General features: G+C 62.3%; 50 protein-coding genes (1 of these 50 only partly in view). 21 read left to right on the forward strand and 29 right to left on the reverse strand.

All coding sequences use genetic code 11. The features are described from left to right. Positions 1 to 157: 157 nt before the first annotated feature. A complete protein-coding gene (locus llg_RS21070; RefSeq protein ID WP_338287026.1) occupies positions 158 to 3,505 on the reverse strand; it encodes a DUF5107 domain-containing protein in 3,348 nt (1,115 codons plus the stop codon). 19 nt (positions 3,506 to 3,524) lie between these two features. After that, positions 3,525 to 4,967: a sugar porter family MFS transporter gene (locus llg_RS21075; RefSeq protein ID WP_338287027.1), complete on the reverse strand. Its 1,443-nt coding sequence runs from the start codon at positions 4,965 to 4,967 to the stop codon at positions 3,525 to 3,527. A gap of 73 nt (positions 4,968 to 5,040) precedes the next feature. Here llg_RS21075 and llg_RS21080 point away from each other — a divergent pair, with 73 nt between their 5' ends. Then, positions 5,041 to 5,997 carry an AraC family transcriptional regulator gene (locus llg_RS21080; RefSeq protein WP_338287028.1) on the forward strand — a complete coding sequence of 319 codons (957 nt, stop codon included), beginning with the start codon at positions 5,041 to 5,043 and terminating at the stop codon, positions 5,995 to 5,997. A 60-nt stretch (positions 5,998 to 6,057) separates the two neighbouring features. Here llg_RS21080 and llg_RS21085 read toward each other — a convergent pair whose 3' ends face one another. Continuing rightward, positions 6,058 to 6,507, reverse strand: coding sequence for a hypothetical protein (locus llg_RS21085; protein ID WP_338287029.1), 450 nt, complete (start codon positions 6,505 to 6,507; stop codon positions 6,058 to 6,060). A 202-nt stretch (positions 6,508 to 6,709) separates the two neighbouring features. Between llg_RS21085 and mqo the strand changes: the two genes are divergently transcribed. After that, entirely contained in the window at positions 6,710 to 8,209 is a 1,500-nt protein-coding gene (mqo, locus tag llg_RS21090; RefSeq protein WP_338287030.1) for a malate dehydrogenase (quinone), read from the forward strand. A gap of 352 nt (positions 8,210 to 8,561) precedes the next feature. On the opposite strand, the gene llg_RS21095 is transcribed toward mqo, so the two are convergent. Next, entirely contained in the window at positions 8,562 to 11,201 is a 2,640-nt protein-coding gene (locus llg_RS21095; RefSeq protein WP_338287032.1) for a hypothetical protein, read from the reverse strand. Between the two features lie 670 nt (positions 11,202 to 11,871). Between llg_RS21095 and llg_RS21100 the strand changes: the two genes are divergently transcribed. Then, positions 11,872 to 13,080, forward strand: coding sequence for an RICIN domain-containing protein (locus llg_RS21100; protein WP_338287033.1), 1,209 nt, complete (start codon positions 11,872 to 11,874; stop codon positions 13,078 to 13,080). Positions 13,081 to 13,187: 107 nt separating this feature from the next. Further along, entirely contained in the window at positions 13,188 to 14,033 is an 846-nt protein-coding gene (locus llg_RS21105; RefSeq protein WP_338287034.1) for a hypothetical protein, read from the forward strand. Positions 14,034 to 14,047: 14 nt separating this feature from the next. Here the strand turns inward: llg_RS21105 and mnmE are convergent, their stop codons facing one another. The 5 genes from mnmE to llg_RS21130 form a co-directional block, all read right to left on the reverse strand. Next, positions 14,048 to 15,367 carry a tRNA uridine-5-carboxymethylaminomethyl(34) synthesis GTPase MnmE gene (gene mnmE, locus llg_RS21110; protein ID WP_338287035.1) on the reverse strand — a complete coding sequence of 440 codons (1,320 nt, stop codon included), beginning with the start codon at positions 15,365 to 15,367 and terminating at the stop codon, positions 14,048 to 14,050. Between the two features lie 157 nt (positions 15,368 to 15,524). Continuing rightward, a complete protein-coding gene (locus tag llg_RS21115; RefSeq protein ID WP_338287036.1) occupies positions 15,525 to 16,883 on the reverse strand; it encodes a hypothetical protein in 1,359 nt (452 codons plus the stop codon). Between the two features lie 72 nt (positions 16,884 to 16,955). After that, entirely contained in the window at positions 16,956 to 18,059 is a 1,104-nt protein-coding gene (gene hisC / locus llg_RS21120; RefSeq protein ID WP_338287038.1) for a histidinol-phosphate transaminase, read from the reverse strand. A 210-nt stretch (positions 18,060 to 18,269) separates the two neighbouring features. Continuing rightward, positions 18,270 to 18,947, reverse strand: a complete 678-nt coding sequence (locus llg_RS21125; protein WP_338287039.1) for a ubiquinone/menaquinone biosynthesis methyltransferase — start codon at positions 18,945 to 18,947, stop codon at positions 18,270 to 18,272. A 118-nt stretch (positions 18,948 to 19,065) separates the two neighbouring features. Then, the gene (locus llg_RS21130) at positions 19,066 to 19,236 is read right to left on the reverse strand and encodes a CPXCG motif-containing cysteine-rich protein (protein ID WP_338287040.1); all 171 of its coding nucleotides are present in this window, start codon (positions 19,234 to 19,236) and stop codon (positions 19,066 to 19,068) included. A gap of 189 nt (positions 19,237 to 19,425) precedes the next feature. Between llg_RS21130 and llg_RS21135 the strand changes: the two genes are divergently transcribed. Further along, positions 19,426 to 19,752: a hypothetical protein gene (locus llg_RS21135; RefSeq protein ID WP_338287041.1), complete on the forward strand. Its 327-nt coding sequence runs from the start codon at positions 19,426 to 19,428 to the stop codon at positions 19,750 to 19,752. A gap of 120 nt (positions 19,753 to 19,872) precedes the next feature. Then, positions 19,873 to 20,370 carry a hypothetical protein gene (locus llg_RS21140; RefSeq protein WP_338287042.1) on the forward strand — a complete coding sequence of 166 codons (498 nt, stop codon included), beginning with the start codon at positions 19,873 to 19,875 and terminating at the stop codon, positions 20,368 to 20,370. 3 nt (positions 20,371 to 20,373) lie between these two features. On the opposite strand, the gene llg_RS21145 is transcribed toward llg_RS21140, so the two are convergent. Then, positions 20,374 to 21,147: an endonuclease/exonuclease/phosphatase family protein gene (locus llg_RS21145; protein ID WP_338287043.1), complete on the reverse strand. Its 774-nt coding sequence runs from the start codon at positions 21,145 to 21,147 to the stop codon at positions 20,374 to 20,376. Between the two features lie 284 nt (positions 21,148 to 21,431). On the opposite strand from llg_RS21145, the gene llg_RS21150 reads away from it, so the two are divergent. After that, positions 21,432 to 22,127, forward strand: coding sequence for a hypothetical protein (locus tag llg_RS21150; protein ID WP_338287044.1), 696 nt, complete (start codon positions 21,432 to 21,434; stop codon positions 22,125 to 22,127). Positions 22,128 to 22,423: 296 nt separating this feature from the next. Further along, on the forward strand, positions 22,424 to 23,005 hold the full coding sequence (locus llg_RS21155) for a fasciclin domain-containing protein (protein ID WP_338287045.1): 582 nt from the start codon (positions 22,424 to 22,426) through the stop codon (positions 23,003 to 23,005). Between the two features lie 114 nt (positions 23,006 to 23,119). On the opposite strand, the gene folE2 is transcribed toward llg_RS21155, so the two are convergent. The 4 genes from folE2 to llg_RS21175 form a co-directional block, all read right to left on the reverse strand. Next, the gene (gene folE2, locus llg_RS21160; protein ID WP_338287046.1) at positions 23,120 to 23,899 is read right to left on the reverse strand and encodes a GTP cyclohydrolase FolE2; all 780 of its coding nucleotides are present in this window, start codon (positions 23,897 to 23,899) and stop codon (positions 23,120 to 23,122) included. A 79-nt stretch (positions 23,900 to 23,978) separates the two neighbouring features. After that, positions 23,979 to 24,221, reverse strand: a complete 243-nt coding sequence (rpsR, locus tag llg_RS21165) for a 30S ribosomal protein S18 (protein WP_338287047.1) — start codon at positions 24,219 to 24,221, stop codon at positions 23,979 to 23,981. An 11-nt stretch (positions 24,222 to 24,232) separates the two neighbouring features. Next, positions 24,233 to 24,406 (reverse strand): 50S ribosomal protein L33, encoded by a 174-nt coding sequence (rpmG, locus tag llg_RS21170; protein ID WP_200350839.1) that lies wholly within the window; start codon positions 24,404 to 24,406, stop codon positions 24,233 to 24,235. A 31-nt stretch (positions 24,407 to 24,437) separates the two neighbouring features. Beyond that, complete coding sequence (locus llg_RS21175; RefSeq protein ID WP_338287048.1) at positions 24,438 to 25,112, reverse strand: TraR/DksA C4-type zinc finger protein; 675 nt, start codon at positions 25,110 to 25,112, stop codon at positions 24,438 to 24,440. Positions 25,113 to 25,597: 485 nt separating this feature from the next. Here llg_RS21175 and scpB point away from each other — a divergent pair, with 485 nt between their 5' ends. From scpB to llg_RS21190, 3 genes are all read left to right on the forward strand, one after another. Beyond that, positions 25,598 to 26,296 carry an SMC-Scp complex subunit ScpB gene (gene scpB, locus llg_RS21180; protein WP_338287049.1) on the forward strand — a complete coding sequence of 233 codons (699 nt, stop codon included), beginning with the start codon at positions 25,598 to 25,600 and terminating at the stop codon, positions 26,294 to 26,296. 275 nt (positions 26,297 to 26,571) lie between these two features. After that, on the forward strand, positions 26,572 to 27,642 hold the full coding sequence (gene pheA / locus llg_RS21185) for a prephenate dehydratase (RefSeq protein WP_338287050.1): 1,071 nt from the start codon (positions 26,572 to 26,574) through the stop codon (positions 27,640 to 27,642). Between the two features lie 10 nt (positions 27,643 to 27,652). Next, on the forward strand, positions 27,653 to 28,270 hold the full coding sequence (locus llg_RS21190) for a hypothetical protein (protein ID WP_338287051.1): 618 nt from the start codon (positions 27,653 to 27,655) through the stop codon (positions 28,268 to 28,270). Here the strand turns inward: llg_RS21190 and llg_RS21195 are convergent. Both llg_RS21195 and llg_RS21200 read right to left on the reverse strand, forming a co-directional pair. Then, positions 28,191 to 29,375, reverse strand: a complete 1,185-nt coding sequence (locus llg_RS21195) for a hypothetical protein (RefSeq protein ID WP_338287052.1) — start codon at positions 29,373 to 29,375, stop codon at positions 28,191 to 28,193. The genes llg_RS21190 and llg_RS21195 overlap by 80 nt on opposite strands. Positions 29,376 to 29,665: 290 nt before the next feature. After that, positions 29,666 to 30,136, reverse strand: coding sequence for a hypothetical protein (locus llg_RS21200; protein WP_338287053.1), 471 nt, complete (start codon positions 30,134 to 30,136; stop codon positions 29,666 to 29,668). 294 nt (positions 30,137 to 30,430) lie between these two features. Between llg_RS21200 and llg_RS21205 the strand changes: the two genes are divergently transcribed. After that, positions 30,431 to 31,387 carry a PQQ-binding-like beta-propeller repeat protein gene (locus llg_RS21205; protein WP_338287054.1) on the forward strand — a complete coding sequence of 319 codons (957 nt, stop codon included), beginning with the start codon at positions 30,431 to 30,433 and terminating at the stop codon, positions 31,385 to 31,387. Positions 31,388 to 31,469: 82 nt separating this feature from the next. After that, positions 31,470 to 32,396: a hypothetical protein gene (locus llg_RS21210; RefSeq protein ID WP_338287055.1), complete on the forward strand. Its 927-nt coding sequence runs from the start codon at positions 31,470 to 31,472 to the stop codon at positions 32,394 to 32,396. A gap of 206 nt (positions 32,397 to 32,602) precedes the next feature. On the opposite strand, the gene llg_RS21215 is transcribed toward llg_RS21210, so the two are convergent. From llg_RS21215 to llg_RS21240, 6 genes are all read right to left on the reverse strand, one after another. Next, entirely contained in the window at positions 32,603 to 33,742 is a 1,140-nt protein-coding gene (locus llg_RS21215) for a DUF6607 family protein (RefSeq protein WP_338287056.1), read from the reverse strand. Positions 33,743 to 33,888: 146 nt separating this feature from the next. Next, the gene (locus llg_RS21220; protein ID WP_338287057.1) at positions 33,889 to 35,004 is read right to left on the reverse strand and encodes an aldo/keto reductase; all 1,116 of its coding nucleotides are present in this window, start codon (positions 35,002 to 35,004) and stop codon (positions 33,889 to 33,891) included. A gap of 59 nt (positions 35,005 to 35,063) precedes the next feature. Further along, positions 35,064 to 35,444, reverse strand: coding sequence for a YraN family protein (locus llg_RS21225; protein ID WP_338287058.1), 381 nt, complete (start codon positions 35,442 to 35,444; stop codon positions 35,064 to 35,066). After that, positions 35,431 to 36,054, reverse strand: a complete 624-nt coding sequence (locus tag llg_RS21230; RefSeq protein ID WP_338287059.1) for a ribonuclease HII — start codon at positions 36,052 to 36,054, stop codon at positions 35,431 to 35,433. The genes llg_RS21225 and llg_RS21230 overlap by 14 nt, the downstream gene beginning before the upstream one ends. A 6-nt stretch (positions 36,055 to 36,060) precedes the next feature. After that, positions 36,061 to 36,621: a CAP domain-containing protein gene (locus llg_RS21235; protein ID WP_338287060.1), complete on the reverse strand. Its 561-nt coding sequence runs from the start codon at positions 36,619 to 36,621 to the stop codon at positions 36,061 to 36,063. 360 nt (positions 36,622 to 36,981) lie between these two features. Next, entirely contained in the window at positions 36,982 to 38,466 is a 1,485-nt protein-coding gene (locus tag llg_RS21240) for a DUF1593 domain-containing protein (protein WP_338287061.1), read from the reverse strand. Between the two features lie 91 nt (positions 38,467 to 38,557). Between llg_RS21240 and llg_RS21245 the strand changes: the two genes are divergently transcribed. The 3 genes from llg_RS21245 to llg_RS21255 all read left to right on the forward strand — a co-directional run bounded on the left by llg_RS21245 (position 38,558) and on the right by llg_RS21255 (position 41,641). Then, a complete protein-coding gene (locus llg_RS21245; RefSeq protein WP_338287062.1) occupies positions 38,558 to 39,436 on the forward strand; it encodes a helix-turn-helix domain-containing protein in 879 nt (292 codons plus the stop codon). 120 nt (positions 39,437 to 39,556) lie between these two features. Continuing rightward, complete coding sequence (locus llg_RS21250) at positions 39,557 to 40,081, forward strand: hypothetical protein (RefSeq protein WP_338287063.1); 525 nt, start codon at positions 39,557 to 39,559, stop codon at positions 40,079 to 40,081. Between the two features lie 369 nt (positions 40,082 to 40,450). After that, complete coding sequence (locus llg_RS21255) at positions 40,451 to 41,641, forward strand: tyrosine-type recombinase/integrase (protein WP_338287064.1); 1,191 nt, start codon at positions 40,451 to 40,453, stop codon at positions 41,639 to 41,641. A gap of 384 nt (positions 41,642 to 42,025) precedes the next feature. Here llg_RS21255 and llg_RS21260 read toward each other — a convergent pair whose 3' ends face one another. Beyond that, positions 42,026 to 42,697 carry a hypothetical protein gene (locus llg_RS21260; RefSeq protein ID WP_338287065.1) on the reverse strand — a complete coding sequence of 224 codons (672 nt, stop codon included), beginning with the start codon at positions 42,695 to 42,697 and terminating at the stop codon, positions 42,026 to 42,028. 2 nt (positions 42,698 to 42,699) lie between these two features. Beyond that, entirely contained in the window at positions 42,700 to 44,439 is a 1,740-nt protein-coding gene (locus llg_RS21265) for an RHS repeat-associated core domain-containing protein (RefSeq protein ID WP_338287066.1), read from the reverse strand. A gap of 487 nt (positions 44,440 to 44,926) precedes the next feature. Here llg_RS21265 and llg_RS21270 point away from each other — a divergent pair, with 487 nt between their 5' ends. Further along, on the forward strand, positions 44,927 to 45,925 hold the full coding sequence (locus tag llg_RS21270) for a GntR family transcriptional regulator (protein ID WP_338287067.1): 999 nt from the start codon (positions 44,927 to 44,929) through the stop codon (positions 45,923 to 45,925). An 872-nt stretch (positions 45,926 to 46,797) separates the two neighbouring features. On the opposite strand, the gene llg_RS21275 is transcribed toward llg_RS21270, so the two are convergent. From llg_RS21275 to llg_RS21285, 3 genes are all read right to left on the reverse strand, one after another. After that, complete coding sequence (locus llg_RS21275; protein WP_345789208.1) at positions 46,798 to 48,363, reverse strand: alpha-L-fucosidase; 1,566 nt, start codon at positions 48,361 to 48,363, stop codon at positions 46,798 to 46,800. 332 nt (positions 48,364 to 48,695) lie between these two features. Further along, positions 48,696 to 49,520 (reverse strand): hypothetical protein, encoded by an 825-nt coding sequence (locus tag llg_RS21280; protein ID WP_338287069.1) that lies wholly within the window; start codon positions 49,518 to 49,520, stop codon positions 48,696 to 48,698. A 148-nt stretch (positions 49,521 to 49,668) separates the two neighbouring features. Next, positions 49,669 to 50,301 carry a substrate-binding domain-containing protein gene (locus tag llg_RS21285; RefSeq protein WP_338287070.1) on the reverse strand — a complete coding sequence of 211 codons (633 nt, stop codon included), beginning with the start codon at positions 50,299 to 50,301 and terminating at the stop codon, positions 49,669 to 49,671. 336 nt (positions 50,302 to 50,637) lie between these two features. On the opposite strand from llg_RS21285, the gene llg_RS21290 reads away from it, so the two are divergent. Further along, positions 50,638 to 51,126 carry an IS5 family transposase gene (locus tag llg_RS21290; RefSeq protein WP_338286048.1) on the forward strand — a complete coding sequence of 163 codons (489 nt, stop codon included), beginning with the start codon at positions 50,638 to 50,640 and terminating at the stop codon, positions 51,124 to 51,126. Here llg_RS21290 and llg_RS21295 read toward each other — a convergent pair. Then, entirely contained in the window at positions 51,070 to 51,528 is a 459-nt protein-coding gene (locus llg_RS21295) for a LacI family DNA-binding transcriptional regulator (protein ID WP_338287071.1), read from the reverse strand. The two genes, llg_RS21290 and llg_RS21295, sit on opposite strands and share 57 nt — an antisense overlap. A gap of 285 nt (positions 51,529 to 51,813) precedes the next feature. Then, on the reverse strand, positions 51,814 to 52,698 hold the full coding sequence (locus llg_RS21300) for a PEP-CTERM sorting domain-containing protein (protein ID WP_338287073.1): 885 nt from the start codon (positions 52,696 to 52,698) through the stop codon (positions 51,814 to 51,816). Between the two features lie 350 nt (positions 52,699 to 53,048). Between llg_RS21300 and llg_RS21305 the strand changes: the two genes are divergently transcribed. The 3 genes from llg_RS21305 to llg_RS21315 form a co-directional block, all read left to right on the forward strand. Further along, a complete protein-coding gene (locus tag llg_RS21305) occupies positions 53,049 to 54,332 on the forward strand; it encodes an ATP-binding protein (RefSeq protein ID WP_338287074.1) in 1,284 nt (427 codons plus the stop codon). A gap of 168 nt (positions 54,333 to 54,500) precedes the next feature. Then, positions 54,501 to 55,145, forward strand: a complete 645-nt coding sequence (locus tag llg_RS21310; RefSeq protein WP_338287075.1) for a response regulator transcription factor — start codon at positions 54,501 to 54,503, stop codon at positions 55,143 to 55,145. A gap of 244 nt (positions 55,146 to 55,389) precedes the next feature. Next, positions 55,390 to 57,259 carry the 5' portion of a putative Ig domain-containing protein gene (locus llg_RS21315; RefSeq protein ID WP_338287077.1) on the forward strand. 1,472 nt of this gene lie beyond the right edge of the window, so the window shows 1,870 of its 3,342 coding nt (coding positions 1-1,870); it begins with the start codon at positions 55,390 to 55,392; its stop codon lies off the right edge, out of view.

Genomic DNA, 57,259 nt, shown 5'->3' on the forward strand with positions numbered 1-57,259 from the left:
GTCGACAAGCCATGATCCAACATCCTGGAGCCCATCTTCCATCCCTCCCTTCTACTGCAAATGGGGTATACCGGATCGAAGTGCCCCCTCTCCAATCCGTGTCCATCTGTGTTCATCCGTGGTTGGATCAATGATTCAGACGGCTTCTTGTTCCCCCTCACCCCATCAAATCCGCCGCCAGCGCGTGGTTCGGATCGCGTTTCAGCACCGCCGCCAGCAGCTTCTTCCCACGCGCCTGCTTCCCGAGACCCAGGCAAGCCTGCGCTTCCAGGAACCACGCCGTCGTCTCCTGGCGTTTCTGCAGGTCATCGTCGAACAGTAGCATGGTCGGCAGCGAGGTGGCGAAGTAATCGATCGTCGCCGGGGTCTTCGCCAGTTTCCGCGTATACGCCAGCAGCTCGCGCAGCAGGGTTTCCGCCGCCTTTTTCTTCCCGAGCCTTTGCAGCGAGAGCGCGGAGAAATAGGTCATCTCCGAGAACGCCCGCACGCTCATTTCCTGGAAGTCGCCACGGAACTCCGCGGACGTGACCCAATGCCGCTTCGCTCCAGCCTTGTCCCCCAGCTTCGCCAATGCCGCGCCGAGCCAGAAATGGATGTCGCTCTGGTTCGCCAGGAGGTGCTTCGCCTCGCTGAGATGGCGGGGAGAATCGAGCGCCGTTGTAAAATGATCCCGCGCCACCGCCGCCTCGCCCTTCTCCAAGGCCACCCGCCCGAGCGCGAGGTGGGTGCGGACGTGCTGGCCGAGCGCCTGCCCCTCGCCTCCTTCCCACGGTTGGAACTTGCGCGCCGACAAAATGGCCAGCGCGGCAGCATGGCGACCGGTCTGGTTGTAGAGCGCACAGATCTCCACCGAGAGATCATCGCGCCCGGCTACCAGATCGAGATGCTTCTCCAGCACCTTCAACCGCCGCGCCGGGCTTTCACCGAGGCGCTTCCAGAGCTGGTCGCGTTCATAAAGCAGGCGCGCATCGCGTGGATTCGCTTGGAAGGCCTTGTCATAGGCGGCACGCGCCTTACGCGGTTTGCCGAGCACGTTGAAATAGCCGATGCCGAGGTTCCGCCACACCACCGCGAAGGCGGGATCAAGGTGGACCGATTGCTCCCACAGCGCGATCCCCTCGTGATGGCGATGGCGGTCATAGTAGAGATTCCCGAGGTAATACGGCGCGCGGGCACCACCCGGATGCAGCCGAATCGCCGTGTGGAGAATTGCAATCTCCTCGAGGCGCGCGGGGAAGCAATAATCCGGAGATGCCGCCTCCGCCGCCCGGCATGCAGCCAAGGCCGCCTCTCCCTCCCCGAGCGCATCGTGCAGCCACGCCAGATGGTAGTGGACCAACGGCTCCGTGCCCGGGTCCGCCGATATGCCTTCCAACAACGCCACCGCCTCGCGATGCAGCCCGGCGCGGGCAAAATCGAGTCCGAGATCGAGCAAGGTCTGGGTGTCGCAGCGCTGCGGTTCGGCGGCTAAATAACGCGCCCATGCGTCCAGCGGATCGAGCGCGCGGTTCGCCGCCAACTGCGCCTCCGCCTCATCGCCGCGACCCAGATTCCGCAGCACGATCACCCGCAGGTTGCGCACGCCGAGCTGGTCGGTGTCCATCCGCAGCGAGCGGTCGAGATGGTCCAGCGCCGTGCTCCACTCGCCACGACGGCAATCGATCCGCGCCAGCGCATGATAGCCCGCAGCCTGCCACGGTTGGTTCCAAACCGCTTTATAAAAAGCGCCATACGCCTCGTCGTGGCGGCCCAGGTGGCACAACGTCAAGCCGAGGTTGTATAGCGGTTCGCCATCGTAAGGATTCGCGTTCCGGAGCGTGAGCCGTTCGATCGCGGCGCGGAAATGGGTTTCCGCCTGCTCGAACTCGCCCCGGCGCAGGTGCCACAGCCCCACCGCGTTGTTGCACCGCGCGTCGCCCCGATCGCGACGCAGCGCCTCGCGCCAATACAGCATCGGATCGCGGGTGGCGTGGCGGTACTGCTCCAGATGTAGGCCGGTGAGATAGAGTTCGTCCGCACTCGGGATTTCCCCCGGTAGCGCGGGTTCGGTGGCCGCGGGCGGCACCTCCGCACGAACCGGCGGCTTCGGCGCGTAGGCGAGGATCACTCGACCGTCCTCCTCCACCACCCGTAGCGAGGCCACCTCATCGGACCACTTGCACTTCGCCACGAACGGCTTTCCCGGCGCGAGATCCGCCGACCACTCGCGCTCCTCGCCACCGCGACCACGCAGTAATATCCGCGCCTGCGGAAAACACGACGACACACTCACCCCGACATGCACCGCGCCATCGGCGACCGACACGTTCACCGCCGCATCGACCGTCGCATGATGCGCCGGACCGATCCGTTGGATCGGATACCAGTATTGACTCCACGTCTTCGTTTCACCCGGCATCAGGAAGGCGAAGTCCGGTTGGTTGTCCGTGTAGACGCCCGCCATGATCTCGATGTAGGGCGCGTGCTCGCCATTCGCGTCCGCGTCGGTGAGGCTGCGGTCCCAGGCGTAGCCGAATTCGTGGTTGCCCCAGGTCCACTGCTTCTTGCCCGGGGAAATGTGATGGTTCGCCACATGGACCACACCCGCTTGCTCACGGTGGTCGTAGCCCCCGAAGAAATCCTCCTGCGAGCCCATGCACATGTAGGACGTCGGCACCGGGATGTTCGCGTAGAACGAAAGGTCGTTCGCCGCATACCGGGCCACGCCCGTTCCCCCGCTGGCGGGCGGCACGTACTGCCCGGGTGCCTCATGCCCCGGCACACCACCGGCCGCGCGCGCCGCATAGTCCACGCCATAATAGTGGCCCTCGCACAGCGGATAGGTGCTCATCGATCGCCGCGCGTGATCCGCCACATAGGTGACATCCGGCGGGAAGAAGCTTTGGTAATCCTCGTGCACGCGGGTCGCCACGTTCGCCCACCACAAGAAGGTCTGCGTGGATTCCGTGCGGTTGTGCGCCCGCACCTTGAGTTCGATATACGCCTTGTCCGGATGCAGGCACACGCCGTGCATGCCCTTCATCCGCGCCAGCGGATCGTGGTCGCCACACCACACCGTCACCGAACCGTCGGCGTGCCGCTCGATCTCGACATCCACCGGCATAAAGGTCGCCGGGCGATGGTGCTGCGGCCAGTTGAACTCCACACCGCCGGAGATCCACGGCCCCGCCAGGCCCACCAGCGCGGGCTTGATCACGTCCTGGCGGTAGAAAAAGTCGTAGCCGTTCGTCTTGTCCCGGCCGATGTGAATGCGCCCGCCTATCTCCGGCAGGATCATCACCTCGAGATACTCGTTCTCCAGCCACACCGCGTCCCACGCGCGATCGGTCTTCTCCTCCGCGATGCGGTCGTGGAAGGGCAGCGGATAAACCTTGCCGCTGCTACCTTGGTAAACCCGCTTCTCCAGGAACATCGGGTTCTTGTCCGCGGGCAGCGGCTCATAGGTCGGAAGGACAATGGCTTCGCGGCGGACGGTGACCGCGCGCTGGGAGGAATCGGAGGACATGGGAATTCGAAAGGAACGTTCAATCCACCAACTCGCGCTCGATTTGCTCGAGGCTCTTGCCCTTGGTTTCGGGCAGCCGGAATTTCACCAGCAGGAAGCCGCCCACGCAGATCCCCGCGTAGAGCCAGAAGGTCCCGGCCGGGCCGAGGCGCTCGTTGAGAATCGGGAAGGTGTAGGTGAGGATGAAACAGGCCAACCACAGGAAGAACACCGAGACCGACATCGCCGCGCCACGGATGCGGTTCGGGAAAATCTCCGCGATCACCACCCACGTCACCGGAGCCAGCGTGGCCGAGTAGCAGGCGATCGCGCCGAGCACCAGCGCCAGCACCGGCGTGCCTTGGATCGAACCGTGGTAGCAATACCCCATCAGGCCATAGACCACTACCAATCCGGCCGCCCCCGCCAGCATCAGCGGCCTGCGCCCCAGCCGGTCCACCACCGCCATCGCCACCAGCGTGAACACCAGGTTCACCGAACCGGTCCACGCGATGTTCTGCAGCGTGTCATCGATGCTGTAGCCCGCCGATTTGAAGATCTCCGCGGCGTAGTTGAAAATCACGTTGATGCCGCACCACTGCTGGAACACCGCCAGGCCGATGCCGAGGATCAGAATTTTAAGCATCCGCGGTTCGAACAGAGCGCCGAAGTGGACCTTCGCCTCGCCGTCATCCGCCAGCGTCGATTGGATCGAGGCCAGCACGCGCCGGCCGTAGTCCTCGCCGCCGAGCTTCGCGAGGATGCCCTGCGCTTTTTCCGGGTGGCCGTTCTTCACCAGCCAACGCGGGCTCTCCGGCACGATGAACATGCCTGCGACGAACAACAGCGAGGGCACCACCGTGATCCCGAACATCCAGCGCCAACCGATGGCCTCATTCCACGCCAGCGCCGCCGCGGCATCGCCCGCGCCACCCAGCCAACCGGGAAACACCCGCGCCACCCCGAGGTTCACCACCTGGGCCAGCAGCACGCCGATGACGATGGTGAACTGGTTCAGCGACACCAACCGCCCGCGTAGTGCAGGGGGCGCAATCTCCGCGATGTACATCGGCGAAAGGTTCGAGGCCAGGCCGATCGCCACCCCGCCGAGGATGCGCCAGGCGACGAAAGCGTTGAAAGTCCCCGCGATCCCGGTGCCCACCGAGGTCACCGCGAACAACACCGCCGAGAGCAGCAGCAACCGCTTCCGCCCGAAGCGGTCGCTCAGCCCGCCGGACAACAACGCGCCGAGGAGACACCCGATCAGCGCGCAACTCTGCGCCCAGCCCTTCGCCTGCGGCGTGGTGAGCTGGAAGAACTTCTCATAGAACGGCGCGGCCCCGCCGATCACCACCCAATCGTAGCCGAACAACAGCCCGCCGAGCGCGGCGGTGGTGGCGATCAGCCACAGGAACGCGCCGTGGCGGGCTGCCGGGACGATGGACTCATCCCCCTGGGTGGTGCTGGAAACGACTATGGCCATGGACGGTGCTGGGAAGTCTTCCATTTAAACCAAAAATCCCTCCCCGATCACAATGGATCATCGGAGGAAAAACATGGACGATCCTAGGATTTCAAAAGACAACCAGACCGTGACCGCCAACCCCGTCCAACCACTTCACGCGAGCCACCGCGTCAAGGAAGGCTTCGCCGGTCAACGGCTGCTCATCGTGCCACCGGACCGGATCCAGCACGGCTCGCGGCTGCCAGTCGTGAAGGACCTCCAGGTGACCCACATCGGCCACTACCACTCCGCACCGCATCACTACGTCCACCGCCGCAAGGGCAGCCCGCAGGCCATCCTCATCTACTGCCTGGACGGCTGTGGCTACTGTGAAACCGAAGGAAACACGGTCACCGTCGGACCCGGCCAATTGCTGGTGCTTCCCGCCGGAATGCCCCACGCCTACTTTGCCGACGAGGCCCGGCCGTGGAGCATCTTCTGGATCCATTTCACCGGACAACGCGCCACCGACCACCTCGCCGCCCTCACCGGCGGTGAATCCCGCACCCTGCTGGAAATCCCGGAGATTGAGATCCTCCGCACCGCCTTCGAGGAAACCTACCGCCATGCGCTGGATGGATTTTCCGATGCCGGGCTTCTTGGCCTCACCACCGGTCTTTCCCGTCTCATCGGGCTGGCCCGGATCTACTCCGCCAGCGGCAACCGGCGCTCCCGCGAAACCGAGGACCGTATTCTCAAAACCATCCGCAGGCTCCAAGCCGAGCCGACCCGCGACTGGCAGGTCGAAGAACTCGCCACATTGGCCGGAATGTCGCCGCCGCATTTCCACGATCGCTTCCACCAGCAGGCCGGTTGCCCGCCGAAGCAGTTCCTGATCCGCCTGCGCCTCCAAACCGCTTGCGCGCTGATGCTGGACCCCGGTCTCACCATCGCGGAAATCTCCCGCCGCGTCGGCTACGAAGACCCCTACTATTTTAGCCGACTGTTCCGCCGTCACCTCGGCCAATCGCCCGCCGCCTACCGGCGTGAGATCGGGGGCAAGCGGTGAGCAAATGACGGCAGCGCGGGGCATGACGCCCGACATGCGGAAGCACCGCCAGTGGACATCTCACGGCGCGGCCACATCCAGCCCGGAGACCCGCTCCTTGCCATCGCGCTCGTTCACCGTGATCCTCAGCATCTTGTTCGGAGAGGCCGCGGTGACCACCGTGTGGGTCGCATCATGCTCCGCCACTTTCCACGCGCCGAAGTCCTCCAGCTTCCCGCCCGCACTCTGGAACGATGACGCAAATTGGGTGATGAAGCCTTCACGGAAACGGCGCTGATCCTCCTCCGAAGCCATCACCACGTAGGCCGCGCCCACGTCCGTGCCGAACGATTTCAGCATCTTCCAATCGATGTCCGAGCTCACCGCCTGATCACCCTTGGCGAGGCTTTCGAAGGTCTTGCGGGCGAAGGTGGCGTCCCCCACCGTTTCCACCTTCGTCTTCACCTCCTTGCAGGAGCAGACGAGGGCGGCGGCGGCGAGGAGCGGGAGGGCAAATCCGGTGGCTTTCATGGCTGGAGTCTCTGGCAAAGTTGTCCTAACAAGTACACCCGTTCCGGCGAGGCGCAACCGGAGGCGGTGATGCCATCCCGCCCATCCAGCGAAAATCTTTCATTTTCTGGAAAATTCTTTTTTACGTGAAACCGGCCGCCGATCCCGCAACACTCGCGCGCCAGCCCTTCGCGACCATCCCGACCGATCCCGCCACCGACCCATGAAGCACCACAGCCACATCGAGAACCCGGACGTCATCCTCATCGGCAGCGGCGTGATGTCGTCCAACCTGGGCGCCATGCTCAAGCGCCTGGACCCGTCCCTCTCGATCCAGGTCTACGAGGTCACCGATGAACTGGCGCAGGAAAGCTCCCACGGCTGGAACAACGCCGGCACCGGCCACGCCGGCATCTGCGAGCTGAGCTACACCCCGAAGGCCGAGGCCGATGGCACCGTCAACGCGGCCAACCCCATCAAGATTTTCGAACAGTTCGACCACTCGAAGCAGTTCTGGGCGCACGCCGTGGAAGAAGGCATGATCGATGACCCGGCGGCCTTCATCAATCCCGTGCCGCACATCAGCTTCGTGCACGGCCAGGCGCAGGTCGACTTTCTCAAGGCCCGCCACGCGGCGATGTCCGCCCACCATTTCTTCGCGGACATGGAATACTCCACGGACCGCGACACCATCGCCTCCTGGGCCCCGCTGTTGCTGGCTGGCCGCGGTGATGTGCCCATTGCCGCCACCAAGATGGACGGCGGCACCGATGTGAACTTCGGCGAGGTCTCCCGCAAGCTCCTCGGCTGGCTCGCGAAGCAACCCGGCTGCGGCATCGCCAGCCGCCACCGCGTCACCAACCTCACCAAGAAGGACGGCCGGTGGGAGGTGGTCGTGAAGAATCTTGAAACCGGCGAGTCGTTCGAGAATCACGCCAAGTTCGTCTTCGTCGGCGCCGGCGGTGGCAGCCTGCCGCTCCTCCAGAAGTCCGGCATCCCGGAAGCCAAGGGCCTCGGCGGCTTCCCCATCGGCGGCCAATGGCTGGTCTGCGACAATCCCGAGATCGTCGAAAAGCATCAGGCGAAGGTCTACGGGCAGGCGCTCGACGCCGCGCCCACCATGGCCGTGCCGCACCTCGACACCCGCATCCTGGACGGCAAGAAGACCCTGCTCTTCGGCCCCTTCGCCGCCTGGACCACCAAGTTCCTCAACAAGGAAGGCAGCTTCCTGGACCTCCCGCTCTCCGTGAAGCCCGACAACCTCGCCACTCTGGTGAAAATCGGCATCAGCAACCTCGACCTCGTGCGCTACCTCGTCCAACAGGGCACCCAGAGCATGAACGACCGCCTTGAGGTGCTTCACGTTTTCTACCCCGCCGCGAAGACCGCCGATTGGAAACTCATCGACGCCGGCATCCGCGTGCAGGCGATCAAGAAAACCGACGGCGAGGCCGGCATCGTCCACTACGGCACCGAGGTCATCACCAACCAGGACCGCTCCATCTCCGCCCTGCTCGGTGCCTCCCCCGGGGCCTCTGTGTCCGTGAACATCGTGCTCCAGGTGGTGAAGACCTGCTTCGCCAAGCTGCTGGAAACTCCTGAAGGCAAGGCCCGCATGTCCGCCATGATCCCGACCTGGGACCAGGACATCAAGCTGCCCGAAAACGCCGACCGCTTCCGCACTGTCAGCCAACACGCCGACAAGGTGCTCGGCCTGGTGTGAAATCGTAGCGCAAGGCTCCCGCCTCGCGCCACTCCTAGGCACAAAACCGGACATTAATCCTGTGCATGGCCCATGAGCGGTGTTACCCTATCAGGTGGTGCCATCGCCGCCCGTGCTCATTGACAGGAGATCCAGCCAGGATTGGAGATCCGGCCTCGGCGGTGGCACTGCATTTCGTAAGTAGCACAAGCATTCCTTGCTTGTGGGTGGGAAGACCCATGAAAGCCTGTGCAGATCCAGTCCGCCCTTGAGCAGCCGGTCAGTGGCCAGTGAAAAGAGCTCTTGGTGATCTTCACCGGCCACCAGCCTCCCGCATGCGGACCGGCTCCGCGCGCAAGTTTGGAAACTTACGCTACTGCGGAAACGGCGCGTTGCGGAACCGCTCGTACTGCCTCCTCAAATCATCCTGCATCGGGTCCGCGGCGAGCGCCTTGCCGGACCACTCGATGGCCGCCTTGCGGTCCTTCCTCGCGAACTGGATCTCCGCCTTGGTGTCGAGATAAGCCGCCTGTTGGGGACTGGTCGCCAGCGCGCCATCCACCAGTTCGTTCGCTTCATCGAGACGCCTTACCGCCCGCGAAGCCAGCCAGGCGGCCGTGTTCCGCGTGTTCTCACAGTTCGGAAAAGCCTTCACCAGCGGCATCAGCACCGCCCACGTTTGCTCGAACCACGCGTCATGCTGCTCGACTAGCCCCGCCTTCCGCAGCGCCGGGAAGAAGTAATCGGCCAGCGATCCATCCGCGCTGAGCAGGCGGTGGCATTGTTGCAGGGTGGCGATGGACGCCTCGCGGTCGGTCTTCAGGCGGGCCAAGGCACGGCAGAAATCCGCGTTCACCCGCAGACGCAGCTTCAGCCCCGGAGGCGACGACAGGTTCTCATAGCCATTCTGGGAAAGCGCGAGGACCTCCTGAAGGGCCGCGGCCCGCTTCCAATCGCCCTTCTCCATCGCCGACATCGCATTGAGCTTCATCGACGCGGTCCAAAAGTCGCTCCCCGGCGCTGATACCAGCATCGCATGCTCCCACCAGCGTTCCGCGCGCGTGAAATCGCCGCCGAAGGCATAGCCCTGTCCAATGCGGATGCAGGTGATCGGATCGGCCAGCGCCAGCTTGTCCGCCCACGCGTCGTGCACGCTCGCCTCGGCGTTCTTCCCCGCACGGCGCAGGCAGGCCGCGGCGTAGGCGTGGAACTCGCCCCGGCCTTGGTTCTTTTCCACGATCTTCAGCCACAGTTCCGCCGCCCGGTCCCAACGGCCCGCCGCGGTGAGATACTGCAGGTAGTTCAAATAGGAACTGTCCGGATCTTCGTCGGCCACCGTCAGATCCCACGCCTTCAGGCCGGTCTGGAGATCGTGGGCGGTGGCGGCCAGATCGGCCATCAGGGAAATCTTCTCGGTGGCATCCGCCTTCGGCAGCCCATCAATGGCCGCCCAGGCGAGCTTCAGCCAGCGGTTCCTCACCGTGGCGGACTCGGAACCATAGCGGAACAAGGCCAGCATCCCATCGAACCGCGCGGCCCGGCTGGCTTTCGGATCGAGTTTCTCCAGCCACTCCCACCACTGCTCGATCTGGTCCGCCTCGCTGAAGACATGCGACAGGGCCTCGTGCCATTTGGCATCGTCCTCCTTCGCAAAGCCCGTCACCGCCCGCCTCGCCAAGGCTACCGCCCCGGTGCCGGACTCGATGCTCGAGCCCGCCTCACTGCCACCCACCAGCAATCCGATGAGATGCAGGAAGGTGTCCGCATCATCGTCCGCCAGCTTCGCCAGCGGCCCATCGAACGCGGCCAGTTCCTTGGTCAGGCCACGGCGCTCCAGAAAAATGGCCACCGCGGCGAGATCGTTCTGCCGGTCCTCCTGTTCCTCCCCGTCCTGGCCCAGCCCTTTGAAACGCTTCGCGATCCAGCCCGGGAAGTCCGGCTGGGCGGGATCGAGCCCGAGCGCCCGGTAGGCGTCCGGCAGCCGCTCCAGCGTCTCGAAGTGCTTGAAGGCGTTCACCGGTGAGAGCTTCGCGAAAATCGCCTCCGCGGGAGCCGTTTGGCCGAGCAGGAACAAACAGTTCGCGGCCATCCACCGGCTGCCATCGTCCCCGCCACGGGTGTAGGGCTCGAAAGCCTCCAGGTCCTGCGGCGTCAGCGTCTCCCCCCGCCAGCGTTTCTCCGCGAGCGAGCGATAAAGTTCCCTCACCGCCACCGGACCTTCCCCGCTGTTTGAAAGCTCCATCCACGGCAGCGGGTCCCCGTCCATCATCGCGCAGGATGCACCGATCTCCTCGTCCTTCGCCGCGGCAGCCGCGGCCCGGGCCATCGCCACATCCCCGGACACCCGGTAAAGCGCCAGCTCCCACGCCGCCCGGCTGGCACCGGCAGGCGGACGTCCCTTCTCGAGCTCCGCCTTCAGCGCCCCCTGGTTGCGCAGGAATGCCGCCAGCGGCAGCAATCCCTGGCTATCGTTCGGATTCATCTCCAGGAACGACTTCGCCTCGGCGGTCTTCCCCGCCACCAGCGCCTCGCGGGCCGCGTTCACCGCCACTCCATCCACCGCCGCGCGGATCTGGTTGCGAATCTCCATGTCCGTCTCCTGCGCATACAGCTTCAGGATCTGGCGCCAGGCACGCTGCTGGCGGAGTTCATACACCACCCGGAGCTTCTGGTCCCGAGGGGCCTTCGTGAACTTGTCGACCAGTGCGATGATTTCCGGTGGGCTGTCCGGAGCGAGATCGAAATCGATGCGGCGCAGCAGATAGCTGGCGCGCTTCACCACCTCCGGATCCCCGCTCTTGATGGCTTCCCGGAGCTTCGGCGTGATCCCCGCCCCCATCGCCCACAGCTTGCGCGTGGCCTCCTCCCGGACCTGGAAACTATCGTCCGCCAACCGCGCGATCTCATCCGTCGCGGGATCGCCCGATGGCATGGCGTGCGAAAACCCGGCACCCAGCGGCCCGGCCACCAAGGACACTGCCGCGAGCACCGCGAAATTCCGGGAGGCAATCATCTCCGTGCAACTTTCGATATTTTGGCCGGAAATCAATCCAAGAAGGTGGTCGGATGCCCGGCACCCACCGGGTGAACAGATAGCGGATGGCCCGGAAACCGGGAGCCGACGGCGTCCGGCAAGGCCGCGCGAACAGGAATCCCCATACGGGTAAAGCCGCCGGTGGGCATGGCCCGGTCCTCCCTCGCTCAGCCCCGTCTAAACCGCACTCTGGTTCAGTACGGCCCGAAACACATCCTGCCGCTTGCGGGAGCGTGAAGGAAATGCCCAGCATGCCATTGATCTTTTTGTTCCGATTTGCAGTAGGTAAGACCGGAGTTTCCAAACAACACGGCGACCGCCAGATTCCTGTCCATCGTTGATTGCTGCAATGACTCCAACCCAGAGAGTCCCGAACCGAAGCAAGTGGCATCTCCACCGTAAGCCTCGATCCAGCGACACCCCGCGGTGATGGCCGCCCAAGGGCCACCTCCCATTCAGCAGGTGCGCTCCGCATTCATTCCAAACGACCGCCACCGCGGCCGCGATGGCACCGCTTTGTCCATTTTTCCGGACCCTGGCCACCTCCAGCTCCGGGCAGAACCTCCGGCAAGGCGACCGTTCCAGCCTCCCTGCGAACGGTTGGCTCGCCGCCCCAAAAAACAAACACGCATACCCAAAACCAAAAACCATGATCCCAACCCCATCCAAAACCCTCTCCATTGCCCTCGCCGGCCTGTGCCTGCTGCCAGGCGCCTCTATGGCGCAGCAGCAATTCCGCATCCTTTTCGCCTGCAAGCCGAACTACGACGTCCCCGGCTACGGCAGTTACAGCATGACCAACGCGGAGATCGACGCCGCGCGCACCGCCTACCTCTCCACCTTTCCGAAGATGGTGAAGGACCACACCGGAAACGTGGTGAACGTGCGCCCGACCTTCATCGTGATGCCGCGCACCCTCACCACCACCGGCCTCTCCCGCGGGGTGAACCAAGCTCCCGTCATTCTCCCCGAGGACATGCCGCCAGGCGACCTCACCGATTACTACGGCACCTACGCCAAGGGCTGGTACGACCACAACACCATCTACGCCGGGATCAGCCAGCACATCTACATGGCCACCGGTTACTGCACCCCTTCGAGCGTCATCTGGTCGTGCCAGAACCGGCGCACCGACCTGAACTACGATGATGATTCGCTGGCCGGAGCCTGGCACGAGTGGCTCCACGGCTGGGAGACCTATTACAAATGGGACAAAGGCTACGACACCGGCGGAGTGACGGTCCATAACGCCAGCGACTTCGGCTACACCGCCACCAGCGGCGGGCTGAAAAACTGGATCGGCTGGTACCGCGACGTCTCGCTACGCACCGTGAACGGCGGAACGGGCGGCTGGGGCCCGCCCGCCTGGAACACCTACGGCACCCCGCGCAGCCGCTTCACGGACACTGCGCCAACCCTGGCAGACAACACCTACTACCGCATCGAGGCGCGCCACAGCAGCCGCCCGTTGAACGTCTCCGGTAGCAATAGCAACAACGGCGCTCCGCTCATCCAGTGGCAATACAGCACTGGCACCGGGTGGAATGAGCAGTTCAAGCGCGTCGACCTGGGTGGAGGCTATTTCGCCCTGCGACCGCGCCACAGCAATGCCGCGGTGGAGGTGCCCTCCGGCAACATCACCTCCGGCGCACCGGTGCAGCAATACGCCTACAATGGCGGTACCAACCAGCAGTGGAGCGCCATCTACCGGGGCAACGGCCACTTCGGATTGATCAATCGCCAGAGCGGCCTGGGCATGAACCTGAGCGGGGCCAGTACCGCCGCGAATGCCTCGGTGGTCCAGTGGGGTGGCGGCAATGCCGACCATGAACAATTCCGCCTGATCGCGGTTCAGTAACCCAGCCGCCACGGCTGCCGCCCGTCGCATTCCATTGCATCACCGGCCCGCCGGAGTCCACACGCACGGCTCCGGCGGGCCCTTCCGCTCTTCAACCGATCCCGACCATGAAACCCAAATTTCCCTGGCGTCCACTCCTGCTGGTCATGGCCATCGCCGCGCCGACCACCCACTTCTTCCTGCCGGGCACTCCCGCGGACGCACCGCACCGACCAAACAGCCCCGCCAGCCACCCACGCGCCGCCGCGCACGCCCCCAGGCTCGGTGACCTGGCCGCAATGGCTGCCGAGGATCACCGCAACGCGGCTTGGCAAAACCGCCTCCGCTCCATCTTCCGTCAATCCCTGAAGACCGATCCGCGCGGTGCTGCCGCGCTTCTGGAGCCATTCTCCGGGCAGCCCTCCGAGGTCATGGCGGGACTGGAACTGGCCGCAAGCTGGGCGGAAATCGATCCCCAATCGGCGTTCGCCTGGCTGGGTTCACTGCCTGCCTCAAGCATCCGCCAGAGCTGGTATGAAAACGCGGGCACCGCGCTCGGCCGGATCGATCCCCTCGGCGCGGTCGACCGGGCGAATCAACTGGCTGCGGGTTGGGACCGCCGGGAATACCTGAAGGCGGTGGTGATCGGGTGGCAGGAACGGGATTTCACGGCCGCCCTGACCTGGGCCGACCACCTCCCGCCGGGTGATGAGCGCAACGAAGTGCTGATCCCACTCCTCACCACCTGGTCGCAGCGCCAACCGGAGGCGGCGATGAACTACGTGGAGCACAGCATTCCGCACGGACGTTTTCAGGAGGACGCGATCTTCAATGTGGCCGCCGCCTGGCTAAAAACGGACCCTCAAGCCATGGCGGCCTGGGCCGGGACCACCGCCTCTGGAGAACTACAACACAAGCTGGGACTGATGGTGCGGGACCACAAAGAAGGAACCGGTCTGCCTTTCTCCCGATGAGGCCAAAGGGCGCCCTACTTCCCAATACAGAAGCTCGAAAAAATCACTCCGAGCAAATCCTCCGTATCCACCCGCCCCACGACCTCGCCCAACGCATCAAGTGCCTCGCGGAGATCGATCGCCGCCAGCTCGGTATCCGTGCGCGGCGGTTGGAGCAGGGCCGAGGCCGCCGCCAGCGATTGCCGAGCGCGGGACAGACAGGCCTGGTGGCGCGCATTGATCGCCACCGCATGGTCTCCCCACTCCCCGGTGCCGAGGTGCAGCGATTCCCGGATCACCGATTCCAAACGGTCGAAACCCTCGTCGCGGTGGCAGGAAATCCGCACCGCCTCCACGCCGGACCAATCGCCATGCTCGCCGAGATCCGCCTTGTTCAGCACCAGCAGATGACGGGTCCCTTCCGGCACATCCGCCGGGCGGATCGAAGGCCGCGCCTGCCCGGCATCCGCCACCTCCAGCAAAAGGTCGGCCGCTTCGATCTGGCGCACCGTGCGCCGGATCCCCTCCTCCTCGATCCGATCCCCCGCCTGGCGCACGCCCGCGGTATCGATCAGCCGCAGCGGGATGCCGCCGAGATTCACGGTTTCCTCGATGGTGTCGCGGGTGGTCCCCGCCACCTCGCTCACGATCGCCCGCTCGTAACCGAGCAACCGGTTGAGCAGGCTCGATTTGCCGACGTTCGGCTCGCCAAAGATCACCGTGCGCACGCCCTCCCGCAGCACCCGCCCTTGGTCGGCGGTGGCCAGCAGCCGGTCGATCGCCGTGGCCACGCGGTCCAGGCGATCACACAGCGCACGACCCGTATCCGGGTCGATGTCCTCGTCCGGGAAGTCGATGTAGGCCTCCACATGCGCCAGCACCCCGAGGATCTCATCGCGCGCCTCCAGCGTGCGACGCCCGATCGTGCCCTCCATCTGCTCCCGCGCCGCCCGCAGCGCCAGCGAGGTCTGCGCGGAAATCAAATCCATCACCCCCTCGGCCTGGGTCAGATCCAGCTTGCCATTGAAAAACGCCCGCTGCGTGAACTCCCCCGGCCCGGCCGGCAACGCTCCGCAGGCGAGGAAACGCGACAGCACCTCGCGCGTCACCAACATCCCGCCATGGCCCGCGAACTCCACCGCATCCTCGCCGGTGAAACTCTTCGGCCCCCGGAACACCGTCAGCAGCCCGTCATCGAGCGTGTTTCCCACCTCGTCCAGAATCCGGCACCACACCGCCTGCCGCGGCGCGGCCAGCGATGCCCGCCCACCCGTGGCCCGGTCCGCGATGGCGAACGCCTGCGGCCCTGACAAGCGGATCAACGAAACCGCCCCGGTCCCGGGAGCGGTGGACACGGCGGCAATGGTCGGCGTATGGGAATCGGAAGGCGTCACGGTAGATCGTGGTAGCGCGAAGCTTGGCTTCGCGTGTAGTGGTTAGCCCGGATGATCTGACGACAGCCGCGTTTCGTAAAGCCCCGCAAGACGCACGCGAAGCCAAGCTTCGCGTGCCTCACTTCCCGGCCTGCGCCGTTTCCTGGCCCCCGAGACCGAGGAACTCCCAGCAGATGAAGCGGCTGACCGTGAGCTGCGGGTCGTCCGCCCCCACCCACTCCAGCTCCACCGTGGCAGTGCGGGCCTGCGGCCGGGAGTCCTTGGAGCCACGCCAGTTGATCGAGGACAGGGCGCGGCCCGCCTCGGAATCCACCTTCACCCGGATCCGCGCGGAATCCGAGGTGGTGGCGGGATCGGCCACGCGGTAAGTGCGGGTTCCCGGGGCCGACTTGCCCTCGTCCCCCACATCCTCCACCACGAACACCCGGAACACCGCCTTCTGGCCGGGGCTCGGGGTTTCCACGAAGTTTCGCAGCGTGCGGTACTTCGTCTGCGCGAACATGTCCCAATCCAACCGCAACCCATCCGGAAAGCGCTTGAAGAACGCCTGCACCCGCACCGGCTCCATCGCGAAATTGGAAGCCCGCGCCACGCTCGAAAGCAGCAGGTCCGCGTCCTCCAGCCCATACTGCACCTCCAGCGAGGCCAGCGGACGGAAGAACTCCCGCATCTCGAACTGCGGCGGCTGGTCGTAGATCATCAGGAACAGACCGCGCTTCCGGTCTTCCATGGAAAGCTCATACACCGAAAACGCCTCGGGCGGCGTGTCCGAGTCATCGATGCGCCCCCCGCCATAGAACTCATGGAGCTTCGGCACCTCGGCCTTCCCCCCCACGATGTAGGGCGCCTTGCCCTCGCTGGTGGAGGCATCGGTGTAGCCGCGCAGCACCTTGTAGGCTTCCCGCTGCCAACCCATGCGGAGGAATTCCTCCTCGGAGCTCTTCCCCGGTGCGCCGGGAGCCGAGACCTGGCCGAGCGAGCCACTGCTCTTGCCGTAGAAATTGTTCAGGAAATAGATCGTGCCCGCGCCGCAAGCGACGATGAGCACCAGCATCAGCAGCAGCGCCGGAATCAGGCCGCGTTTCGCGGGCTTTCCCGGAACAGCCACCGCCGCGGTTTTCGCCGGAGCCTTTTCCGGAGCCGGTTTCTCCACCGGTGGAGCGGCGATCTGGGGCACGGCGGCAGGAGACGGCACGGTCGCCGCGGGAACGGGAGCCGGAGCAGGAGCCACCGCCGGAGTCGCCGCGGGCTGCGGAGCGGGCACCAATACCGGTGGCGCGGCAGCAGGAACCGGAGCGGGTCCCTGAGACACCGGCGCAGGACCACCACGGCCCACCGGAGCGGGAGACGTGATCACGCCCCCGCAGTGCGGGCACGGACCGGTGGTGGGAGGCAGATCGATCGGAATGACGATGCGGCCGTTGCAATGGCCGCACCGGAATTCACGCTGTTGATATGGATCGATCGCTCCCGTCATGTATCCCGCCTATCTGACCGTTTCGAATGGTTAGATGACAATCCCGTTGCTGTCAAACCACGCTCCTTCTCATCAAGCAGGCACCGGACCCAGCACGGCGTCCAGCACCTCGAGACAGCGCTCGTTCTGCGGCTGCGTGCCGATCGAGATACGCACCCACTCCGGCAGCTTGTAGCTGCGCATGGCGCGGATGATCACCCCCTGCTTCAGCATCTCGCGGAAGACGCGGTCGCCATCGCCCACCTTCACCAGGATGAAGTTCGCCACGCTCGGCACGAACTCCAGGCCGCGCTCGGTGAACGCCTTCGAGTAGAACGCCAGCCCCTCGCGGTTCACCCGGCGGGTGTTCTCCACGTGGGTGTCATCGGTGAGCGCGGCGATCGCACCGGCCTGCGCGATCGAGTTGACGTTGAACGGCTGGCGCGCCTTCTGGAGGATCGCCGCCACGCCCTTCGACGCCAGCGCGTAGCCCACCCGCAGCGCGGCCAGACCGTGGATCTTCGAGCAGGTGCGCAGAATGCACACGTTCTTGCCCTCGGCGATGTACTTGAGGGTGTCCGGAGCCTTGTCCAGGAACTCGTGGTAGGCCTCGTCGAATGCCACCACCACATGGTCCGGCACCCGGGCCATGAAACGGTCCAGCTCCTCCTGACCCACCATCGTGCCGGTCGGGTTGTTCGGATTGGCAATGAACACCAGGCGCGTCTCCGGCGTGATGGCGTCCGCCATCGCGTCCAGATCGTGCACGAAATTCGGATCCGCCACCTCGACATACTGCGCGCCGAAAAGGGTGGCCATGAGCTTGTAGACCACGAACGCGTGCTCCGCGGCGATCAGCTCCGCCTTCGCATTCAGGAAACTGTGGCACAGCAGCTCGATGATCTCGTTCGACCCGTTGCCGAGCACCACGTGGTCGATGCTCAGGCCGAATTTCCCGGCGATGGCGCTGCGCAGCCGGTAGCCGCCGCCATCCGGGTAAATGTGCGCGTCCTCGAGCGCCGAGATCATCGCCTCCTTCGCCCGCGGCGACGGCCCGAGCGGATTCTCGTTCGATGCGACCTTCACGATGTCAGCCGGTTCCAGGCCGAGTTCGCGCGCCGTTTCATCAATCGGCTTGCCGGGCTCGTAAGCCACCAGATCACACACAAAACGGTTCGCGTAGTGGTCGATATTCATCCGACGGGAACCCTAGGACTCCACCCCCGCAAGGTCAACGGTGGGAAGCGATCCGATTGTAAAGTGTAGCTGAAAGCTCCGCTTTCAGAGTGTAGGGGGAAGCTCCAGCTTTCCCTCTTCGGGGGAGGAGATCGTTCGGCATCTCCACCACCGCCAACTGGAGCTGGCGGAAACGATCCGAAAGCGGAGCTTTCGACTACATTCTCTCCCTTACTCCGCCCGCGTCGCCTCGTAGAAACTCACCACCCCGAAGGTCATCGGCGTGCAGCTCGCGTCCACGAACCCGCACCTTTCCAAAAGCGTGATCATCGCGTCCCCGCTCGGGAACGCCTCGATCGAGCCGCCGAGGTATTCGTAGGCATCCTTCTGCCCCGTCAGCGCGCCCGCCATCTTCGGTAGCACGTTGTGGAGGTAAAAGCGGTAGGGCCCGCGCAGCACGCCCCGCGGCAGCGAGAAATCCAGGATCACCAAGCGGCCACCCGGCTTCAACACCCGCCGCATCTCGCGCAGCGCCGCCTCGTAATCCGCCATGTTCCGCAGGCCGAAGGCCACCGTCACCACGTCGAACGAAGCATCTTCAAACGGCAGGTTCAGCGCATCCGCCACCACCGTCTTCTCGATCCCGCGCCGACCCGCATGGGCCAGCATCTCCGCGCAGAAATCCGAAGCGATCACCTCGCACTCCGGGCAGGCATCCTGGATCGAAAGCGCCAGGTCACCGGTGCCGCTCGCCACATCGAGCAGCCGCCGCGGTTTCCAGCTCCGGATGCGAGCCGTCACCACCCGTCGCCACCACAGGTCCGCCCCGCCGCTCAGCACGTGGTTCGTCAGCACATAGCGGTCGGCGATCCTCGCGAAGGCTTCGCGCACGTAGTCGGCATCGGGCATCGCGGGGAGAGTCCAGAGTCCAGGGTCCGGAATCCAGAAAGAAAGCTCGCCCCGCTACCCATCCCCCACGAACCCGACCAAAATCTGACCTCTTCCTCTGGATTCTGGATTCTTACCTCTACTCCCCGAGTCCTCTAGCCCACACCCCTTCCCGGCTGAACACGATCACCATCGGCCGGCAGCAGATTTCGCAATCGTAGTCCACCTCCGTGGGCATCTCCTCATCCGGCGGCACCGCCACCTCGAAGGTTTCGAAACAGGTGGGACAAGTGACTTCCGCGAACTCCATGCCCTATCTACGCAGCCACCGTCGCGCTCGACAAGCCCCGCAAACCCATGACTGCCATGGCCGTTTCCGCGACCGGGTGGAAACGAATCCGCCCTCCCTAACGAAGAGATTTTGACGAAAGCCGCGGATTGGGATACCGGTGAGGATGGCCCCTGTCCCGTGGGGCCGTCCACCAACCGTACAACCGCCATGAAACTCAAACTTTGGATTCCGGTTCTCGCCGTCCCGCTCTTGGTCGCCTCCTGTGACGACAAGAAGAAGGACGAACTCGACAAGGCCACCAGCAACGCGAAGTCCGCCATGGACGATGCCTCGAAGAAGATCGAGAAGGCCACCGCCGACGCCAAGGCCGCCACCGAAAAAGCCACCGCCGATGCCAAGGCCATGGCGGACAAGGCCGCCGCCGATGCCAAGGCCGCCGCCGATGCCGCGAAGGCGAAGGCCGACGAAGCCGCCAAGAAGATTCAGGATGCCGCTGGCAGCATCCCCACGCCGCCCCCGGCCCCCGGCCAATAACCACGAGCGGCCGTGGAGACTCCACCGATACCGGTCCCATCCCGGTCCCGGCTCCCGAGGTTTGCCCTATGGGTGACCCTCGGGATGACCGTGGTGTGGTTTGCCGCCTGTCACTTGGGAATGCTCGCCCGAGGCCAGGCGGCCTTGCGCGAACATGAGACGCGCCTCACCGGAAAGCCCAGCTTCTCCAGCAGCGGCCCGGATGGCTGCCCGGAGGCCTGGGTCGACACCGACCCCAAGGCCCGCCGTTTCACCTGGCCCCAGAGCGAGCTGCCCGCGGGCGAACTCCCCGCCGACACCGCCCTGACCTTCACCTTCCTGGAGCCCGTGTTCTTCACCCAGGGCCACCTCGTCCTGGCGAAGATCTCGACCCCGGACAAGGTGCTCTACGATGCCTCCATCTGCCGTGTGCACCGCGAAACGATGCACCGCACCGTGGTCACTCCGGATGCCAAGCCGCCACACCCGGCCGAGCTCACGCTCTTCCCGAACTGCGGCCGCATCCCGAAATGCACCGGCCAGAATCAGGTCACGACGTGGGTGTGCGATTCCTGCCGCCGCGAGCGCGACCGCTGGCTGGACCAATGCCGGATCTCCCCCGTGTCCGCCGCCCGTTGACTGTCACTTCGCTGGCAGCAGCCTGAGATGGGACAGCAGCGGACGGTGGTCACTGCCATTCGGCTCCGCCACCACCGTGGTGCCCGCGTCCTGGATCGTGATCCCGTTGCCATCCCGCAACAGCACGTGGTCGATCACCACCCGCGGCTGGTCGGCCGGAAAGCTCGCCGGATCGCCCTGCGGCACCACCCGCCGGAAACCCGCCTCGGCGAAGAGCTTCAAGACATTCGAATCCGGCACGTCATTGAAGTCCCCGGTGATGATGACCGGCTCCTTCACGGCCTTCAGCCGCTGCACGATGAGCCTCACGTTCTCAAGGCGCTGCGTATCGTCCTTCCCGGAATCCAGATGCACGCCCACAATGGCGATCACGCCCGCGTCCGGAGTTTTCACGAACCGGATCACGCACACCCGCGGCTCACCGTCCTTCACCGGCAGGTGGATCGATTCATCCGCCACCACCGGCAGCTTCGAAAGCACCGCCGCCCCGTAGGCCCCGCCGTCATAGGGCATCGCCGCGGCATAGGCCGAGGTCATCCCCAGCGTCGCCGCGTAGGTGGCCGCCACGTTGACGCTGCCATTGCGCTTCGTCAGGTGATCCACCTCCTGCAACGCCACCAGATCCGGCTTCAGCTTCTTCAGTATCTCCTGCTGGAACGCGTGGTCATACTTCCCGTCCATCCTCCGCCCCCCGTTGCGGATGTTGAACGACACCACCGTGAGATCGGAGGCGGACGAAAACGTGGCCAAGGCGAGGAGACAAAGAAGCGGACGCATCACAGGACCATAACGCCGCCGCCGCAGCCATTCTTCTCCCAGTAGCGCTCCTGCCAAACATTCCGGCGCTTTGGCCAAGATCGCCCCCCGATTGTAGCCGGAAGCTCCGCTTTCGGATGGTCTCCGCCAACTCCAGTTGTCGGTGGCGGTCAGGCCAAACGATCCCCTCCTCCACAGAGGGAAAGCTGGAGCTTTCAGCTACAATGCGAGACCACGCTCAAGCGGCTGGAAGCACATGGTTTCAGGCGTGTCACCGGCGCGGAGCTGGATCAGCATGATCGGGAATGGAGAAACCCGAACAGAAACACCGGATGGCGCGGCGGCTGGCTTGGCTGGCCCTCGCCATGATGTTGGTGGCGCAGTGCCTGCCGTGGGAAAAGACGCGGCTTGAAGTGCGGACCTGGGTCGGAGTGAGTGAAGCCAATTCGAATTTACTGCCCATCGCACGGTCCTGGACTTTCAACATGGAGGACGACTGCCCTTCATGGCCGGCGGGCAACCACATCTTTGTCTCAGGCTCCGACGCGTTTGTCCAAACCACCACCATCTGCCGCGGCCACCTCCCGGAGGTCCTTCAATTGAATCTGGCCGCGGAACTGTGGCACAGTGCAGAGGGATGGGCAGCAGCCCCATCGGCCTTGCCCGGGATGGAAATGACGACCTTCCTGATCCCTGCCACCATTTCCATCTGGCTGCTGACGATCGCGCTCATGACCGTCGCGCCTTTTCTTCCGAAATGGCGTTCCCGCCCGAAAGTGGCAGTGTGGATGGCCCGCCTCTTCGTGGTGCTGATCCTGACGTGGTTGATCCGGAACCTCATCCTCGGATTCGAAACCCTTCCTTACGAATTCCGCGATTGTCTCGGACATGTAGGTGCTGGCTACTGGCTGACCCTGGCGGCGCTGGGTGTGGAAACCGTGGCGCTGTTTCTGATTTCCGCTCCCATGAAGCACCAGCCGCCGACGCAAGCGACCACGTAGCCGGAAGCTCCGCCTATGGATTGTCTCCGCCAGCTCCCGTTGGCGGCGCGGTCAGGCCAAGCGACGCCCTCCGTCCGCCCGCGTACGCCGTGCAGGATACGGTCCACCCCTTGCAAGCTGCACCGAATACGTCACGCCCGCGTCAGCTCCCTGCCGATCGCCCCACCCGCAAGACTTTGACCCCGGAGCGCTTGCACGACACCAACACCTGCCCACTACCCCGGCACGCGCCCTGCGGAACAGGAAACCACCACGAAAGGCCCCGCGCCTTTTCGCAACCACAACCCTGTACGCTTATGAAAACGAAACCGATTCTTTCCATTCTCGCCGTGACACTCCTGTGTCCGCTGGCGAACGCCGAGGAAAAACTCGGAGCCAAAGCCCCGGCGAAGGAGACAGCAGCGGATGCCACTCTCAAAAAGCCCGCTGAACCCGCCGCGACTTCGATCGCCGGGATGATCCGCTCCGGTGCGACGTTCTCGATCCTCGCCAAGGCGATGGATGCCGCGGGGATCACCGAAACCTTCGCCGGCAAGGGCATGTTCACCGTCTTCGCGCCCACCGACGATGCCTTCATGAAGCTGCCGAAGGACACGCTCGCGAAGCTCATGCTTCCCGAGAACAAGGAGAAGCTCCGCTCCCTGCTGCTCTACCACGCGGTGGCCGGCGACTTCACCACCTCCAACCTCGCCGAGGGCAAGGTGAAGTCCGTGAACGGCGAGCCGATCAAGATCGACATCGGCAAGGCCAAGTTGAAGGCCGATGACGCCAAGGTCGTGAACCCCGACCTCAAGGCCGACAACGGCACGATCCACGTGATCGATCACGTCATGGTGCCGAAGTCTCTCGATGGCTTCGCGGGCCTCAAGGCCGATTGAGCCCGGTTCCCTGTCGGGGTGGAGCGTTTCGGGTGATCGGAACGCTCCGCCCGGACGCCCCCGTCGATGCGCATGGGTCCTATATCTCCTATAGGACCCATGGTTGGCGGGCCCTCAGTGCTTCTCGATCACCGCGTAGGCGTTGTGGTTGTGGATGGACTCGAAATTCTCGGCCTCCACCCGGTACCACGTGATCGATTCGTGCGCGTTCGAGCGCGAGGCGACGTTCCGCACCAGGTCCTCCACGAACACCGGATTGTCATAGGCGCGTTCGGTCACGGCCTTCTCGTCCGGGCGCTTCAGGATGCTGTAGAGCTCGCAGCTCGCGGAGCGCTCGACCAAGGCGATGAGGTCCTCGATCCAGATCGGCTCGGTCGAGCGGATGGAGTAGGTCACGATGCCGCGCTGGTTGTGCGCGCCGCGCTCGCTGATCGCCTTCGAGCACGGGCACAGCGTGGCCACCGGCACGAACACGGTCACGATGAAATCGGTCGGCTTGCCTTCCTCGGCCTCCACCTCGAAACGCACCTCGTAGTCCAGCAGACCCTGCTTGCCAGTGACCGGCGCGGCCTTGCTCAGGAAGAACGGGAATTGGAATTCGATGTGGGCCTTCCGCGCGTCCAGCTTCCGCAGCAACTCGCGCGGCAGCGAGGCGATCGTGCGCACGTCCAGGCAGCCGCCGTGGGCGTGGAGCGCCTCGACGAAGCGGCTCATGTGCGTGCCCTTGAAGTGGGCGGGAAGATCGACGGCGAGGGAGACGGTGGCGACGGTGCGCTGGACGCTGCCGCCCTTGTCGCTGACTTCCACCGGGAAGCGCAGGCCTTTCACGCCCACGCGGTCGATGGGCAGGCGGCGGTCGTCGCGCTCGTTCTGGGTGTCCTTGAGTTCCTTCATGGTCCGTGAAAACACAAAGAGCCTGTCCGGGATACGGACAAGCTCCTGGTGAGAATGATGGTTTCTCCGGAGCCCGGGATCAGGGCAGGAGGTTCACCGCACGCGCCTGCTTGATGGAGCGGGTGATCTTGCGATGAAGCTTGGCCGAAACCCCCGTCACGCGGCGCGGAAGGATCTTGCCGGTCTCGGTGGTGAACTTGGTGAGAAGTTCCGGATTGGTGTGGCGCACCTGCTCCACTTGGATGTCGTGCCGACGGGTCGGCATCTTGCGGTTCGCCTTGCGGAAGGCGATGCGGCGCTGGACGGTCTTGGGCTCGGACATGAGAAAAAAGGTTAGCGGAGTTCGCGATGAAGGGTGCGGCGCTTGAGGAAGTGATTGAACTTCACCTTCTCGAGACGACCCGGCGTGCGCAGGCTCTTCTTGTTGCGCGTGGTGACGTAGCGGGACGTCGGCTTGCCCTCAGCCTTGGCTTCGGTGCATTCGAGGATGATGATCTCGCGTGGCATGTGTCAGAAAACGTGGGGGCGGGAATTTAATTCAATCGTCGTCCTCGTCAAGAGAAACCGACTCGGAATCTTCATCATCGGCGTAATTTCCACCGCTGAAGCCGACTTCGTTGGACGGACGGAAGCGGCGGTTGCCGTATTCCTTCTCCCACTGGGCCTGGCATTCGACCGTCAGGCGGGCGAACGGGATGGCTTCGAGGCGGGCCGTCGGGATCTTGCGACCGGACATCTCGCAGACGCCGTAGGCACCCTTCTTGATGCGCTGGAGGGCCTGCTCGATTTCGTAAAGGGCGTCCTGTTCCTTCGCCAGCACGCTGAGGGCGAAATCGCGGTCGTAGGCATCGCTGCCGGCGTCACCCTGGTGCATGCCGGAGCCGGAGGCCTCGGAGCCTTCCGGAGCATTGCGGATCGTGTCGCGGGTGGTGCCGGTCATGGCGTCCACCAGCTCGTCACGGAGATCGAGGAGGCGCTGCTTCTGCTTGTCGACGAAAACGGGAGAATGGGTGCCACCGCCGTTGACCGGGGCGATTTCGACCGCCACGGGCTCCTCGGCCACCACCTTGGCGACCGGCTTCTCGGGCTCGGCCTTCTTCGGCGCGGCCTTCTTGACAGGAGTCGGGGCCGCCTTCGGCGACTTCGCCGGAGCGGCACTCTTGGCGGGAGCCTTCGGCTCGACCTTTTTCGGGGTGGATTTCTTCGCGGCCATGGCGCGTGAGCGAGTTCTCTGTGAGAGGTTGGTAAATCGTGCGAGCGCGTCTTGCGCGTCCCCCACCCTTTGAGAAGGGCGGGGTGGATTAGCCCCTGAACGCTCCACCTTCAAGGGGAAATTTCATAAATCCGAGGTGCTGTCCCTCTTGAGAAAGTTTTTTACTCCAACAGCCGCCGGAACCCCTGAAATCCCGGGCGTTTCTTGAAATTCCGTGGTAGGTTCGCCTGAGTTTTGCGGTCGCGGAGCGTGCCGAGTCAGCAATCTCGGAAGGAGTCGAGCCTTCAGGCGAGGAAGGTCTTCCCGGGAGGCGGAGGCCCCGGATTCCCTTCCCCGGGGTGCAGCGAAGCTTTCCCCATACACCCACCGGGATAGAAAACCGCCCCCCCGCCCTTTCGTCTCCCAAAAGGCTCCCCCGCCTCTGCCCCCCTCCTCGCCTAAAGGCTCGACTCCCTCCACCGGCGGACCCTACGCTGCGCGCCCGTATGGAACTCAGCGCGATCGTCGAAGCCCTGCTCATTGCCTCCGATGAGCCCCTTGCTACTTCGGAAGTCGCCCGGCTGGTGCGCGCCCGGGTGGCGGAGGCGGAGGATGTCCGCGCCCGCGAGTTCGAGGAGGGCAAGGAGCCCGCCGCGCTGGAGGAATGGCTCACCAACCTCTCCGCCGTGTCCTCCGAGCAGGTCGCCGAGGCGATCGCCGCCCTGAACACCGCCTACGAGACCTCCGGCCGTGCCTTCTACCTGACCGAGCGAGCCAAGGGCTGGAAACTCTACACCCGCCCGAAGTTCGGTGAATTCGTCCGCCAGCTCTTCCCCGGCCGCAAGCCGGAGCGCCTCAGCGGCCCCGCCATGGAAACCCTGGCCATCATCGCCTACCGCCAGCCGATCACCAAGGCCGCCATGGAGGCGGTCCGCGGCGTGTCCTGCGATGGCATGATCCAGAAGCTGCTCGACCGCGACCTCGTCCGCATCGGCGGCCGCGCCGACCTGCCCGGCCGCCCGCTGCTCTACGAGACCACCGACCTGTTCTTCGAGCACTTCGGCATCCGCAGCGTGGACGACCTCCCGAACTCCGCCGAGCTCCGCAAGGTGAAGCTCCCCGAGCCGAAGGACGCCGCTCCTGCCGAACCGGAACCCCAGCAGCTCAGCCTCGGCGCGAACGCCGAATCCTCCTCCGAATCGTGAGAAGGGTCTCCACCCTGCCGTCGTCGTTCAGAGGAATTCCAACCACAGACGGACACGGATGAACACAGATGGAAGAAAGGATGGGATAGAGCGCCCTTTCTTCATTTCTGATCCGTGTCCATCCGTGGTTCCAAATCCTGCTGGAAACACGCGGCCACCAAATGACAGCGGGATTTCCGCCCTTCAGGTGATGGATTTCGCTTCCTCCGAATCCTGAAACCTTCTGTTAATCCTGTCCGTCCGGCGGCCCCGGACTTCATCCCCTTTCCCCACCCGTGAATCTCGACGACATCCGCAAGCAGATCGACGCCATCGACACCGACCTGCTCGACCTTCTCAACCGCCGCGCCGACCTGGTCCATGAAGTGGGCGTGGTGAAGAAGCGCGACGGCCTCCAGATCTACGCCCCGGAGCGCGAGGAGCTCGTCCTCCGCCGCCTGATCGAAAAGAGCCAGGGACGCCTGCCGGAGAAATCGATCCGCGCCATCTACCGCGAGATCATGTCCGCCGCGCTTGCGCTGGAAGACGACCTCAAGATCGCCTACCTCGGCCCGGAAGGCACCTGGACCCACCAGGCCGCGATCAAGAAATTCGGCCACTCGGTGAACTACTCGCCGCAGCCGAACTTCGCCGACGTCTTCGACCAGGTCGCCCGCCGCCGCGCCGACTACGGCGTGGTCCCGATCGAGAACTCCACCGAGGGCGCGGTGTCCCACACGCTCGACCTGTTCGTCGATTCCCCGCTGCACATTTGCGCGCAGATCCTGATGCGGATCGAGAACGGCCTGATGGCCTCCATTCCCCGCGAACAGATCAAGACGCTCTACTCGCACCCCCAGGTCTTCGGCCAGTGCCGCTCGTGGATCCTGAAGAATTTCCCGGACGCGGACCTCGTCGAGGTCTCCTCCACCACCAAGGCCGCCCAGCTCGCCCGCGACAACGCCGCGCAGGGCGCCGCCGCCATGGGTGGCCCGCTGGCCGCCGAAATGTACGGCCTCACCATGCTGGAGGAAGCGGTCCAGGACCGCGCCACGAACACCACCCGCTTCCTGGTGATCGGCGAGAAAACCTGCCCGCCCACCGGCAACGACCGCACCTCGATCCTCTTCGCCATCCAGGACAAGCCCGGCTCGCTGGTCAGCGCCCTGCAGGCCTTCGACCAGTTCCACATCAACATGTCGAAGATCGAGTCCCGCCCCTCGAAGCGGAAGGACTGGGAATACATCTTCTACGTCGACCTCGCCGGCCACTGCGACGACAAGGAGGTCGCCTCCGCCATGGAGGAACTCCACCGCCACTGCTCGCTGGTGAAACTCCTGGGGTCCTACCCGGACACCGGGGAGTGATCCTCCATGCATGAAAGAGAAGTCCGGGGGATTACTACACGCGCGGATCGGATTCGGGATCGCGCTGGCGATGGCCGCCGCGGCGCATTTCCTACCGGCCTGGAGGATGGAAAGGTACACCCTCTGCGATCTTTGGAGCGAGTTTGCCCATGACGTGGAATTCCTGCTCAGCGGCAGCTACTCCCTGGACCGGCTGATGAGTTCGGCGGCGATCCTGTGCGTGACCGCCACCATGATCGCCGCGCCGTTTCTCGTCCGTTTCCTGCAAGGAGCGCGCGCCCTGCTGTGGGTGGTGCGGTTGCTGGCGCTGGCCTTCAGCGGCTGGTTCACCGTGATCATCGTCCACGCCACCCGGCATTTCGAAACCCAGCGGATCACCCTTCTCGCCATCGGCCCCGGCCTGTGGCTGCTGATGGGCGCGTTCTGGATCTTCACCCTCTCGATGTTCCTCATCCGGGCCCGCAAGGGCGGAGCGGAAGAGCCGCCCTCCAGATGTTGGAGAGTCCACCGGAACCGGCGTTTCCCGTCCCCTGCGACCGCGCCCGGTCTCACTTGCCCGGATTGGCCGCGGCGGCCCGGTCCAGCATGTTGCGCAGGTCCTTGTCCGCTTCATGGAATGCCCCGTTGAGCACCCGATCATTGCGCACGTAATCCTGCTGGAGATAGTACTGGGTCAAGGCATAGCGGTTCGAGATGATCTGGAGATCCTCGGGAGTCGGGCTCCTCCGGTTGGCCAAGCCACCCTCGTTCAGATCCTCCACCAGGTTCCGCTTCTGGTCGGGCATCAGCGATTGGTCAAACAAGGCGGTGTGAAACAGATCGAGCGCTTGCTCGTTCGCTCCCACATAGGCCAAGGCCGCCCGGGCGAGTGGCTCCTTGCTCCCGGGTTCCGACAGCCTCGCGTCCTGGTAGTAGCGGCTCACTAGGGCCACGCTTTGCGCTCCGAGGGATTGCTGGAGATAACGCAAGGCCGCCTGATCCACCTGGCCGTCGGACTGGATGATCTGGCTCTGGGCCGCCGCCACATAGGAGGTGTCACCAAACCGCTTCATCACGTCGAAGAGCATTTCCCGGTCCGCGGCAGCCCCCTCCTTGAGCAGCCGGCCGGCCGCGGCCAGCGCATCCTCCTTGTAGGTTCCGGGAGCCATCTCCTCGAGAATCTGGGTCAGGTAGGCCACCTCCAACCCATTCCGGGTGCGGCCAAGCGCCTCGACCAGGATACCCTCCGCGTCCTTGCCCCCGGTGTGGCGCACCTGATCGAACAACGCGATCCGGAGCGAAGCCGGCACCAGGGCGTCGACGAGGCTCTTCAGGTTACGACGTGCCTTGTTGCCCGGCGGAACATAAGTCACATCCGAGCCGCCCGCGAGAAATTGGCGGATGGCCGGCAAGGCCTGGGGACCGATCCGGGAAAGCTGCTCCAGTGCCGCCAGCATCTGGCGTGTCGAGCGGGCATTCCCCTCGCTGAACGGCAGGTTCGCCAGTTGGTTGAGGAGGAATGGCGCGCTGGGTCCCGCGGCTTCCGGAGCCGACCGGCCCGATTCCACGATCACGCGGGAACCGCTGTCCCGCTTCGCCCCCCGGCCATTCAACGCGGCCTCAAGCCGACCCTTCTCCAGTTCCCAAGCTGAACGCTGGGCCTCGATCTGTCCGGCATACCGATGCTCCTCCACGATCACGGCAAGGACGAGGCCAAGTCCGAGGGCCAACAGAAGCTGAACAGGTGTTTTCATCAGGGAGCGCAGGTTGAAGCTGACAGGCGGCGCACCGGGGCGACCCGCCGCGAACGGATGTTTTCCGTGATGGCCATCTTACGCACCCAAGATGACGGGAGAATGATGCTGGAAAAAATTCGTTCCCTTGAAGGAGGCCAGGTGCCTTGCGCCCATCGCTCTACGAAACGCGTTTTGCCCAGCTAGCCCCTGATGATGACGCGCCGGACAGATAGCTCCTCAGCCTTCCACACCCGTTCCGTCACCGGGCGACCACCTCTCCAAGGTTACGTTTCAAAGAGCCAGCCCACCTACATCCCCTGCTCCGGCGGCTCCTTGAGAGACAACTCCAATTTTTTCCGTGAAGCAGGAGCGCACAGGCGGCCGAATCCCAGCAGCAAAACTCCTAACGCCAGCAGGATGCTGAGCTCCGCGCCATCACCGCCAACCCAGCGGTTCATGGGACTGAGCCAGACCAGCCAGGTGCCCGCGGCGAGAATACGGGCGGTCCAGCGCAACAGGGCATTCTGGACAAACGCCGGGAGGAACACCGGCGCGGCGAGCACGAGCGCCACCGATGTCACGCAAAGCCCGTCGAAGACCAGCGAGGCGTAGTCCGGCTTTCCACGAAAGCCCGCCAGCACCTCGTCCCCCATCCGCATCCAGAAACTCCAACCGTGTTGGGAGATCCACAGCACCTGCCCCGCAACGAGAATGAAGACCGCCAACACGAGCAACGCGCGGGCGTGGCGGATGCGGGGATCTTCGGTAGCAAATGACATGCGGGTGGCGCGGCAGGTTCAACCGGGCTCCGGTGACGAGAAATCCTCCGCCGACGCGGTCACCACTTCCGGAAAAGAATGCTGCCAACCACGCAGGAACCCACGGGCGCGTTTCACCACGGCTTTTCCGGTCATCCGTAGAAAACTAGCAAGACATCCCCCACCAAGCAAGATCCCCGCTCCCGAGACACCCCAACAAAAACGCATGTAACTTTTCCGGTGGAGCCACGGTATCGGATGGGCTGAAGCCGTGCCGCGCCGATTACCCACGCTGGCATGGATTCATCGCATCGCATGAACCCCAAAATCCACCACCTCGTCACCAGCCTCGCGCTGGCCACCTTCGTCTCCGCGGAGCCTTCCACCGCGCCGGACCGGCATGACTTCTTCTACGCCGGTGAGGCGAAGACGCAGGACATGTATGTCGTCGGCAAGGGCCAGGTCCTCTGGAGCTACCACAACCCCGGCAGCCGCGGCGAGATCAGCGATGCCGTGCGGCTTTCCAACGGCCGCATCCTCTTCGCCCACCAGTACGGCGTCACCCTGATCGACAGCCAGACCAAGGACAACAAGGTGCTGTGGCACCACGACGCGCCCGCCGGATGCGAGATCCACACCGCCAGCCCGATCGGCACGGAGCGCGTGGTGTTCCTCCAGAACGGACCCGAACCGAAGTGCGTGGTGATGAACATCACCACCGGCCAGGTGGAGCGGGAGTTCCCGCTGGAGGTCGGGAATCCGAAAAGCACCCACGGCCAGTTCCGCCACGCCGAGCTCACCACCGCGGGCACGCTGCTGGTGGCGCACATGGACCATGGCAAGGTCTCCGAATACGACGACCACGGCAAGGAACTGTGGACCGCGAAATTCCCCGGCCCCTGGGCCGCCTCCCGCTTGGCCAACGGCAACACGCTGGTCACCGGCACCAAGCTGGTGCGCGAGCTCAATCCCGCGGGCGAAACCGTGTGGGAGCTCACCACCGCCGATCTTCCGGACCAGGGCATCCGCAGCTTCCAGATCGCCACGCGGCTGGCCAATGGCAACACGCTGGTGAACAACTGGGTGAACTCGTGGAGCGAGACCATCGACCCGGAAACCGCCCCGGCGCAGGCGCTGGAGATCACGCCCGACAAGAAGGTGGCGTGGGTGCTGCGCTGGTGGAAGGGGCCGAACGCGCTCGGCCCGTCCACCACCCTCCAGCTCCCGGACAGCCCGCGCATCCAGAACTTCCGCTTCGGGGAGTTCCACTGACCTCCGCCGCGATTTTCACAATCGAGGAATGGCATTCCGGCCACCGGCACGCTAAATGGTAGTGCCCGGGTGGCTGGATGCCATGGATGATCTCCCCCTCACCTTGCTCGCGCTCTCCGCCGCCATGCTCCCGCTGGTGCTGGCGGCGCGGGCACTGGCAATGGGCTACCGGTTTTCGGAAACCGCGCTCACGGTGCGATCGTTCGGTTTCATCCGGCTTCAGGAGCTGACCTTCGATGGTGCCAGGCTGGAAGCGGTCGGCCGGGCCCGCGAGGAACTGCCACGGCTCCTGGAACGACTCCCGAACCACAAGGTGGTGGACCTCACCCGCACCTTCTTCTCGCGATGGATGGTGTGCGGGTTCGTGAGCACCCCGGACCGCCTGGTCATCCTGCCCCATCCGGTGGCGCGCGCGCTGGTATCGAGGAATCCCCGGGCACGCTGGTCCCTGACACGGACGGAAACCCGCCTCCGGCTGGCCCAATTGCCCCGTCGCACGATCCGCGCGTGGCCGCGGTGGCTGACCATCGGTCCCCTCCCCACGTCCGTGCTGCTGCTGCTCCTCACCGCGGGCCAGATGGCCTACACGATTCGCGCCCTGAGGCTTCAGGCACGGGCTTACGTGCGGTATGGGGTCCCGGCCTCCGATCGCCTGGAGGCCATGACAGAGCTTGTCATCAGCCAGCTCAGCGAGCCCCTTCTGGTCTTCTTCTGCGGCTGTTGGATCCTCGCTAGCGCCACGGCGGGCAGACCACCTCCCTCCCTGCTCCCCAAGCTGGCGAGCCTCGCGGTGCTGGCCGGATTCATGACGGGTTCACGCGGCAGCCACGAACTATCCCATTTGTGGGAGCAGGATTGCGTGAGCTATGGCAACACCATCGCGCTGTTCCTGTGGTCCTGCCTCGGCTGCTGCGCCCTGATGCTGACCAAGCCGGTGCTGGCCCGGTTGTTCAACCCTGCTCCCGCACGCGACGCCCCGCTCATGGAGCAGGAGCCCAGACGCTGGTGAGACCGCGCGGCGCCTTAACGGAAATGGGATGCTTAACACGGAAACCGGAGCCTCCCTTTGCAATTCCGCGGATCAAGCGCATGATGTCCCTGTCAAACGGAACACCCTTGCCGTGCGACAAGGTTTTCTTGGGTATAATGCAATGAACAAACACTCGGCGGCACCCCTCGGGCGCTTCCGGGTGTTTGTTTTTTCCACCAGGACGCTCACTTCACCAGAAAGCGGTTAATGGTCTCGCGCGCGTGCTTGAGGTCCCCTTCCGGATCGGGTTTCCCCGCTTTCTCGATTTCCTTGGCGCGGGCGAAGTGGACGTCGAAAAGCTTCTGGCCGCCCTCCTCGTCCTTTAGCGTGAAAGTTTCCCGCTCCTTCATCACTTCCGCCCAGGTCTCGCGGACATCCTTCCAGTAACCGCCGGTCTTTTCCCAATACCGGTTGAACGGCCCGGCAAGGTCCGGCGCGGTGATCGCCTCGTAGCGGTTCACACCGATCTCCCCACCGATGCAGGTGCGGGTGCCGTCCTTCGCGACGAGCACCTTGCGGTTGCTCTGGAGATGGACCCAGCCGCTTGGCGTGAGGTTCACCTCCTCGGAACCTTCCAGCACGTTGTAATCGCTCCGCACGGAAAACTCCCGGCGCGGCAGCGGGCGCGCGCAGACGTCGGTGCGCCACGCGGACAGGCCACCATCGTGGGTCCACGCGCCGATCGCCTCGTAGCGCGGCGAATCATCCACCTGATAGACCGCCTGGGACCAGCGGCCCTCCGGCGCGGGCGCGGGCACGCGCTTCCAGCTACTATCCTTGTCGTAGACATGCAGTTCCTTCGGCTGCCACGTCCAGTCCTCGCGCCAGTGCTTCATCACCATCGGCGGGCCGGACTTCCCCTTCCCGTCCTTGAAGTACATCACCAGCGTGTGCTGGAGACTGAGGAACTCCGGCCGGTCCTCGATAACCGTGACATTCTCGGTGCCCCAGCTGAAATACGGCCGCATCGGCTTGAAGTCCGGCTTCAGGCCGTAGGACTCGGTGAAATCGAAGCTCACGCGGTAGTTCCCGGCCAGCGCGAGGATGGCGCGGCGGTCCTTTTCAAACTTCGCCAGCCCCGGCTCCTGGAGACGCGTCCACGCCCCGGTGGCCCCCTTCAGCAAGGTCACCTCCGCGCCCTGCGTGGTGCCGCCGCGGGGCGTCATGTCCTTCCAATCGATGAACGGCCAGCCGAAGGCCTGCGCGGGAGCCGCGGGTTCCACCGGCACGGGCTTTGGCACGGGTTTCTTCGGTTCCTTCGCCAGCGCGGCGGGAACCAGCAGCGACAGCGCGGCGCAGAAGGCAGGAAGGGACGCTTTCATCATGAATGCGGGCATGGTGCCACGGATCAGGACGGCGGCAATGAAAAGCCCTTCTCAGGAGCGCGGCACAAAAAACGCCGTCCCCTTTCGAGGACGGCGTTTGGAAAAGAGGAAGAACGGGACAAAAATGTCCCTACTCCTTGGGCAGGTCACCACTCCACGCCGAGGTCGTAGCGGCCGGCGAGTTCGAGCAACTCCGGGCGCATCGGCCATTCGTCGGCGCGCTCGCTGGTCTGGTGGCGCTTGCTGGCCCCCTTCAGCGTCATGCAGCCGGTGTTGTCACCGATCGCGCGGATCTGCTCGGATTCCTCCGGGGTGAAGCGGACGTCCGGCAGCGCGGCGAACTCGCGGATCTGCTCGTCGATGGAGCGCGCGTCCTCGGTCGCTTCCTGGAAGAAGGTCGGCACCGCGCTCTCCACCATCGGCTGGCTGAGATTCCAGATCGAGGCGAACTGGATCGGGGTGAGCTTGTACTTGTCGGCCAGCGGCAGCATGCGCTCCGCCTTCTCCAGACCGTGCTCCACCCAGCCCTGCGGGCGGTAGGCGCGGTGGTCGCCGGGCTTGAAGGCGTGGCCGGGCTTCAGCTCGCCGTGGAAAACGCCGCCGTAGTCGACCACGCGGGTCAGCACCTTGACGCCGAATTTCTCGCAGGCCGGGAGCACCAGCCCCGTCGGCCACGGTTCGAGCGGATTGAGAATGAGCATCGCCCAGTCGATGTGGCGGCCGAAGCGCTCGAAACACTGGATGATGTCGAGCGTGAACCCGTTCGCCGGGCCCGGCGCGATGCCGAGGCGGTCGGTGAGCCCCTCTTCCTTCAGCGCCAGCATGCCGTCCCACACGGCCTCGCTGGTGTAGCCGATGTCGTCCGGATTGTGGAGCATCAGCAGGTCGAAACGGTCGGTGCGGCAGCGCTCGAGCGATTTCGAGCAGGCCATCCGCATGTAATCCTTGTACTCGCCGGGGCCGCGCAGCTCCGGATCGGTGAAGCGCGGGTAGCCCTTGTTCCCCTGGCGCTGGCCGACGTAGAAATCGTGGCCGATCATGCCCACCAGGCAGTAGCTGTCGCGGTCGACGCCTTCCAGGGCCACGCCCAGCAGTTCATCGGCCTTGCCGTTGCCATACACATCCGCGGTGACGAAGGTGCGGATGCCCGCGTCGTAGGCGGTGCGGATGCATTCCAGATAACGCTCCTCGGGGAGGGTTTCGCCGTAGTGCATGAAGCGTCCGCCGCTCCAGGTGCCGTATGCCGTGGTGGTGAGATCCATGTCGGAGGGCCTTGTATGCCGCCCGCGCCCGGCGGTCAACGGCAGGCAAATCCCGCGGATCAAAACGCATTTTCCACCCGGTGGACCCGTGGTGGCTTTCCTTCCTCGACGTAGACCTCGATCACATCGAAGCGCCACGGGACATCCGTGCGACCCAGCAGCTTCAGCCATTCGCGGGCACCGCGCTCGATCAGCGCCTGCTTTTCGGCGTTCACCGCGTCGAAGCCGCGGATCTTCGATCCCTCGCGGCGGGTTTTCACCTCCACGAACAAGAGAAGCTTTCCGCACCGGGCCACGATGTCCACCTCGCCGCCATGGGGCGCGCGGAAGTTCCGGTAGAGCACCTTCGCCCCCTGCCGCCGCAGCCAGGCCGCGGCCACCCGCTCGCCGAAGTCCCCGGTCCACTTCCGGTCCCGCGGCGTGCCGTCACGCGAGGTCAAACGGCAGGGTGAGTTGAGACACCGGCTGAAACGAGCGGCGATGGATGCGACAAGGCCCATGGGTGCGCAAGGCGGCGAGATGCCCGGGAGTACCATATCCCTGGTGCCGCTCAAAGCCGTATTCCGGAAACTCCCGCGCCGCCTCCTGCATCCAGCGGTCCCGAGTGACCTTCGCGATCACGCTGGCGGCGGCGATCGAGAGCGAGAGCCCGTCCCCCTTCACCACCCCGTCGTGCGCCCACGGAAACGCCGGCACCGGCAGCCCGTCGATCAGGCAATGGTCCACCGCAACCTGCAATTGCTCCACCGCCCGCCGCATCGCGAGGTGGGTGGCGCGCAGGATGTTGATGGCATCGATCTCCTCCGCATGCACCAGCACCACGGCCCAGAGAACCTTCGCGTGGGTGGTGAGCATCCCGTGCAGCGCCTCGCGCTTCGCGGGGCTCAACTTCTTCGAATCGTCGAGCCCGGGACACGAAAACCGCGGTGGCAGGACCACCGCGGCCGCGGAAACCGGACCGGCCAGCGGGCCGCGTCCTGCCTCATCCACGCCCGCGACAATGCGCAGGCCACGGGCGTGTAGGGCTTTTTCAAGTCTGAGGTCGGGCATCCGCCCTCAGTATTGATGGAGGCGGTCGGCCATTTCCATCCGGTTCATCACCGGGGAGCCGAAAAGTTGGGTGGCAAAGACGGTGCCATCGCTATCGACCACCACGCCAATGCCGGTGTCGGTCCAACTCGCGCTCATGTTGTACTCATGGCCCCTCGAATTGGCCCACATCCGCACGAAGGCGGGCATGGACTTGGTGCTGGCGGCGGCCACGTTCTCGGCGAGCGTGGTGATATTCAAGCTCGTGCGGGCACGCAGCGCCCGGCCTTCGAAGCCGAGGTGGCTGACGTTGTGGCCGCCATCGATCTTGAACTTGCCACGGTTGGCGCGCATGAACTCGCTGTGCTCCTGCGCCAGCCGGTCGAGACCGGCATTGCGGACCAGGGCGTTGCGGCCCTTGGAGACACGGTAGGCGTTCACATCGGCCAGCAGCTGGCCGCTGAGCGATTTATCGGAGGCCGAGGCGGCGAAGGAGACCGGGACCTTGGTGATCGGTGGTGCGGCGCACGAGGCCAGGAGGCCCGTGGCGAGCATCACCACTGCGGGGAGGCAGGGTAACGTTTTCATATTGGGACAGCACGGGTCGGACTATCCTGAAATTTTTAAGAAGGTAAAGACATTTTTAACTTGTTAGGTTGCTTATCTTGAGCTTAGCCGGAGTTTTTTCGGCCACTAACCTAACACGCGATCCCGTAGGGGGCGGATCGCGCGGATGCCTTATCCTATCTATAATTTCTTGATATCCCGTGCTTCGTAACCGCGGCACGCGCCGCGATTTCGACATGGTTATTTTCCCACAGCCCGGGGTGTTCCGGCTTTTTTCTGGTCGGATCGATTTTTTTCAGCTATACTTATAGCGAGTGTTTTTATCGATCCGTTAGATCTCAGCCCGCTATCCGGCGATAGGGAGCCCATGTATTCTCCCATTCAAGGCGTGGCCTTGATGATGGCACGGCGATACGACCACAGGTTCGGAGCCCCCGCATCTCGAACCTCCAGGATGACGTGGACCGACGCGGGCTGCGCCACGGGCGGCTTCCCCTTGGTGGGCAGGGGCGGCACGACGAAGCTCGTCACCGGACCTTTGTCCTGGGTGAGTTTCACATCGCCGGAAAAGCTGCGGGTTCGCAAACTCCACTCTCCCGCCTCCTCGTACACCCACCACCGCATCCCGACCGCATCGCCATCGGGATCGCTCGTGCCTTCGGCCGAGAGCGTCACCGTTTCACCGGCCTTGGCGGAGAGTTCGATGACGTTCTTGGTCTTGTCGCCATTGAGCACCGCGATCGGGTTGTGGTTGGCCTTCTTGAAGTCATCGGTGATGGACCAATCCATCCGCGCGGAGAAGTCGTTCTGGAAATGCTCCCGCCAGCGCCAGACGGTCGCGTGGATGCTCGTCTCGGTACGGCCGTTGTCGTCGCTGGTGACCGTGTCACGGGCATCGCGTCCGCTGGTCCAGAGCCGGCGTTTCTCGCCATAAGGAGTGCCCTCCTGGTATCGCCCGCCCCAGCCGCCGTAGTCCGGCCGCACGTGCCAGCCGAGGCCGTTGTTGATGAGTCCGAGGAAGGACGGCGTGTCCCCCTCCATCAGATAGGCCAGCGGCGGGTAGAGGGCCCCGAGCGGCCCCTTCGAGTGGATGTGCTCCTTGAGCCAGGGATTGTCCACCATCTCGAACCGGTGCATCACGCCGATCTTGTTGAGACGGTCCCCGCTGATGCCGCTCCACGTGCTTTCCCAGTAGTTGCCGCCCACGCCACCCGGGCTACAAATGTAGAAGAGCGAAGGGAACGTCGGACGTATCCAATACCCGGCGTCATCCTGGTCCGAGATCGTGTACACGCGGAGCTTGCCGATAAAACGATCCACCTCCTCCTGCGGACGGGTGGCTTTGACTTCCCACAAGGCCTGCGCCAGCGTGTTGGCCCCGCCCCAGACGCAAACCCAAACCGGCCGGTCATCGGCACGATCTACCACTTCGATGATCCGCTTCGATCCCGGAGTGCCCTTGCCATCCCCGACAAACGCCATTCCGTAGCCCGTCTGCCCGGTGCGACAGACCGAGTGCAGGGATTCGGCGGCGGGATAACCGGGGGCGTGCTTGGACAGATTCGAGACCACCGCTCCATAGGCATCGATGTCCCGATGCAGCAGGTCCTCGCGCGTCCCTTCCTTCAGATGGATGGAGGTCGAGGCAATCAACGCCTCCACGTCGAACTCATTGGCATAAACGAGAAAGCGCACGAGCGACTCCTCGTCGTCGGGCTCGTTGGACAGATCCGTGGTGACGATGACGCGGGGACGTCCGGTCGGCGCGTCCGCCGCGGCGACCGAACCGCAGACCGCACTGAGGATGAATGTTCCCAGCGCGCGACGCAGCGCCATGGAAGGGAGCCGAAGCCAGTGAGTGCTCATGATTCGATGGGGACGGACGGAGAGCCCGCGTTTTGAATTTCCGTGACTCTACCACCTACATTCCGGAAATTCTTCCCCCATGGGCCCCGAATTGTCACGGAATCCTAAGGCCGCCGAGTCCTTCGATTCCTCCCGGCCGGACTTCTCTCCCTACGGCTTCAGTTGCGGCCTGTGGGCTCCGACCCCGATGCCGCGCCCGGATCGCCACAATGAGATCGAGGTGAACCTGCTGCGCACCGGCTCGCTCACCTACCTGCTGGGCGGCCGGCGCATCACCATCCGGGCTGGTCGCCTGGCGCTCTTCTGGGCAGCGGTCCCCCATCAGATCCTGCATTGGGAAACGACCGATCCCTACCACGTGGCCACCCTTCCGCTCGCGTGGTTCCTGGCCTGCGGATTCCCCGAATCCTTCGCCAGCGCGGTCCTGGGCGGGGAACTCGTCACCGAAACCCACGCCCATCCCATGGACGAAGCGCGGTTCGAACAATGGAGCGCGGACATCCAATCCGGCGACCCGCTGAGCGAACAAGCCGCCCGCATGGAGATCCAGGCGAGACTGCTCCGGACCGCGATGACATCCCCCCAAGGGAAACGCTCGAGGTCGGTGCCGCCCAACCTCAGCAGGGCCGACCAAATCGCCTGCTACATCGCCCGGCACTATCAGGAGCCCATCACCGCCGCCCAAATCGGAGAGGCTGTGGGCATGCACCCGAACTACGCGATGAACCTCTTCCGCAGGACATTCGGAACCACGATGATCGATTTCCTGGTCCAACACCGGCTCTCCCACGCCCAACGGCTTTTGGTTTCCACGGACGATCCGATCATCGAGATCGCCAGCGCGTCCGGCTTCCAGAGCCTCAGCCGGTTCAACGAGGCCTTCAAAGCCTCCTGCGGCTGCCCTCCCCGGGAATACCGCAAGCGGAATCGGCTCCGTGAGACCACCTCTGTCGTAGGGAAAGCATCGTAGATAACGACGATTGCTCGGCACCTGGCTCGATCTCAGCTCCCCCTTCCCAACCAACGGCGCGGCGTGATGGCCCGCTTATAACATTGTCCCCTTTCTGGCGGACCTAATAGGCTACCCGGAATGCCCCTCAAGAAACTTCTCCTGGCCAGCTTCACCCTTACTCTAGCTCATGCGGAAACCATCACTCTCCTGGCAGTGAGGGATGGTGGAGTCACGACCGTTCAAGATACCCTCACATTGGATCAGGGCGACACCGCAAAAATCATTTCAGGAAGCACAAAAACAAGCGGCTCCGCTCTCGCATTGATTACCATCAGAGGCCAACAATTCTCCCTTTTGACGGACCACTATTCCGGCCAAAACACCAAGATGGAAAGAGGTTACACCATCGCGGGTCCCGCAATCATCAAGCCAGACACAAACGGCGCCGATGGGGCTTTTCTAACAGTCGAGGTGACCCGAGCGAACACCACGCCAACACAAGCCCCAACCAACTCCGTGGTTATTCCGGAAAATGCGGCGGGCAATGTTTATGTAGTGATGGAAAGCAGCACGGACATGATCACTTGGACCCAAGCCAACCCCGGAATCTATGGCGGTTCCACCCAGCGGCGCTTCTTCCGACTCCGCGCCGTTCAGCAGTAAAATGCCACGCCCCGAAGCCGTCCACAAAATCGACCGCGGCAACCTGGGTCGCGGCGATAGCCTTCGTCTCCTCGGGTAGAATGCCCGCGCCCTAATAGGGAGGGCATGAGGAATGTGGAATGGCTGCCAAAAATCGCCATTTATCGCCACATCAGATTTTTTGAGACGGCTTTTAACAGGCTCCAGTTTTCCTAACTCGTTGGAAACTGGAGCCGCTGGTCGGATTTGAACCGACGACCTGCTCATTACGAATGAGCTGCTCTTATCGCAACCCATTTATTATCAGCACATATTTTTCGCAAAAATCATCAATTTCCGCTATTTCTCGCATAATTCGGGCGATTCGGGCACAAATCATCCGCTGAAGCCATGGCACGAAAACCTGAGTTTAAGGTCGTCAAAACACCTCGGGGCTGGAAGGTCGAAATCCCTGCTAGCCTTTCCCGCACCGGAGGGAGGGAACGAGTCTATTTCCCCAACCGCGAAGAGGCCCGAGATCATGCCTCCAAGCTCCGGAATGAGAAGGAAGCCAACGGGCGGAACGCCATCGCGATCAAGCCGTCGTTGGCAGAAGATGCCCTGAAGGCTGAGGCGCTGCTCAAACCATTCGACGCGACGCTGTTGGACGCAGTCCGCTACTTTGTCCATGCCAAAGAGGCTGAGGCCAAGAGTTCCGAAATTGAACAGGCGCTTAGCCAATTCAGCTTGGCGAAGGGAAATCGCAGCGATCGGCATGTCCGCGCCTATGATACCATGGATCGAGCTCTACGCGCCGATTTCACCGCTCGTAGTCTCGCCACCATCTCCGCCGAGGAGCTGTTAGCGCACGTCCAACGGCACACTGCCGGTCCCCACGCATTCAACCATCGCGCCCGCCTCATCAGCGCATTTTGGCGATGGTGTTCGCGGCCTCCACGAGGATGGTGCGAAGCCAAAACCATAGAAGTTTTGGAAAAGCTTGAAACCGCCCAATCCGAGATCGGAATTCTGACCGCAAGGCAGTGCATGGCTCTCCTGACTGCGGCAGAGCAATATTACCCGGACTGCGTGCCGGCATTCGCCATCAGCCTTTTCACGGGGATGAGAAAGGCCGAACTGGAGCGACTCGACGTCCCCGATATTACGGCCGACGGTATTACGGTCCCGGCATCATCATCGAAAACCGGTCGACGGAGATTCATTCAAATGCCAGCTCCTTTAGCAGCCTGGCTTGCAGAATACCCCATCGCAGAAACGACTCTGCCCGCCAATTGGTCGCGGAAAGAGCGAGCCGTGCGCCGTCTTGCTGGATGGCGAGTCTGGTGCGACCTTATTAAACCGCCAGAGGCCCCGGAAGAGCTTCCTGAATGGCCGGACAACGCGTTGCGTCACACGCACGCTTCGGTCATGGTGGCACTTGGTAAACCGCTTGATAACCTGACCTTCGAATTTGGGCACTCGGGAGGCGCTGCTGTATTGAAATCGCACTACGTCGGAGCAATGAGCAAAGCGGAGGCAGTCAAGATTTGGGCCATTGGTCCCATGGGCACAAAAATACCGACGATTCAAGAGTTGGCTTAGAAGCGGTCTCCAGCAGACGCATAACCGGCCATCCCCACGCAAGTGGGGCTCTCCGAACAGATGAAGCCTTGGAACAACGGCAACATCGCAGGCAAGGTGTCGCATTCCTTACCGAGTTCTGGCCGGGACAGCGCTCCGAGGCGGGCAAGGCGTTGGGGTGTTCGGACGATAGGGAAATTTGGCTCGTACCAAAGGCGTGATGAGATTGGGAACAGACCGGGAAGAGGGCGGATGAGAGCCAACGTAAGCCGGAAGCCGTTCCCAATAGGGTCACTGCCAGAGAGCGTTCATTTCCCAACAAGCCATTCCTGCTGCGGTTTCCAAATGGGTGGCACACGCCATGCCATTGGTTGGCGTGTGGGGTTCACTTGTTCACTTATTCATTTATTGGCTGCTACCATTTTCCTGCTTGAGATGTTTTTCACCCTCTTCGTATTGCATCACAAATGATGATCCATGGTCATTCATCCAAGTATCAATTTTCCCACAATAACTTGATCTACTTTCTATCACTTTTATAGAATCACTTATTTTTTGACGATCAGATACATGATCGATCAGCCATTTGGAAAAAATAGGGAGACCTTCGACCGCGGCACGAAATTCCTCCACTCTGGCAGCCCGCTCACTTATGTCATATCTTTTTGAAACCAATAAATCCCGCAAAAAACCATCCCTATAATCACTGAATTCATATTCAAAATCAGACAGCATTATAAGATTTATAAGCAATCTCTTATCCGACGACTCAAGATAATACCATTGATGCCGCAATTCCGCGGTATCCTTAAGCAGCCATAAATTAACTCCGTATCGCAAACCAGATTTATCCCCCTTTGACCTAAACGATATTTTGGCTGTCACCTTATGCGAATCTCTCTGCGGTTGGGATAATTGTTCCTTTGTGAGAAGGGGATCGTCGCTCGCATCGAGCTCTTTGCAGAGGATTTCGACTCTCTTCTGGCGATCTGTTAGCTTGTTTCCCGGACCTTCTTCCTTGTCCGCGTAGATCACAGCAGTCCCCAGCAGGCATAATAACGAAAATAAATATTTCATGGTTATAAATTTGGATTGAATATGTGGCCATTATTTGTCGTGTTGGGAGCCGGATTCAGAGGGCCTCCTGCGTCGCTTTGCTGCCAAGTACCTTCGGTTTTCCAAGAAGATTGACAGGAGTCATTCCCACCCTTTCCTGGAGCCGGGCAACTTTCCCCACCTACCGCTCCCACAACCTTACATTTAGTCACTTTGGCAAGACCCATTATGAAAGCGCTTGCCCCTGGAGAAGCGCATGCAAAAATGTCAATTTTGCAATCTTTGCAGAATTTCACTTTCCCATCGTTAATCAAATTACGAAGGTCCGATAAATCGCGAGCATCACTACTAACCGGAATACCATGTTTATTCGAAGGATTTTTGGGGTCCCTTATGTCTTTGTTCGTGTAAAATCCTCGAAAAACATCTGCACCACCGCCCCCTCCAAGCCCTGCACCATCATAACTACAATGTGAAGAATCCCTAAGTTTCTTTATGCAACATTCATGGGAAGATTTTTTAACCAGAAATTTCAAGAAATCGGCCCCTGAAACTCCGTTCCCCACATTTCCTGCTTTGTTGGTTGGTTCGGATGGATTACCGTTTTTAAATTCTGGATCACTATCATCTCCGCCAGCCGCTTGCCAAAACCACCTATTATCACCTGGATTATCATGATGAACGAAGGCGAAACCGTCATTCGTTGGCCAGTAAACGTTAATGGCATACCATCCCAAATAGTCATTGAAATTCAAAGACCTATTGTAAATATAACCGTATAGGTTAATGCCTCCACTTTCTCCAATCGGATCTCTCGAAATCCACCGGCCCAATTGCGTGTTGTAATAGCGATAGCCGTAATTGTAGAGCTGGCTCTCATCATCCTGGAATTCCGCGTGGAACAGGAAGTTCCATTCATAATCACTGCTTGCCCGGTCCTCGAAGGCCGGAGTCATGATGTCCCGCGTTCCGAACGCATTGTAGCGGTAGCGTTCCTGGACGACCGCTTCGTCGTCCACCACCTGCACGATCGCGACCGGATCGAGGTAATCCCGCAGGCACCAGAGGCTCTCATCGAGATCCCCTTCCACCGAGCGGAGTCGGCGGATCAAGGTCCACCGATCGAGCGGACTCCACGTGTATTGCATGGCCAGATCGCCTGCGTCCACCCGCTCTTCGAGCGTCCGCCACTGGTTGTTGAAGTAGTAGTGGTGATCTTCGCTGCCCGTTTGTTTGCGCACGCGGCGTGACAGGGCGTCATATTCGCAGAGATCGATTTCCAGTTCCTCATTCTGCACCATGCGCACCAGCCGGTTCCAGGCATCCCACGTGCAACCGTAGTCCACATCCCAATCGGAAGGCGATGGCAGCAAGGTCATGTTGCCGTTCGCATCGTACTCCGGATCGGACGGGCCGCCGCTGAACGAGGTGATCTGGTTGGCGGTGTTGTGGGTGCGGTCCTGATCGAGGGTAGGGTCCACCGTGGTCAGGTTCTTCCAATTCCCGGTCTGGTCGTATTCGAGATCCTGGGCTTGAAGGACGGTGGCCACGCCGGTGTAGGGCGGACCCGACGACGGGGTGAGGTCCCCCCGGTTGTAGGAGGTGACCTGCTGCAGGCCGTCGTACGTGTAATACGCGTCCTGGGTCGAAACCGTGGCATGGGCCTTCACGTCGCGCCGCCACTCTACACCTCTCCAATCGGTTTCGTCGATCTTGGCGGATGAGAAGAGATCGACACCGGAAAGGGCTTCCCTACGAGCCAATGAAGCCTTGGAACAGGGACGACATCGCAGGCAATGTGTCGCATCTCTTACCGAGTTCTGGCCGGGAGCCGCCGAGGCGTCATGAGCTCCCCGCGGTTGACCGGGACAGCGCTCCGAGGCGGGCTTGGCGTTGGGGTGTTCGGATGATAGGGAAACTTGGCTCGTACCCAAAGGCGTGATGAGATCGGGAACGGACCGGGAAGAGGGCTGACAAGAGCCAACGTAAGCCGGAAGCCGTTCCCAATAGGGTCACTGCCAGAGAGCGTTCATTTCCCAAGAAGCCATTTGTGCTTCGGTTTCCAAATGGGAGGCACGCGCCATGCCATTGGTTGGCGCATGGGGTTCACTCCAGTTGGCGCGGGGACACTTCTCCACGGAGTTGGAAGCAGGGAAAATGGTGCCTGCCTCAAACAATCCGATGATTATGTGCTCTTAGGGTGACGTTTCCACTTGTCCCCTGGTTCCCGCTTCCGGCATCTAGAATAGCGTGGATTGGAAGCCGAAATACGCGCAGGTGGTGGAAACCCTGCGGACGCTGGTCAGCTCCGGGGAATGGCAAGATGTGCTTCCCGGCTATCGCGTCCTGGAGGAGCGCCTGAAAGTCAGCAGACCCACCCTCGAAAAGGCCCTGGCCGAATTGACCGCGGAAGGCCTGCTCGCGGAACCGGAGCCAAGAAGAGGACGGCGGGTCCTCGTCGCACCATCTCCTGTCATCGCGAATGCCGACATCCGATCCCTTCTTATTCTCGGGCCGGCCTCCTATCATGAACTGGATTGGGAAACCCAATCCGAAGTCGAGATCCTCACAAGCAATGCGCGCGCGGAAGGCTGGCGAATCGCCTACGACCAATTCGCCTTCCTCCATTTCAGAAATCCAGGCAGCTACTTGGAACGGATCGTGAAGAACCACCGACCCGAGCGGGTGGTATTGTTGGAACCCACCCTTGCCGTAGCCAGGTGGTTCCAAAGCAACGGCATCCCGTTCTTCTGCAATGGTGGTGTGGTTGGGGAAATCGCCTCCGAGGTCGATGGTGCGGACACGCCGATCATCCAGATGGCGCAACTCGCCATCGCCCACCTCCATGAGCAAGGGCACCGGAGGATCCTGGCTCCGCTGTCACCGCGGTTCGAAAACATCCAAACTCATTTACTCGACGCAGCCCTTGGAGAAGGGAGCAAGGATCTCAACCTGCGGTTGATCGAACGCTTGCATCCGGTCTATCGAACCTTCGATCCGGGCGGATTGAATGCGCACTGGGACGATTGGATGCGTGCCACGGCACCCACCGCGGTGGTCGTGGAGGGCAGCCGTGAAATTACTCCAGCAAGCTTACCGCGCGGAGGATCACGGTTCCCTCATGACCACGCTGCGAGTGCTTCTCGCGTTGTGCGCGCGCCAACAGGGCGACGACGCTTACGCCAATTCCTTGGTGGCAACGGTTCGGGCAGACTTTCCCAACTACCTCACCGGATCCGCATCCCGTGAACGATTGTGGTACGATTGGGCGTTCATCAGAATCTTGCTTAAGGAAGCCGAGCAATAGAGCGAATTCGCTTTGTTTAAGGAACGCGGATTTTGACGGCATTTCAGTGAAGACGACACATTTCTCCCGACACGAACTGTCAGATTTCTTCCCTGCCGAGCTTAGTGATGGATCAACGCGGAACCGTCCTTCTGGAGCTTGGTTTCATATTCCACCCGCACGGTGGTGCGGCCCTTGCGACGGAACTCCCCGGAGTTGAAGATACCCATCACCTAAATGTCCCGCCGGGAATGGTGAGTTCCAAGCGGGACATTTTTCCACGGTCGCGCCAGCGACCCTCCCGGAATCGAGAGCGTATTGGGACTCCCCCCGGAACCCTCAGCCCCCAATTCAAGCCCAGAAAATCACAGCATCATTTCATTTCAAGGCACTTTGCATTTATCGACACCCAAACCTTTCACCGTGAATTCATTACCTCATGGAAAGAAGCCGAGCAGCGATAGCGCCCTGGCGCACGGCAACGTCCCTTAAAAAGCCTCGTAGGCGAACATGGACATACTTGCGTCGGTTTTCCATTCCACCGCGGCCCCACCGAGATAAAAAGAATGGCCACCCCGCCGGAGCTTCCTCCGGCGGGGTGGTAAGATTCCTTTGGGACGGGCGAATTTCGCCCGAGTTACGGCTGCTGCAGCACGTAGTCGATCAGCTGGAGCGTCGGCTTCGGTAACACCAGCACGTTGATCTCCTTGCACGTTGCCGAGGTCGAGCCGCGGCGTTCCTCTACGCCGAGCTTGGTGATGACCAGCGCCGTGCCGCCCTTCTGCGGTTTGGTTTCCTACTCCACCCGCGCGGTGGTGCTACATTATTTGGGTGGCTAATTCCCGAGCACGCCTTCGATCTTCAGCACCGGCGCGTAGTCGCTCAACGGCTTCTCGGGGAGCTTCAACTTCAGCCCCTCGGCATCCTGTGCCCACTCGACCTTGGCCTTCGAACCGAGCAGCGTGACCGCCGTGACCTTCTTCCCGGCGAGCGACTTCAGCACCACTTCCTTTTCGCCCGGCCAACCGAGTTCGATCGCATAGAGGACCTTGCCCTTGGCGGTGAAACGGAAGTCATCGGCGGTGAACGGCTTGCCCTTGCCCTCGTTGAAGCCCTGGGCGCTGATCGGCGCGCCATCGCTGGCGGGGCCCTCCCCGAAGGTCGTCCACGGGCGCGTGCCGAAGATCGCCTCTTTGTTCACGTCCATCCACGAGCCGATGTCCGCGAGCACCTTTTCCTCCTTCTCATCGATGGAGCCATCGCCGCGCACCGGCACGTTGAGCAGGAGGTTGCCATTCTTGCTGACGATGTCCGCGAGCATGTGGACCACGGTTTTCGCGCCCTTGTAGCCACCGCGGTTGTAGAGGCCGCGGTCGTAGTGCCAGCCACCAATACAGGTATCCGTCTGCCATGCCTGCGGCAGCGCGGTGCCGGGCACACCGCGTTCGATGTCCCAGACCAGGCATTTCTGCTGCTCGTCGCTGAGGATCTTCCCGAAGATCACGCCGCGCTGCTGGCCGTTGTGCCACTTCGAATTGCTGTTGTAGAAATGGGCGGCGATTTTCAGCCCGGCATCGCTGGCGGGCCACAGCGGCAGCGCGGTGTCATCGAAGTAAAGGAGGTCCGGCTTGTAGCGGTTGATGAGGTCGGCGGTGCGGTTGTAAAACTTGTCGCAATACGCTTGGTCCGGGAGGCTCGCGCCATTGCCCCAGTTCCACTGCGAGTGGATGCGGCCGTCGTTGTCACTGCCCTGGCTGAGGGCGTGGTTCTGGGCGTAGAGATCCTGCGGATCGAGCCCGTCCCACCACTGGCCCTTTCCATCGGCCTTCGTCAGCTTTCCATCGTAGGGCGTGCCGGCGAGTGGGCCGTTCTTGTCGGCGCGCTGGGCGACCTCATACCAAGTCCAAGCGTGGGCGGCATGAATGCTGACACCGAAGGGCAGCCCCTGGTCGTGCGCGGCCTTTGCCCACCCGCCGATGAGGTCCTTCCGCGGTCCGAGTTTCACCGAATTCCACGGCTGGTACTTGCTGTCCCAGTTGTCGAAGTTGTCGTGATGGTTCGCCATCGCGAAGAAGTACTGGGCGCCGGTCCGCTTGTAGAGGGCCACCAGGCGGGCCGGGTCCCACTTGTCCGCCTTCCACTCGCGGATTACGTCCTTGAAGCCGGACTTCGACGGCGGGCCGTAGTGCTCGAGGTGCGACTTGTACTGGCCACTGCCTTCCTGATACATGCCGCGCGCATACCAGTCCCCGGCCTCCGGCTGGCACTGCGCGCCCCAGTGGGCCCAGATACCGAACTTGGCGTCCCGGAACCAATCGGGCACCTGATATTGGGCGAGCGAACTCCAAGTGGCTTCGAATTTGCCTTTCGCCACGGGCTCGGACTTCGCGTCCACGATCACCGCGGGGGCGGCGGTGGTGGGGATACCATCGATGGCGAGGGACGGAGAAACGGACGCCAACAGGAGCAGGGCGGCACGAATTCCCCTCTCGAAGCGCCGGGGGAAAGGGTCCACCTGGCCGCTGCGCGTCCATCCCAAGCCTCTCTCAACAATATTCTCAATGACGATTTTTGCTTTCATTAGCCAGATCGAATACGGGTCTGTCATTCACCCCATGCTTTTAGAAGCAAAATATTATCGAACCTGTAAGCCAAAATCCGCCGACCCAATTTAGAAATCACTACCGATTCTTGCCCTCACCATCCTCCAAGAAGGTTTCTTCCCCCACCCAGCTACTTCGAAGCGCCTGCCAGTTCACTCAAGGCTCTTTCCCGCAACTGACCGGCGGGAAAGCTCTCCACCCAAGCAGCGGCCTCAATGGGATCGCTCAACCTCCATTGGTTCAAGACGGAGATTACAGCCTCGGTCTGCACAGGGCCGGGGGCCATATCCTCCGCCACCCAACAGGCAGCCGAGCGGGGATCGGACTTCGAAAGAACGAAGGCCACACGGGCCAACAGGCGATCATGCCATCCGCTTTCGGCCTGGTCCTTAACCCAATCGAATGCCGCGGCGGGCTCCCGATCCGCCCACAACACGGCGAGATTTTCCAACAATCCATCCCTCCCCTGATCCGATCCATGTTCGATCGCCAGTTCCAAAGCGCGCCGCGAATCCGAGACAGCCACTTCCATACAAATCAGCGCTCGGATCCGCGCCCGAACCGATTCGCCCAAGGTATCGGACCAAGCCAGGGCCTTCCCGGCATCCTTCCGCGCCCATGCCTGGCATAGCTCGCGGATGAACGCATCGCGGATCTCACCGGGTGGTAGTCCGAAAGCAATCTCCAGAGCGGCTTCCGGCTTCACCTCTGCTTCACTCTCCGCGAGGGCACGCAATCTGGTTTCCCGGCGAACAATGTCCTCATCGACGCAAATCTGGGCGAGCTCCTCTTGAGGATCGAACGCCGTTTTCGGCCGCTCGCGTTGCGTCCTAGTTGCGTTCTGCAAGCTCCGCGCGCTGCCGTGAGATTCATGCCGAAAAGCGAAATGAAGTCCGAACGCGGCCAACAAACTCAAGGTGAGCGGCCACGGACTTCCATAGCGATGAGACTTCATGGTTACGCTTTTTTTGGGATGGATCCCGATAGTTGGACGTAAATTCCTGCCACCCACTGGAACCGATTTCAGAGCTCAAAGGGAGACTAAAATCCGCTGTTCATGATTCGCCCCTCCGCCGTATGGCCATTGAATGAGGGAAACGCGCTCACCGTCGCGGCAGACTTTTCCCGTCCACCCATTTGCCTCTCACCAGTATCTCGCGGGTAAACTCCGGAATACCGAAGTCCCCATCGTGAATGAGGGAGATGAGAGCCAAGGTGGTGATCCGGCCGATCTCCTCGGGGTTCTGATCGATCCCGGAATCAATATCCATGTCGCGCACATTCGATGCAGCGACGCCTATATCCTCCGGAACCTGGCGTCCCGCCTTCCTCACCATATCGGGCACTGCCGAACTATCGGTGAAGATGGCGTCAGGCCTCGCGGTCTCCAGCCATTGCTCAAAAAGCCTCTGTTGATTCAGTTCCGGAACTCCCTTGGAAAAAAAGAAGGGAGGCACGCGGGCCTGAGAGGAAGGATCATGTTGAGACCAGAGAAATCCCGCTCCGAACATCCGCGCTTTGTCCCAATATCCAGCGAAGCCGATGCGGTTGTAGCCGCGCTCCTTCATCCGATCGAAGGCCAACATCGTATTGGTGGCTTGAGCGCTGGTGACATAGTGGAAAGGAGGAGATTCCTCGCGAAATCCACTACGCACGACCGAGAACTTGCTCCAGGAGATACCCTCCCACTTCACATCGGTCCCGCCGGGAGGCAATGGCGCTAGAGGTGGTTTCAAAAGTCTGAATCGGGGCTTGTACGGCCCGGCCTTGTGTCTATGAACAGAGAGCGTGCTCTACGAGTTCATGATCGATGGGGTGTGGGGACGCGTCTCTCCGCTTCTGCCAGACACCAACTCTTTCGGCCGCCCACGTTGCGCCGACCGCGATGTGCTCGAAGGAATCCTCTGGGTGCTCAAAACAGGTGCCCGTTGGCGAGATCTTCCCAAGCACCTGCCCAGTGCCTCCACCTGCTGGAGACGGCTCCGGGATTGGGAGGAGGACGGCGTGTGGGATGGACTCTGGAGAGCTTTCATCGCCCAACTCGATGCTCAGGATCTGCTCGATTGGGAGCAATGCTTCATGGACGGCAGTTTCGCTCCGGCCAAAAAAGGGGGCTCTGCGTCGGAAAAACCAAGAAGGGAAAGGGAACGAAGTGGATGGTGGTGGCGGACGGCCAGGGTCTTCCTCTGGGAAGCACCCTTGCCTCGGCATCGCCCGCAGAGGTGACCTTGGTGTTGCCAACATTGGCGGATTGCAAGGAGAAGACCGGTCGTTTTCCGAGGCGATTGATCGTTGATCGAGCCTATGATGCCGACCATCTCCGTCGCTTCATGCGCCACCTCGATGGAGAGTTGATCTGCCCGCACCGCCGCAACCGCAAGCGAGCCTCGATGCAGGATGGGAGGGCGTTGCGCCGTTATCGGCATCGATGGAAAATCGAACGGCTTTTTGCCTGGATAGGAAATTGGCGGCGACTGATCGTACGCCACGAACGGCGCATCGAGCTATATAGCGGATTCTTCAAGCTCGCCTGCATCATGATCCTCGTTAGACACTTTTGAAACCACCTCTAGAATGATCCCGCGAATGTTCCGAGCGACAAATATCCGCTCCAAGCTTTTGAGCGACTGCTTACCATTCACGGGGAATTCCTCCAGATGGTAGCCATACTTCTCCGCGGCCTTGGCTGCACCGAGCCAACAATCCTCGAAAGAACGTTGGGCATGCAGCGTTTTGGGGCTGGGATAGGCGTTGATGAAGGCAATCGCCGCTCGCACGGGATGAACGCGCGAGTTTTGCCGGTGGTGGGCCAAGGCGGCCGCCATGGCATTGGGGCGGTAGCCCAAACGCTCCGCTGCGGCGTGGATCTGTTCGCGGCGAGCTTTGGAGATGGATGAGTGGTTTCTCAATGCGAGCGACACCGCCGCCCGGGTGACTCCCACTTCCAGGGCAATGTCATTCATGGTGACCCTGCGAGTCGGCAAGGATGCATCGTCCGACTCTCGGGACGGGGGATGACCGTGTTTGCTCACCACGAATCGATATGGCACCAACTTTATCGCACAAGTAGAAATACGTCGAACGAACAAGAAGCCCTTGCCTCTTACGACCGCGCCTTTGACGGGAAACCTCGTTTCCGAACATCAAATATGGACCCGTGACGATCCATTGAGGAGCCGGGAAGCGACGCCGCCGTCGGTCTTCGCCGGCGGCCACGCCCCTCCCCCGTCAACTCCAAGGCAAAACAATCAGCGGCGGCGGCGCAGCCCCCCCAACAGTCCCAATCCAAGCAACGCCAGCGCGGATGGTTCCGGAACGGCCACTACTGAGCCCAGTTGATTCAACGTCGGAGTCGATCCGAAAGCATGGATGGAGCTCACTTCACCGGCGGTGAGAGTGCCACTGTACATCATGAACGAAGTGATGTTGACACCGGCCGCGTTGTCATTGAATGCGGGATTCTGGACACCGCCAATCGCGAAGCCGTTTGTGAGATCGTCCAAACCGCCGAAGAAAGGCACGCTGAAACTGTTTCCGACCTGGGTGCCATTCAAATAGGCTGTGAAAGTCGACGTCAGGCTCGAGTAGGTGATGACGTAGTCATAAAGCGTGCTGCCCGTTCCTCCAGTGCCGGCTGGGGGCGCGCCCGCGACGCCGAATTGGGTGTTGTTGCCCACAATCGGCCGGACGAACCGGGGATTGGTGTTGGAGTAGGCCGCGAAAAAACCCTGATCTCCGACCATGCTGCCATCCACTGTCGCAGAGCTGGTTCCGCCGAAGAGAGCGGTGTTTCCGGCGACTGTACCAGGAGTCGTATACCACATCTGGAGAGTGAAATCTCCAGTGAAGCCGATAAGGGTTGTGCTGGCCATGGTCACACCAGTGGAAGCCCCAAGGCTTCCAGCCGTAATCGCCAGCCCCGAGCTGGTCAACGTGGTTCCGGTCGCTTTGACCGTGGCGCTCGAACCCGTGTTGCCGACGGCGGCGACAGTGTTTCCAGCCGTCACCGTGCCGTAACTGGTGAAGTTGAAGTAGTTCTCCAAGGTGGTCACGGCATGAGCCGAGGCGCTCAGCGCCATGGCGGCGAAAAGCACGCGGGCAGCAGGGCTGACGGGTGGTGAGATAAATTTCATGGTTATTGCAAATAGAGGCGCTCGTGATCCGCGGAATCTTCAGTTCGTCCTCTGCGTGGTCTTCACCTCGCAGTCGGCTCGAAAGGAAATCCGCATCCGGATGTCGCGGCGAAAAGGCCGCCGCTCAACCATCTTGTAACTTGCGCGATTAAGCTCCCTGTCCGCCAACCTCGGCCGAGGGAATGAGGCGTCAGCGAACACCTGTGCTCCTGCGAACATCCATCCACTGCCTGTTACCCGCCGCTGGAGAATGCGCCAAATGGATTCCCGCCCCGAGTACATGCTTTCCTCGATCCTCTGCAATGCTTACGAAGGACTAGCCGATGCGCTTCCTTTTCCTGTGGCTTTCCATGCTCGTGATCGTCTGTTGCCGCGCAACAGCAGGCGGCTTGCATCCGGAATTCCAGGTCGGGGACTGGATCTGGACCGATGCGATGAAGAGCCGCCAGGAGTGCCGCTTTGTGCGCTTCATCGACGTTCCAGCCGGACATCAGGTCAAGTCGGCCCTATTGCGCATCACAGCCGATAATTTCTACCGCGTTTATCTGGACGGCCATTTCATTGGTCAAGGAAGCGATTGGCGGGCCCTCACTGAATACGACATTACCCGACTTCTCTCCGAGGGCCGCCACGTATTGGCCGTGAGCGTCGTAAACGATTTCGACTTCGCAGGTCTCGTCGCCGGCCTGCGGATCGCTCTGGACAATGGCGAAAGGATCGAGATCGCAACGGACCCGGCCTGGCAGATCGTTCCTGACGACGCATCGTCCTGGCCGCTCCCGGAGCCCGGTGTCCCCTGGAAAATGGCTCGCGTCGTGCGTCGCTTCGAAACCTGGTGGTTACGTCCCCGGGTTTATGAAGCCCCTGTTTCCTTGCCGGAGCCTCAATCGTTTTGGCAGAAACGTTGGTTCCAAGCCTCGCTGATCGTGGTGAGTTCGGCCGCAGTACTGGGGGGGCTGTTTCTTGCTGCGCAGCTCTTCCTGAAAATGCAAGCGGAGCGGGTGGTTCGGCGCGAGCGAGCTCGTATCGCCACCGACCTGCACGACAACCTCGGCGGAGGCCTGACCCAACTCGTCCTGCTGGGCGAAGCGGTTCGTCGTGACTTGGGAGAAACAGCAGGTGCCTCGGGCGACAAGCTGAAGCGGTTGTGCGAGCAGGCGCGCTTGATGGGCCGAAACATGAAGGAAACCGTCTGGTTGATCAATTCCCAGCGGGATACTGTGGCCGAACTGGCTTCTTACCTTGTGCACTACGGGGAGACGTTTTTTCGCGATAGCCCGATACGGTGTCGCTTCTCCATCGATGACGACCTGCCTGACGGCATCTGCGGGCTCGGAGTGCGTCGTAATCTGCTTCTTGGAGTCAAGGAGGCATTCAACAACGTCCTCCGCCACTCTCGAGCGGACGAGGTGGAGCTGTTCATTGAGCGCCGACGCGGCGCGCTGCGGGTCGCCGTCTCGGACAACGGAGTCGGCTTCGATCTCGAGTCGGGCCAACGAGGAGAAGGGCTGCGCAATCTCGAACTCCGGGCACGTGAGGCGGGCGGAGATCTCACGTTGCTGACCACTCCCGGAGAAGGAACCTTGGTAGAATTCCTCATTCCACTCTCCCCCCAACCTCGATTGGGCGGATGAATGGGAAGGCCCTCCTCTTCCGAAGGATTTGTAAATTTCGCGCCGCCAGATAACCTGCTGCCCTTGCCTCGTAAACACGCGTCCTTGGCCGACATGCCAAAATCCCCGACCTCGTCCGCTCTTCGGTCCCAATCGTCCGCAGCCGCGCCCCCACCGGGCGTTTGCCGCGTGGCGCTGGTCGAGGATGTGGAGGGAATTCGCCTCGAACTGATCAGCCTGATCGAATCGTTCGAGGGCTTTGTTTGCGTCGGAGCATGCACCAGCGGCGAAGAAGCCCTGAGGGCGCTTCCCCCGCTGGCTCCTGACGTGGTACTCATGGACATTTATCTGCCGCGCATGTCCGGGATCGAATGCACGTCCCGCCTCAAGGAAAGCCTCCCCTCCTGCCAGGTTGTCATGCTCACCTCTTCCGACGAAGAGGAGCTCATATTCCGTGCCCTTGAGGCAGGGGCCGATGGCTATTTGTTGAAAGACCGCGCCCCGGAGGATCTCCGTCAAGGCCTGCTCGACGTTGGAAGAGGGGGGGTGCCCATGACGAGTGGAATTGCACGCCGCGTGGTGCAATTTTTCAGACAACGGACAAAAGGCTCGGACGAACTCCGGCGGTTGAGCCAACGCGAATCCGAGGTCTTGGGACTGATCGCACGAGGTCTGACGACAAAGGAAATCGCAGACCGGCTCTCGCTCACCACCGAGACCATCCGCACCTACGTGAAAAACATCTACGAAAAGATGCATGTTCACTCACGGGCCGAAGCGGTGGCCAAATACTTCGAAAGCACGGGTTCCCCGCGGCTTCCTCGCACGGAGTGACCCCTCCCCCGTTTGGGGATATTGGGGACGGGATGACGCCATGCTATGTTGTGGGGCTGGACGACGGTCCTACCTGTCACTTCTCCGCCCCATCCTTTCTAAAAATCCACCCTTCGTTGCCCCGACTGCTCCGCCGGGCAACACGTGGCACCGTGGTCAATCACGATGGAGAGGCGGACCGAGATGCAAGGCCGCGACCCAATGAAATTTCAAAATGATGAGAGTTACACCGGGTGCCCCAAGGATGAAATGGACTGGGATGGGAATCGTGTGCGGGCTCGTCCTGGGGCTTGCCACGACCGCGCTCGCCGCGGATCCCGAGCCGCCTGTTGAAGGAACGGATAAAGTGCGGATTCATAAAACCGTCGTGAACGGATTCACGCATCCGGGGATCAGCCTGAACCAGGAGATTCTGGAAAACGCTCGCGCCCAGGTGCTGGCGGGACGCGAGCCGTGGCTCTCGGGGTTCGTCAAGCTCGCCTCGAGCCCCCGCTCATCCAAAACCGTTTCAAGTCGCAACCAGAGCAAGGACGACCCCACTCGTCCGGAGATGGATGCCTTCGACAATGCCAGTGTCGAAGGACGCCTCAAGGTCGATTCAGACACTGCGCTGCGCCAAGTGCTCATGTACTGGTTCACCGGGGATCGGACCTATCGCGCGAATGCCCTTCGTATTGTCCGCCTGTGGTCGAGGATGAATCCCGCGAAATTCAAGGCCTACAATGAGGTTTACATCCATTGTTCATTTGCCTTCAAGGACATGATCCTGGTCGCCGAGCTCCTGCGCGGAATGAACTCACCAAATCCCGAGCTGGATTGGACGGAGCAGGACACCCTCAATTTCTCGAATAATTTCATCACCCCGGGCGTCACGAACTTTTTCAACCACAATGGATGGTTCATGAATCAAAATGGCTTCGCCTATGCACCGGCAATCGCGGGAGCCATTTTCCGGAGCGATCCACAGGACTATGCAAAGCGGGTTGAACGCTTCACCGTGAACAAGGACGGTCCCAACAAGGGCTCTAGCTTTTCGATTCAGGATCTAGCCCGCCTGGTCGATACCAATGCTCTCACCGGCGAGAAGGTCGCCCCCCAGGTCCAGATCACCGAGATGGGACGCGATCAGGCGCATGCCGGCGACGACATGACGATCTTCACCACCATCGCTCGTATCTTGAATTCCCAGGGGACCAAAGTCGACCCGGTGACCGGGACCGTTTCCACCGCATCCGGAGCAGTCGGCCCGTATGAGTTCCTCGGCGACCGTATCCTCATGGCGGCCGACCACTTCTGCCGCTTCATGCTCGGCTACGGCACGCCTTGGGTTCCCACACCTTCCGACATCGGTCCCGATGGCTCCATCCGACAGATCTACCCCCGGATCGCCGACAACTACCGGGGCCGCATCCGGCAGCATAAGATGTGGGACCTGTATTATTACTACTCATGCAGTAAAGGCGTGGATCTCGCCAAGAAAGCTCCTTACTATTACCAGACGTTCACCAAGCGGATCGTCAGCGATGATTACGATTGGCTTTACATTCCGGGGAAAGCGACCGGAGAAGCGCTCCGCATCCCGCAATCCGAGCAGGAACCCAATGTGGTCGAAGTGGAGGAGCGTTCCTCGAACCTCACGGCGAATTCTTCCGTCAAAACAGAAGGTGACACCACGTTCGTTCGTGTTCTCCCCTCCCCCGAAGGAACACGCCTAGCCCTCCTGAGCTGCGCTTCCGAAGAAAAAACCATCGGTCTTCGAGTTCGCACGTCCGGCTTCGCCGAGGTGCAGATGTCAGGCTTCGAAAAGCCATGGCTACTTCCGGACACGGAAGGCCAATGGCGTTACGTATTCTACACCATGGGCCCTCTTGAACGGCTCGGTGACATCGTCTTCCTCAGCGTCAAAGGGAATCCAAGCACCTTGGTCGACCTCGACCAGCTCCTGAGAAAAACCGATGGAAAGCCACCGCTCTTCAGCTCGGGCGACTCCCCGCTGAGCGTCGTTGCCTATCCCGGGGCTCCCATCCATTTGGACTTCTCGGTTGCCAGATCAAAGGGGACAACGGTCGTGAAGAGCCTGGATAAGCCCGAGGGAGCGACGCTGGATCCGCAAA

Origin of the sequence: Luteolibacter sp. LG18 (assembly GCF_036322585.1) — a bacterium.
Lineage (GTDB): Bacteria > Verrucomicrobiota > Verrucomicrobiia > Verrucomicrobiales > Akkermansiaceae > Luteolibacter.

What these genes read in the sequence shown, in the direction of transcription:
- llg_RS21145 (WP_338287043.1), bottom strand. Translation starts at nt 21,147, where the DNA reads ATGCGTCCGCTTCTTTGTCTCCTCGCCTTGGCCACGTTTTCGTCCGCC.
- llg_RS21200 (WP_338287053.1), bottom strand. Translation starts at nt 30,136, where the DNA reads ATGTCATTTGCTACCGAAGATCCCCGCATCCGCCACGCCCGCGCGTTG.
- llg_RS21115 (WP_338287036.1), bottom strand. Translation starts at nt 16,883, where the DNA reads ATGACGGGAGCGATCGATCCATATCAACAGCGTGAATTCCGGTGCGGC.
- llg_RS21260 (WP_338287065.1), bottom strand. Translation starts at nt 42,697, where the DNA reads ATGAAATATTTATTTTCGTTATTATGCCTGCTGGGGACTGCTGTGATC.
- llg_RS21280 (WP_338287069.1), bottom strand. Translation starts at nt 49,520, where the DNA reads ATGAAGTCTCATCGCTATGGAAGTCCGTGGCCGCTCACCTTGAGTTTG.
- mqo (WP_338287030.1), top strand. Translation starts at nt 6,710, where the DNA reads ATGAAGCACCACAGCCACATCGAGAACCCGGACGTCATCCTCATCGGC.
- folE2 (WP_338287046.1), bottom strand. Translation starts at nt 23,899, where the DNA reads ATGAAGGAACTCAAGGACACCCAGAACGAGCGCGACGACCGCCGCCTG.
- llg_RS21095 (WP_338287032.1), bottom strand. Translation starts at nt 11,201, where the DNA reads ATGATTGCCTCCCGGAATTTCGCGGTGCTCGCGGCAGTGTCCTTGGTG.
- llg_RS21255 (WP_338287064.1), top strand. Translation starts at nt 40,451, where the DNA reads ATGGCACGAAAACCTGAGTTTAAGGTCGTCAAAACACCTCGGGGCTGG.
- llg_RS21155 (WP_338287045.1), top strand. Translation starts at nt 22,424, where the DNA reads ATGAAAACGAAACCGATTCTTTCCATTCTCGCCGTGACACTCCTGTGT.
- llg_RS21080 (WP_338287028.1), top strand. Translation starts at nt 5,041, where the DNA reads ATGGACGATCCTAGGATTTCAAAAGACAACCAGACCGTGACCGCCAAC.
- llg_RS21240 (WP_338287061.1), bottom strand. Translation starts at nt 38,466, where the DNA reads ATGAGCACTCACTGGCTTCGGCTCCCTTCCATGGCGCTGCGTCGCGCG.
- llg_RS21130 (WP_338287040.1), bottom strand. Translation starts at nt 19,236, where the DNA reads ATGGAGTTCGCGGAAGTCACTTGTCCCACCTGTTTCGAAACCTTCGAG.
- rpsR (WP_338287047.1), bottom strand. Translation starts at nt 24,221, where the DNA reads ATGTCCGAGCCCAAGACCGTCCAGCGCCGCATCGCCTTCCGCAAGGCG.
- llg_RS21195 (WP_338287052.1), bottom strand. Translation starts at nt 29,375, where the DNA reads ATGAAAACACCTGTTCAGCTTCTGTTGGCCCTCGGACTTGGCCTCGTC.
- llg_RS21230 (WP_338287059.1), bottom strand. Translation starts at nt 36,054, where the DNA reads ATGCCCGACCTCAGACTTGAAAAAGCCCTACACGCCCGTGGCCTGCGC.
- llg_RS21100 (WP_338287033.1), top strand. Translation starts at nt 11,872, where the DNA reads ATGATCCCAACCCCATCCAAAACCCTCTCCATTGCCCTCGCCGGCCTG.
- llg_RS21140 (WP_338287042.1), top strand. Translation starts at nt 19,873, where the DNA reads ATGCTCGCCCGAGGCCAGGCGGCCTTGCGCGAACATGAGACGCGCCTC.
- llg_RS21175 (WP_338287048.1), bottom strand. Translation starts at nt 25,112, where the DNA reads ATGGCCGCGAAGAAATCCACCCCGAAAAAGGTCGAGCCGAAGGCTCCC.
- scpB (WP_338287049.1), top strand. Translation starts at nt 25,598, where the DNA reads ATGGAACTCAGCGCGATCGTCGAAGCCCTGCTCATTGCCTCCGATGAG.
- llg_RS21210 (WP_338287055.1), top strand. Translation starts at nt 31,470, where the DNA reads ATGGATGATCTCCCCCTCACCTTGCTCGCGCTCTCCGCCGCCATGCTC.
- rpmG (WP_200350839.1), bottom strand. Translation starts at nt 24,406, where the DNA reads ATGCCACGCGAGATCATCATCCTCGAATGCACCGAAGCCAAGGCTGAG.
- llg_RS21305 (WP_338287074.1), top strand. Translation starts at nt 53,049, where the DNA reads ATGCTCGTGATCGTCTGTTGCCGCGCAACAGCAGGCGGCTTGCATCCG.
- llg_RS21215 (WP_338287056.1), bottom strand. Translation starts at nt 33,742, where the DNA reads ATGATGAAAGCGTCCCTTCCTGCCTTCTGCGCCGCGCTGTCGCTGCTG.
- llg_RS21250 (WP_338287063.1), top strand. Translation starts at nt 39,557, where the DNA reads ATGCCCCTCAAGAAACTTCTCCTGGCCAGCTTCACCCTTACTCTAGCT.
- llg_RS21150 (WP_338287044.1), top strand. Translation starts at nt 21,432, where the DNA reads ATGGAGAAACCCGAACAGAAACACCGGATGGCGCGGCGGCTGGCTTGG.
- llg_RS21300 (WP_338287073.1), bottom strand. Translation starts at nt 52,698, where the DNA reads ATGAAATTTATCTCACCACCCGTCAGCCCTGCTGCCCGCGTGCTTTTC.
- llg_RS21075 (WP_338287027.1), bottom strand. Translation starts at nt 4,967, where the DNA reads ATGGCCATAGTCGTTTCCAGCACCACCCAGGGGGATGAGTCCATCGTC.
- llg_RS21190 (WP_338287051.1), top strand. Translation starts at nt 27,653, where the DNA reads ATGAAAGAGAAGTCCGGGGGATTACTACACGCGCGGATCGGATTCGGG.
- llg_RS21070 (WP_338287026.1), bottom strand. Translation starts at nt 3,505, where the DNA reads ATGTCCTCCGATTCCTCCCAGCGCGCGGTCACCGTCCGCCGCGAAGCC.
- llg_RS21220 (WP_338287057.1), bottom strand. Translation starts at nt 35,004, where the DNA reads ATGGATCTCACCACCACGGCATACGGCACCTGGAGCGGCGGACGCTTC.
- hisC (WP_338287038.1), bottom strand. Translation starts at nt 18,059, where the DNA reads ATGAATATCGACCACTACGCGAACCGTTTTGTGTGTGATCTGGTGGCT.
- llg_RS21135 (WP_338287041.1), top strand. Translation starts at nt 19,426, where the DNA reads ATGAAACTCAAACTTTGGATTCCGGTTCTCGCCGTCCCGCTCTTGGTC.
- llg_RS21235 (WP_338287060.1), bottom strand. Translation starts at nt 36,621, where the DNA reads ATGAAAACGTTACCCTGCCTCCCCGCAGTGGTGATGCTCGCCACGGGC.
- llg_RS21105 (WP_338287034.1), top strand. Translation starts at nt 13,188, where the DNA reads ATGAAACCCAAATTTCCCTGGCGTCCACTCCTGCTGGTCATGGCCATC.
- llg_RS21290 (WP_338286048.1), top strand. Translation starts at nt 50,638, where the DNA reads ATGCTTCATGGACGGCAGTTTCGCTCCGGCCAAAAAAGGGGGCTCTGC.
- llg_RS21085 (WP_338287029.1), bottom strand. Translation starts at nt 6,507, where the DNA reads ATGAAAGCCACCGGATTTGCCCTCCCGCTCCTCGCCGCCGCCGCCCTC.
- llg_RS21295 (WP_338287071.1), bottom strand. Translation starts at nt 51,528, where the DNA reads ATGAATGACATTGCCCTGGAAGTGGGAGTCACCCGGGCGGCGGTGTCG.
- llg_RS21205 (WP_338287054.1), top strand. Translation starts at nt 30,431, where the DNA reads ATGAACCCCAAAATCCACCACCTCGTCACCAGCCTCGCGCTGGCCACC.
- llg_RS21125 (WP_338287039.1), bottom strand. Translation starts at nt 18,947, where the DNA reads ATGCCCGATGCCGACTACGTGCGCGAAGCCTTCGCGAGGATCGCCGAC.